Origin of the sequence: Micromonospora sp. C95, from assembly GCF_018070465.1 — a bacterium.
Classification (GTDB): Bacteria; Actinomycetota; Actinomycetes; order Mycobacteriales; family Micromonosporaceae; genus Micromonospora.
Genome location: NZ_JAGPXT010000014.1, coordinates 1 through 57671 on the forward strand (window position 1 = coordinate 1; position 57671 = coordinate 57671).

45 protein-coding genes, 1 tRNA gene and 2 pseudogenes (1 of these 48 running past the window's edge) are annotated in these 57671 nt (G+C 69.7%); 22 read left to right on the forward strand and 26 right to left on the reverse strand.

Annotation, left to right across the window (positions count from 1 at the left end; genetic code table 11):
* Window positions 1-226: 226 nt before the first annotated feature.
* Window positions 227-1036, reverse strand: coding sequence for a DUF5984 family protein (locus KBX00_RS17245; RefSeq protein ID WP_210828200.1), 810 nt, complete (start codon window positions 1034-1036; stop codon window positions 227-229).
* A gap of 198 nt (window positions 1037-1234) precedes the next feature.
* Between KBX00_RS17245 and KBX00_RS17250 the strand changes: the two genes are divergently transcribed.
* On the forward strand, window positions 1235-1633 hold the full coding sequence (locus KBX00_RS17250) for a hypothetical protein (RefSeq protein ID WP_210828202.1): 399 nt from the start codon (window positions 1235-1237) through the stop codon (window positions 1631-1633).
* Here KBX00_RS17250 and KBX00_RS17255 read toward each other — a convergent pair.
* The 6 genes from KBX00_RS17255 to KBX00_RS17280 all read right to left on the reverse strand — a co-directional run bounded on the left by KBX00_RS17255 (window position 1602) and on the right by KBX00_RS17280 (window position 6457).
* Complete coding sequence (locus KBX00_RS17255; RefSeq protein ID WP_210828203.1) at window positions 1602-2177, reverse strand: hypothetical protein; 576 nt, start codon at window positions 2175-2177, stop codon at window positions 1602-1604. The two genes, KBX00_RS17250 and KBX00_RS17255, sit on opposite strands and share 32 nt — an antisense overlap.
* Window positions 2174-3514: a hypothetical protein gene (locus KBX00_RS17260; protein ID WP_210828205.1), complete on the reverse strand. Its 1341-nt coding sequence runs from the start codon at window positions 3512-3514 to the stop codon at window positions 2174-2176. Before KBX00_RS17260 ends, KBX00_RS17255 begins: the two co-directional genes overlap by 4 nt.
* Window positions 3511-4317 carry an ABC transporter ATP-binding protein gene (locus KBX00_RS17265; RefSeq protein WP_210828207.1) on the reverse strand — a complete coding sequence of 269 codons (807 nt, stop codon included), beginning with the start codon at window positions 4315-4317 and terminating at the stop codon, window positions 3511-3513. Before KBX00_RS17265 ends, KBX00_RS17260 begins: the two co-directional genes overlap by 4 nt.
* A gap of 14 nt (window positions 4318-4331) precedes the next feature.
* A complete protein-coding gene (locus KBX00_RS17270) occupies window positions 4332-5138 on the reverse strand; it encodes a zf-HC2 domain-containing protein (RefSeq protein ID WP_307868785.1) in 807 nt (268 codons plus the stop codon).
* Window positions 5135-5674, reverse strand: coding sequence for an RNA polymerase sigma factor (locus KBX00_RS17275; protein ID WP_210828210.1), 540 nt, complete (start codon window positions 5672-5674; stop codon window positions 5135-5137). Before KBX00_RS17275 ends, KBX00_RS17270 begins: the two co-directional genes overlap by 4 nt.
* A 192-nt stretch (window positions 5675-5866) precedes the next feature.
* The gene (locus KBX00_RS17280; RefSeq protein WP_210828212.1) at window positions 5867-6457 is read right to left on the reverse strand and encodes a hypothetical protein; all 591 of its coding nucleotides are present in this window, start codon (window positions 6455-6457) and stop codon (window positions 5867-5869) included.
* A gap of 93 nt (window positions 6458-6550) precedes the next feature.
* Here KBX00_RS17280 and KBX00_RS17285 point away from each other — a divergent pair, with 93 nt between their 5' ends.
* Both KBX00_RS17285 and KBX00_RS17290 read left to right on the forward strand, forming a co-directional pair.
* Window positions 6551-7171 carry a hypothetical protein gene (locus KBX00_RS17285; RefSeq protein WP_210828213.1) on the forward strand — a complete coding sequence of 207 codons (621 nt, stop codon included), beginning with the start codon at window positions 6551-6553 and terminating at the stop codon, window positions 7169-7171.
* 80 nt (window positions 7172-7251) lie between these two features.
* The gene (locus KBX00_RS17290) at window positions 7252-7788 is read left to right on the forward strand and encodes a hypothetical protein (RefSeq protein ID WP_210828215.1); all 537 of its coding nucleotides are present in this window, start codon (window positions 7252-7254) and stop codon (window positions 7786-7788) included.
* Between the two features lie 82 nt (window positions 7789-7870).
* On the opposite strand, the gene KBX00_RS17295 is transcribed toward KBX00_RS17290, so the two are convergent.
* A complete protein-coding gene (locus KBX00_RS17295; protein WP_210822896.1) occupies window positions 7871-8323 on the reverse strand; it encodes a hypothetical protein in 453 nt (150 codons plus the stop codon).
* Between the two features lie 477 nt (window positions 8324-8800).
* Here KBX00_RS17295 and KBX00_RS17300 point away from each other — a divergent pair, with 477 nt between their 5' ends.
* Both KBX00_RS17300 and KBX00_RS17305 read left to right on the forward strand, forming a co-directional pair.
* Complete coding sequence (locus tag KBX00_RS17300; protein ID WP_210828217.1) at window positions 8801-9922, forward strand: 5-methyltetrahydropteroyltriglutamate--homocysteine S-methyltransferase; 1122 nt, start codon at window positions 8801-8803, stop codon at window positions 9920-9922.
* A gap of 193 nt (window positions 9923-10115) precedes the next feature.
* A complete protein-coding gene (locus KBX00_RS17305; protein WP_210828219.1) occupies window positions 10116-10739 on the forward strand; it encodes a hypothetical protein in 624 nt (207 codons plus the stop codon).
* Window positions 10740-11008: 269 nt separating this feature from the next.
* Here the strand turns inward: KBX00_RS17305 and KBX00_RS17310 are convergent, their stop codons facing one another.
* From KBX00_RS17310 to KBX00_RS17340, 7 genes are all read right to left on the reverse strand, one after another.
* On the reverse strand, window positions 11009-11461 hold the full coding sequence (locus tag KBX00_RS17310; RefSeq protein ID WP_307868786.1) for a hypothetical protein: 453 nt from the start codon (window positions 11459-11461) through the stop codon (window positions 11009-11011).
* Between the two features lie 148 nt (window positions 11462-11609).
* Window positions 11610-11795: a hypothetical protein gene (locus tag KBX00_RS17315; RefSeq protein ID WP_158240193.1), complete on the reverse strand. Its 186-nt coding sequence runs from the start codon at window positions 11793-11795 to the stop codon at window positions 11610-11612.
* A 73-nt stretch (window positions 11796-11868) separates the two neighbouring features.
* Entirely contained in the window at window positions 11869-12513 is a 645-nt protein-coding gene (locus tag KBX00_RS17320; RefSeq protein WP_210828221.1) for a hypothetical protein, read from the reverse strand.
* 223 nt (window positions 12514-12736) lie between these two features.
* Window positions 12737-13300 carry a sugar O-acetyltransferase gene (locus KBX00_RS17325; protein WP_307868787.1) on the reverse strand — a complete coding sequence of 188 codons (564 nt, stop codon included), beginning with the start codon at window positions 13298-13300 and terminating at the stop codon, window positions 12737-12739.
* Window positions 13301-13457: 157 nt separating this feature from the next.
* Window positions 13458-14222, reverse strand: a complete 765-nt coding sequence (locus tag KBX00_RS17330; protein ID WP_210828223.1) for a hypothetical protein — start codon at window positions 14220-14222, stop codon at window positions 13458-13460.
* Window positions 14223-14527: 305 nt separating this feature from the next.
* Entirely contained in the window at window positions 14528-14749 is a 222-nt protein-coding gene (locus tag KBX00_RS17335; RefSeq protein WP_210828225.1) for a hypothetical protein, read from the reverse strand.
* Between the two features lie 89 nt (window positions 14750-14838).
* Complete coding sequence (locus KBX00_RS17340) at window positions 14839-15072, reverse strand: integrase core domain-containing protein (protein WP_210828227.1); 234 nt, start codon at window positions 15070-15072, stop codon at window positions 14839-14841.
* Window positions 15073-15273: 201 nt separating this feature from the next.
* On the opposite strand from KBX00_RS17340, the gene KBX00_RS17345 reads away from it, so the two are divergent.
* The 5 genes from KBX00_RS17345 (at window position 15274) to KBX00_RS17365 (ending at window position 25045) form a co-directional block, all read left to right on the forward strand.
* Window positions 15274-16401, forward strand: coding sequence for a Fic family protein (locus KBX00_RS17345; RefSeq protein ID WP_301548126.1), 1128 nt, complete (start codon window positions 15274-15276; stop codon window positions 16399-16401).
* 644 nt (window positions 16402-17045) lie between these two features.
* Window positions 17046-18479 (forward strand): hypothetical protein, encoded by a 1434-nt coding sequence (locus KBX00_RS17350; RefSeq protein WP_210828229.1) that lies wholly within the window; start codon window positions 17046-17048, stop codon window positions 18477-18479.
* Window positions 18480-18532: 53 nt separating this feature from the next.
* Window positions 18533-22372 (forward strand): AAA domain-containing protein, encoded by a 3840-nt coding sequence (locus KBX00_RS17355; protein ID WP_210828231.1) that lies wholly within the window; start codon window positions 18533-18535, stop codon window positions 22370-22372.
* On the forward strand, window positions 22369-23544 hold the full coding sequence (locus tag KBX00_RS17360; protein ID WP_210828233.1) for a helix-turn-helix domain-containing protein: 1176 nt from the start codon (window positions 22369-22371) through the stop codon (window positions 23542-23544). The genes KBX00_RS17355 and KBX00_RS17360 overlap by 4 nt, the downstream gene beginning before the upstream one ends.
* A complete protein-coding gene (locus KBX00_RS17365; protein WP_210828234.1) occupies window positions 23537-25045 on the forward strand; it encodes a phosphatidylserine/phosphatidylglycerophosphate/cardiolipin synthase family protein in 1509 nt (502 codons plus the stop codon). Before KBX00_RS17360 ends, KBX00_RS17365 begins: the two co-directional genes overlap by 8 nt.
* 63 nt (window positions 25046-25108) lie before the next feature.
* Here KBX00_RS17365 and KBX00_RS17370 read toward each other — a convergent pair whose 3' ends face one another.
* A complete protein-coding gene (locus KBX00_RS17370) occupies window positions 25109-25927 on the reverse strand; it encodes a hypothetical protein (RefSeq protein ID WP_210828235.1) in 819 nt (272 codons plus the stop codon).
* A gap of 9 nt (window positions 25928-25936) precedes the next feature.
* A complete protein-coding gene (locus KBX00_RS17375) occupies window positions 25937-28381 on the reverse strand; it encodes an AAA domain-containing protein (RefSeq protein WP_210828236.1) in 2445 nt (814 codons plus the stop codon).
* Between KBX00_RS17375 and KBX00_RS17380 the strand changes: the two genes are divergently transcribed.
* Window positions 28366-29490, forward strand: coding sequence for a recombinase family protein (locus KBX00_RS17380; protein ID WP_301548131.1), 1125 nt, complete (start codon window positions 28366-28368; stop codon window positions 29488-29490). The genes KBX00_RS17375 and KBX00_RS17380 overlap by 16 nt on opposite strands.
* On the opposite strand, the gene KBX00_RS17385 is transcribed toward KBX00_RS17380, so the two are convergent.
* Window positions 29472-29555 (reverse strand) — tRNA-Leu (locus KBX00_RS17385). The two genes, KBX00_RS17380 and KBX00_RS17385, sit on opposite strands and share 19 nt — an antisense overlap.
* A gap of 201 nt (window positions 29556-29756) precedes the next feature.
* On the opposite strand from KBX00_RS17385, the gene KBX00_RS29360 reads away from it, so the two are divergent.
* The 6 genes and pseudogenes from KBX00_RS29360 to KBX00_RS17415 all read left to right on the forward strand — a co-directional run bounded on the left by KBX00_RS29360 (window position 29757) and on the right by KBX00_RS17415 (window position 39675).
* Window positions 29757-32318 carry a tetratricopeptide repeat protein gene (locus tag KBX00_RS29360; RefSeq protein WP_307868789.1) on the forward strand — a complete coding sequence of 854 codons (2562 nt, stop codon included), beginning with the start codon at window positions 29757-29759 and terminating at the stop codon, window positions 32316-32318.
* A 241-nt stretch (window positions 32319-32559) separates the two neighbouring features.
* Window positions 32560-35178, forward strand: a complete 2619-nt coding sequence (locus KBX00_RS17400; protein ID WP_210828237.1) for a fibronectin type III domain-containing protein — start codon at window positions 32560-32562, stop codon at window positions 35176-35178.
* A 25-nt stretch (window positions 35179-35203) separates the two neighbouring features.
* Window positions 35204-36199, forward strand: a complete 996-nt coding sequence (locus tag KBX00_RS17405; protein ID WP_210828238.1) for a MoxR family ATPase — start codon at window positions 35204-35206, stop codon at window positions 36197-36199.
* Between the two features lie 15 nt (window positions 36200-36214).
* Window positions 36215-37046: pseudogene (locus KBX00_RS17410) on the forward strand (DUF58 domain-containing protein); the annotation flags it as partial.
* 77 nt (window positions 37047-37123) lie between these two features.
* Window positions 37124-37426, forward strand: a pseudogene (locus KBX00_RS29855) (DUF58 domain-containing protein); the annotation flags it as partial.
* A complete protein-coding gene (locus KBX00_RS17415) occupies window positions 37420-39675 on the forward strand; it encodes a transglutaminaseTgpA domain-containing protein (RefSeq protein WP_210828242.1) in 2256 nt (751 codons plus the stop codon). The pseudogene KBX00_RS29855 and the gene KBX00_RS17415, both read left to right, overlap by 7 nt.
* A gap of 34 nt (window positions 39676-39709) precedes the next feature.
* On the opposite strand, the gene KBX00_RS17420 is transcribed toward KBX00_RS17415, so the two are convergent.
* Complete coding sequence (locus KBX00_RS17420) at window positions 39710-40543, reverse strand: SDR family oxidoreductase (RefSeq protein ID WP_210828244.1); 834 nt, start codon at window positions 40541-40543, stop codon at window positions 39710-39712.
* Window positions 40540-41520, reverse strand: a complete 981-nt coding sequence (locus KBX00_RS17425) for an LLM class F420-dependent oxidoreductase (RefSeq protein ID WP_210828397.1) — start codon at window positions 41518-41520, stop codon at window positions 40540-40542. Before KBX00_RS17425 ends, KBX00_RS17420 begins: the two co-directional genes overlap by 4 nt.
* A 101-nt stretch (window positions 41521-41621) precedes the next feature.
* On the opposite strand from KBX00_RS17425, the gene KBX00_RS17430 reads away from it, so the two are divergent.
* Window positions 41622-42485: a DUF1028 domain-containing protein gene (locus KBX00_RS17430; RefSeq protein ID WP_210828246.1), complete on the forward strand. Its 864-nt coding sequence runs from the start codon at window positions 41622-41624 to the stop codon at window positions 42483-42485.
* Between the two features lie 43 nt (window positions 42486-42528).
* On the opposite strand, the gene KBX00_RS17435 is transcribed toward KBX00_RS17430, so the two are convergent.
* Together KBX00_RS17435 and KBX00_RS17440 are read right to left on the reverse strand one after the other, a co-directional pair.
* Complete coding sequence (locus tag KBX00_RS17435) at window positions 42529-43221, reverse strand: maleylpyruvate isomerase N-terminal domain-containing protein (RefSeq protein WP_210828248.1); 693 nt, start codon at window positions 43219-43221, stop codon at window positions 42529-42531.
* Between the two features lie 4 nt (window positions 43222-43225).
* The gene (locus KBX00_RS17440) at window positions 43226-44113 is read right to left on the reverse strand and encodes a phosphatase PAP2 family protein (RefSeq protein WP_210828250.1); all 888 of its coding nucleotides are present in this window, start codon (window positions 44111-44113) and stop codon (window positions 43226-43228) included.
* Between the two features lie 83 nt (window positions 44114-44196).
* On the opposite strand from KBX00_RS17440, the gene KBX00_RS17445 reads away from it, so the two are divergent.
* Entirely contained in the window at window positions 44197-44922 is a 726-nt protein-coding gene (locus tag KBX00_RS17445; protein WP_210828255.1) for a DUF3159 domain-containing protein, read from the forward strand.
* Between the two features lie 280 nt (window positions 44923-45202).
* Here the strand turns inward: KBX00_RS17445 and KBX00_RS17450 are convergent, their stop codons facing one another.
* Entirely contained in the window at window positions 45203-48103 is a 2901-nt protein-coding gene (locus KBX00_RS17450; protein WP_210828256.1) for a glycoside hydrolase family 48 protein, read from the reverse strand.
* 968 nt (window positions 48104-49071) lie between these two features.
* On the opposite strand from KBX00_RS17450, the gene KBX00_RS17455 reads away from it, so the two are divergent.
* Entirely contained in the window at window positions 49072-50565 is a 1494-nt protein-coding gene (locus tag KBX00_RS17455) for a GH1 family beta-glucosidase (protein ID WP_301548127.1), read from the forward strand.
* Window positions 50566-50625: 60 nt separating this feature from the next.
* A complete protein-coding gene (locus tag KBX00_RS17460; protein WP_210828257.1) occupies window positions 50626-51852 on the forward strand; it encodes an MFS transporter in 1227 nt (408 codons plus the stop codon).
* Between the two features lie 29 nt (window positions 51853-51881).
* On the opposite strand, the gene KBX00_RS17465 is transcribed toward KBX00_RS17460, so the two are convergent.
* From KBX00_RS17465 to KBX00_RS17475, 3 genes are all read right to left on the reverse strand, one after another.
* Entirely contained in the window at window positions 51882-52295 is a 414-nt protein-coding gene (locus KBX00_RS17465; protein WP_155218583.1) for a roadblock/LC7 domain-containing protein, read from the reverse strand.
* 5 nt (window positions 52296-52300) lie between these two features.
* Entirely contained in the window at window positions 52301-54814 is a 2514-nt protein-coding gene (locus tag KBX00_RS17470; protein WP_210828258.1) for a nitrate- and nitrite sensing domain-containing protein, read from the reverse strand.
* A 124-nt stretch (window positions 54815-54938) separates the two neighbouring features.
* Complete coding sequence (locus KBX00_RS17475; RefSeq protein WP_210828260.1) at window positions 54939-56321, reverse strand: FGGY family carbohydrate kinase; 1383 nt, start codon at window positions 56319-56321, stop codon at window positions 54939-54941.
* Between the two features lie 255 nt (window positions 56322-56576).
* Between KBX00_RS17475 and KBX00_RS17480 the strand changes: the two genes are divergently transcribed.
* Window positions 56577-57671, forward strand: the 5' portion of a protein-coding gene (locus KBX00_RS17480) for an anthranilate synthase family protein (protein WP_210828262.1). It continues 813 nt past the right edge of the window; 1095 of the gene's 1908 nt are visible here — the first part of the coding sequence; its start codon is at window positions 56577-56579; its stop codon lies off the right edge, out of view.

Below are 57671 nucleotides of genomic sequence, written 5' to 3' on the forward strand. Positions count from 1 at the left end.
GCACCGGGCCGCCCGTGGGTACGTCGCCTCGGCTCTACAACGCCTGGGGCTTGGTTGACCTCATTGCCCGAGGTGTCTCCACCAACTCCCGCCAGGCACTCCTCGTTTCACCTCCCTGAAATGCCGCGAGCCGGGCGCTACGCGGCGTCCCGCCGAGTCAGCCCGGGTTCCTTACGGACGTGGCCGATGAGCGGATGCTGTCCCGGTCAGGTGCTCGCAGGATTGCTTAGCCCGTCGGGGCGTCGGCCCGTTGAACGTCACCAAGCAGCAGGCGGGCACCGTGGCGAACAACGCTCCAGTCGGTCTTTGGGGAGCGGTCAAGGTTCTTGGCAAGCCAATGCCGGCGGTCTTCGTGTTCCCGCCGCAATTGGATGAGGTCAAGGTCCGCGCCAGGTAGTCCACGGCGGTGTTCCAGCTCCTCGATCCGCTGTCCCATGGTGTCCATCAGCTCGCGGTTGAGGGTGTGCACGGCCTCAAGGTACGCGGTGGTCGGGACGCTGAGCCGGACTGTGGGGTCGGCGGTGAAACCGATCTCGCCATCGTCCTCGTGCCGCCAATCCATGGTGATCTCGTCGCGATCGTTACGGGTGGTACGCCAGAACCGGATCTTGGGAGGATTGCGCAGGTAAAAGAAGTCGAGGTTGTGTTCGCCGTGCCAAATCGCGGCCGTGACGACTGGATGGTCGGGCACGTCCGCGTTCCCGTCGTCAGTCCGTTCCTCATCTGGTTCGGCCACGAACTCGAGCGGGTCACACGTCCACTGCGCGGCGTCGGAGGCGATGAACGGCTGTAGATCGTCGGGTATCGGCTCCAGCACTTCGGGAGTAAGGACAATGACGTCTTCCCAGAGCCGGGCCAGGTAGTAGTCGATGTAGGGATGCGGGTGAACTTGCCGGGTACGGCGCAGCAGCTCCTGCCTGCCTGCTTCGAGCCAGTACCAGCCCTCGGTGAGCCCGAACCAGTGGAGCCTCGGCTGGTCACTGCCCCACGGCGACACCTCGTCCAGTGGGTATAGCTCGAACCGGAACCTGATCATTGCGGCAGTATCCTTGACGTCCGGCGGTCGATGGAGAGCCCGGATCTGCCGCGATAACGTGTGCCTGATCAAACGGGACGCCAGCGGCTCAGACGCCATGGCTCGCCAGTGGTGTACGGCTCTGGCTCGCCTGATACGGCCAGAGCAAGCCCGGAATCGGTGGTCAGGTGCAGCCCGCCGTCTTCGTCGATCCACGCGGTGTCGATCGTTGTGTTGTTGAGTGCCGCGGCTGTGGTCAGCCAACGGATGTCGTTCTCTACGCCGCCGCTGGTGGAGGTGGTTGCCTCGATGGTCCAGGAAGCGTCGATGTACAGGCGAGTCTCCTGGGCGGGTGCGGATCGGTTGTCGCAGAGCCCCGACGAACGGCCATGTCTGCCGAACTCCGATCTCCACCACGAAGGAGCCCACGATCTGTTCTACATCCATGAGCACATGATTCTGCACCTGGTCACCGGCACACTGATCTGCCGCAGACCGGGCGTTATCAAGCGGGAAAGACCTGCGGTGGGCGCTCGACGAGCGGTCGCGCCGACAATGCGATACGGCGATCCGCCGGGACGGTTGCTCACCGGCGACCCCCGAGAACGGCGTGGGTGACCACGCCGACGACGGCGATGGTCGCGGCGCAGGCAGCGGCCGAGGTGGTGGCGGCCGGCTGCAGCATCCAGGTCAGGATCTCCTGGTACAGGTGCCCGCTCGCCGGCCCGGACAGGATCACCACGAGTGTCCACCCGACCGGGAGAAGCCAGGCCCACTGCGCACCCCAGACTGCTCCGACGGCGAGGAGCCCACCGATCCCGGCGGTGTTCCGGATCATCAGCGCCGCCGTCGCCAGCGGTTCGCCGGTCAGCGCCGGCGCCGCGGCGATGAGCGTCGCGGCAGCCATCACCGCCAGGATATGCGCGGCGCGGCGGGGCGGCCACGGGAGGGGTGCCGTCCGCTCCAACGCAGGATCGGCGCCGACGAGCCCGGGCCCGAACGCGACGGTGGCGACGAGCGTCGACAACAACGCGACCGCGAGCCTGAGTCGCGGCTCCTCGGCCGTCTGGCCCAGCCACCACAACACGAGTACGCCGGCCGCCGCCGCCCCGGCGGCGGCGGGGACGCCCCGGCACCGCAGGTACAACGTGAGCCATCTCATGGGTGGTCACCGACCAGAAGGTCGAGCAGGTTCACCTCGGTGCAGGCCAGCGCCGCCCTCCGCAGCGCGGCGACGCGGTCCCGCTGCTCGGCCGCCGGGAACGCGCGAAGTGCCTGCCACGTCTGACGTGCCGCGTCGCGGTCCGGGCCGTCCGGTGGCGCACTGTCGGCCAGCCAGGCGGCCGCGGCCAGCCGCGCGACGCGGTTCGCCCGGGCCGCGTCGGTGTTTCCGATGGCGTACGCACACGGCCGGGTGCCCGCCCCGTCGAGGAGACGCCACCGCAACTCGTCGGGGGTTGCCTTCGCACCACCCCATGGCGCGAGCTCGAGTTCCACGAGCAGCACGTCCCTCGGCTGTGGTGTCGGCTGGGTCTCGTACCAGGATTCGGGTGTTTCGTGGACCGAGGTCGGTGCCTGCGGGAGCTTCGCCGACATCGTCGCGAGCGCCTGCCGTGCCGGATCCCGCAGTTCCGCCAGCGCGCTGGCGTGGACCCGGGTGACACACACCTCGGGCCCCGGTCCGGCGCTGCAGACCAGCGCGGCGGCCGCCGCGTCGGGTACCGGCAGCCGCTGCCGGCCGTCGGGGAGTATCGCCAGGGCCAGCACGGCCGCCACCACGGCGGGCAGGGCCGCCATCATCCGGGCGGTCCGGGTGGCGCAGAGGAAGCCGGCGAGCGCGCTCACCGCCAGGCCGACCAGCCAGACGGTGTGGGCGACGCTGACTCTGCCCAGCACCGTCACGAAGTCGCCCCAGAACCCGAACGGTGACGGAGTCAGCAGATGAACGATCTTCGGCACGTGGGCGTACCCCCGGTCGGTGATGGCGACGAGCGCCACTATGGCACCGACGACGGCGGTGGCGGGTGGGGTCAGGCGGAACGAGGCGAGCGCCCCGACGGTCATGCCCAGCCAGACGCCGGACACCATCCACAGCACACCGACACCGGCTATCACGATGGACTGTCCCGGCAGGTAGCTCGCGTACGCCGCGACCTGGGCCGCGCCGCCGACGTACATCAGGACGTAGCCGGCGGCCCCGGCGAGCGCCATCGCCGTGGATGCCGGCAGCACCCGCTGCCACCGCGGACGGGCGGTCGCCGCGACCAGTTCCTCGGTGCGGCAGCGGCGGTCGCGGCCGGCCTGCCACGCGCCCAAGCCCAGCGCCATGGGCCAGAGGATGAACAGGTACTCCCGCTGCCAGAGCGCCAGCAGCATCCAGCGTCCCCCCCAACCGTTAAGGGCGACATAGAGCAGGGCGGTGCCGACCAGCGCGGCGCCCAGGGCAGTCCAGGGCGCCACCGACCGATGGATCTCGATGCGCAGGATCCGACCGGTCATGCGGTGCGCTCCCCCGCCGCGCGGTGCCGGCGCAAGAGCTCGGTGTACCCGCGTTCGGCCGAACTGTCGCCCACCCCCTCGCGGCCCAGTCCCACCAGATCCGCCGGACCACCGTGGAACACCAGCCGACCCGCATCCATCAGCACCACGTTCGTGCAGGCAGCGACCACGTCCTCCACCAGGTGGGTGGAGACGACGACACAGGTGTGCTCGCCCAACTCGCGCAGCAGCGAGCGGAAGGCCAGCCGCTGCTCAGGATCGAGACCTACCGTGGGCTCATCCAGCAGCAGGATCTCCGGATCGTTGACGATCGCCTGCGCGATGCCGGCTCGCCGTACCATCCCACCGGACAGCGTCTTCATGCGTGAGTCGCCACGCTCGGCCAGGCTCACGCGTTCCAACGCACGCTGGACCGCGTCCGGGATGTCGGCCGCCGGCACCTCCTTCAGCCAGGCAAGGTATTCGACGAACTCCCGCACCGTGAACCGGCCGTAGAACCCGAATTCCTGTGGAAGATAGCCGATCGACCGGCGCAACGTCCGCAGGTCGGGTCGTGCGTGCACGGGGTGACCGAGTAGTTCGAGCACGCCGCCGGCCGGGCGCGACACGGTCGCGAGCGCCCGCATCAGCGTCGTCTTGCCGGCACCGTTGGGCCCGAGCAGCCCGTGCACGCCGTTGCCCATCGACAGGTCAAGGCCATCGACGGCAAGGCGCCTGCCTGCTCGCACCCGAAGCTCCACCGCCCGGATCGCCCACGCGTATGTCGTCGGCGCCAGGAGGGCAGCACTGATCCCTTTCCTCATTCCGTACCTTCTTCTCATCGGAACTCCGCGTAACCACTGCGACGAGGCAGGAGGACGAGAGCCACCACCACGGTCAGCGCCGCCCAGCCCGGCAGGGCGGCCTCGGTCAGCAGTACCGGCAGCCGGGCGGTGACGATGCTCGGTCCGACGACCACCGTGGCCCAGAGCAACGCCAGGCCCCACGCCGCCCTCGGCAGGCCGACCACCTTGCCGAGCGCCAGCGCACACGCCGTGAACGCCAGGCAGGGCATCAACCAGCGCGCCGGGGATGCGCCGACCATCCAACCGGCCACCGCCAGCACCGGGATCACCACCACGAGCACGACCAGGGTTCGTCGCAGCACCATCCCGAGGCCAGCCCGGGCGGTCGCGACGACCAGTTCGTGGGCCGGATCGAGCCGCCGGGTCCAGGCGGTGGCGACCCCGAGGAGCGGCGCGACCGGAGCCAGGAGCACCACCAGCGACGGCGGTGCCGCACCCCGGTCGGCAACCGCCAGGTCGAACCCGAGCGCGACCAGCACCACCAGCACCGTCGTCACGAGCCAGGGAACCAACACGGGCGTCACCCACCGGGCGGACCGCGCAGGCATCCACCGGCGGCGGACAGTCGCCGGCTCGGCGGCGGACATCGCAGCGTCCACCTTCACCCAGACGGCGGCCAACAGCGCCATCGTGTCACCGTCGCTGGCGTCCGCCAGCCGACTCCGGCAGTCGGCACATTGCTCCAGGTGCGTCTCTATCGCCCACAGAACGTCCGGTGCGATGCCCGGATCACCGGCGGCATAGCGGCCCAATGCCCGGACCGGGATGTGTGCGTTCACGACAACGCCTCCCGCAGTGCCAGTCGCGCACGACGGGCGCGAGTCTTCACGGTTCCCTCCGGAAGACCGAGCATGAGCGCGGTCTCCCGGACCGAAAGTCCGTCCAACACCAGGGCGTGCAGCACCTGGCGCAGCTCCGGTGCCAGCCGGCGCAGAGCATCACCCATGTCGTCGCCGATCGCGCCGGCCAGCACCACATCCTCCGCCGCCGGCGAGTCCTCCAGCGCCAGCGGCAGCGGCACCGCCTGGGAATCCCTCGCGCGTCGCCGAAACCCGTCGACGAGCCGCCGCGCCGCGATCGACCACAGCCAGCCGACTGCGCTACCGGCACTCATACCGGCGTAGGAGTCGGCGGCCCGCCACACCGCGAGATACGTCTCCTGGATGACATCAGCGATCAGGTCGTCGTCCGCGCAGCGACGGCGGAGACGAAAGAGCAACCACGGAGACGTCCGGCGGTACAGTTCGTCGAACGCCGCGCCGTCGCCACGCGCGATCCGCCGCAGCAACTCCCCTTCGTCTTCCCTCACGTCCATACAGACGCCGACCACCAAGATCAGGTTCTCGTCACGGGCACCAGCGTAACCGCCAATCTCGGCTGCTACGGCGGCGAGCAGCACGCAAGAGTGGCGTTGATAACCACTCACATCCTGCTGATCTTCGGCAGGCGCACCGCGCTCTGCGACGGCTGGTGCAGGCTGGTGCGCTACACCTCACGCCGGGCGGGATCATGATCGTGGATCATCGGCATCTCGATTTCTTCCTCGACCACCATGAGGGCACACCACCGGTGCAATGAACTCTTCTGCCGCCGTCCGGACGTCACAGCCCGTGACGGAGGAACGGCGGCGGCAGGCGCGGTCGTAGCGGATGTCAGCGCGTTCGATCATGCCGAGGACTTCGCGCCCTGATCTATTGGGGAATGCATGGTCGTCGAGGACCGTCTCGCGCGTCTTCTCATAAGAGCGGACGACGACCTTGTCGCTGGGTTGGTGACGTGCTGCATCTCGGTCGGCGTTGGCCCAAGCGACCTGCGCGAGAGTGCGTCGTCGACCGGGTCCGGCGCCAGCGATGATGTGAGCGTGTCCCCGAATCAGAAACCCTCCACCGAGAAGCTGGTCCCGGTCCGCCCACACGGCGGGGCTGGACGTTTCCGATCCCGCGCCGTCGACGTTGACGACCGCACGGTTGCTGCCCTGCTTGCCTATCACGCGCTTATCGAGATCCGCTCGTCGGCCGGGAAAGCACGCCGGCAGCCGGGAACTGCCTCCACCGACGAGGTTCTCGAACGAGTCCGGTTCTTGGCGGACCTGACGCACAACCTGCCCTTGATCGCCCGCCCGCAAGGCAGATGGCGACCTTCTCGCCCGGGGCTTATCAGCCGGCGAGACCGGGCGATGCAGACCCGGCCGATGAGCTGGACCTGGAACACCACCGGAGAACAGGGGCGGAAGTGGATGCTGCGCCACATCGCCCAAGCCGGATACCAGTGGACACCGCCTCCCCCGCTCCCGACGCCCCGCAAGGATGCTGCTGCCTGGAACCTTCGACAAGGATTACGTGTCCTGGCCGGCTGGCCCGTCCGTACCCCACCCGGTCGGCAGCCCCTTCCCCGGCAGGCCCGGATACTCAAGGCCCTCAACCGCGACCAGATGTACGCCCTGTACGAGGAGGCGGGCAGGCGGCGGCTCGGGATGGGATCCGCAAGCCCCGAGTTTCGGGCACACCTGGACCCGAATACCCCGCACTACCTTTTCCCCGACCCGGCCAACTACTACTGGCCCGGCAAGGACCACCCCTGGTGGGAATGCCGCGTGCTCCTACGCATGGTCGACGGCGAGCAAATCACCGGCTCACTGGCTGTTCTCCCGGAAACGTTCACGGCACTGCCATCGACCGTGCCCGGGATACGGCAACGCCGACTCGCGATGACTGCTCGGATGCTTGAGCGGGACTACTACCTCTGGTCGAGGGACCACGCCGAGGACTGCTCGCCGCAACGGTGCGGCTATCCCGCCGAGCCAACCGCGTAGTAGCTCCGCCCGTCAACGGCGAGTCGCCACATTCGCGCGATCGACACGCTCATCTGGCCATCTGCGTTCAGTGAGTGGGCGTGGCGTCCGGACGTTCTGACGATGGCCCGGACGTTGATGAGGGCATCAGGCAAGGCATCCCGGCTGCCGTGAGTGATGGATACATCCGTCTGATTCCGACGGACGTGAACTGGCAGCCCACCCTCGAGGCCGCCGCCGCGGCCGTGGCCTACGTCGCTCGGCTGTTCTCCGGTCCCGACGACGACGTCGAGCATGTCGACCACGAGTTCTACGACAACGTCACGCTGATCGACGCCGGCGGGAACACCACGAGGATCACGTGCTCGTGCTGCCTCGCGGAGATCGATATGGAGTGGTTCTACGATCTGATCGAGGAGAGCGGCGAGAGTTTCGACAACCTGGATGCGACGGTGCCGTGCTGCGCTGCGGTCACCTCCCTGGTCGCGCTTCGCTACGACTGGCCGGTCGGCTTCGCCCGATTCGAGGTATGCGCCATGAACCCGACTCGCGCGAAGTACGAGCTCGATGCCCGGGAACTCGCCGACGTGGCCACCCTTCTCGGCCACCCTGTCACGCAGATCCTTGCCCACTACTGATCGGGCGGCTGCGTAGTCCTTCAAGACTCGATCGAGTGCACTGTCATGCCGCCGAGCGGGCGTCGTTGCCTGCGGTGCTCCGTCAGTAGTGACTGAAGACCTGGCGAACCGTGATGCCAAGCACGGTCGACACTTGCGCTGCCTCGTCGGGCGACAACCAGCCACGGCCTGGATCGCGAACCTGAAGTTCGAATCGCGCAAAGGCGGCTGGCCAGGAGTACTCCAAGTCGTTTAGCGAAACGGTGGCACTGCAGCACGGTGTCACGGCATCCAATGTCGCAAAGCGAGTGGCATAGGCATCGTCCATGCGCTCCTGCCACCAGTCGGAATCCAGCGAAGCCGCGCAGACCGGGCAGCCGACTGCCTCGAAGTTGACGCCCTGGTCGATGAACGTAACGTCGGCGTACCGGCAGGCGACCAGCTCTCCCGCGTCCGGACACATCGCCGAGACGACCTCGGCCGCAGCATCCACGGCGTCCTCGGCCGGCACCCAATCTGGCACGGTCGGCACGACACGAAGGAGACTTTCACTCACGCCCGTATCCTGTACCAGCTGACGCCAAGCCGATATCCGCACATGCCGCAGATCGGGCGTTGCGGTACGTGACCGAGGACAGCAGAGCCTGGCGCGCGGTCGTGCCGAAGAGCGTGCATCCGATTCAAGAATGCCCTGATCGGCCGCAGCTACTCACCGTCAGCGAACTCTGTCCGGCACCGCCTGACGCCACCGACCGATCACGACGGGATGTGCACCGGAGGGCCATTGTGAATTTCTTCGATCGGATTCCACGGCCGGCCGCCGAGCCCGAGCCGGAGCAGCCGCCCCGGCCCGCCTGGATGAAGCCGGCGGATCTGCCCGGCGGCGGTACCCCGGCATGTCGACCCGGTGCCTGTGGCTTGCCGCTGCCTTGCTAGCCGGAGACATCGCCCTCTGCGGCCCGCGGGCGCCATCGCCTGATCCGCTTGCAAGCGGTAGCGTATCGAGCGGGGTAATTCCACGGAAGGATCAACGATGACGCTGCGCGACACCCCGCCGTTCCGTGCCGACCACGTCGGCAGCCTGCTCCGCCCAGCCCTTCTGCTCAAAGCGCGTGAGCAGAAGGCCACCGGCGAGATCAGCGCCGACGAGCTGCGCGCCATCGAGGACGAGGCCATCCGCGACGTGATCCGCATGCAGCGCAACGTGGGTATGCGCTCAGCCACCGACGGCGAGTTCCGGCGCACCTCATGGCACATGGACTTTATCTACCGTTTAGGGGGGATTCGTCCCACCGATGAGAAGATCCAGGTGCACTTCCGTAACGATCAGGGCGAGCTCGATTTCGAGTCGGCGGCGCTGGCGATCGACGCCCCGGTCCGGCTCACCGAGACGATCTTCGGCGACGACTTCACCTTCCTGGCGAACGAGGTGGATGACGACGTCACCGCCAAGCTGACCATCCCGTCGCCCAGCATGGTCCACTACCGGGGCGGCCGCGCGGCCATCGACCCGAAGGTCTACCCCGACGAGGAGCAGTTCTGGGCCGACCTCTGTGCCGCCTACGCCGAACAGGTCCGCCGCGTCGCCGACCTGGGCTGCCGCTACCTGCAACTCGACGACACCAGCCTCGCCTACCTGAACGACCCCGCTCAGCGGCAGCTGCTCAACGAACGCGGCGACGACGCCGAACACCAGCACCTGCGCTACATCCGCCAGATCAACGCCGCGATCGCCGACCGCCCCGCCGGCCTGGCCGTCACCACCCACATGTGCCGCGGCAACTTCCGCTCCTCATGGGCCGCCGAAGGCGGCTACGACTTCGTCGCCGAAGCCCTGTTCAGCGAGCTGGCCGTCGACGGCTTCTTCCTGGAGTACGACGACGAACGCTCAGGCGGTTTCGCCCCGCTGCGTTTCGTCCCGCCCGGCAAAATGGTCGTCCTCGGCCTGGTCACCACGAAGAAGGGCGCTCTCGAATCCAAGGACACCCTCAAGCGCCGCATCGACGAGGCCGCCAAATACGTCCCGCTCGACCGAATCTGCCTCTCCCCGCAGTGCGGCTTCTCCTCAACGGTCGAAGGCAACGTGCTCACCTACGACGAAGAGGTCGCCAAACTCCGGCTGATCGCCGAAACCGCAGAGGAAATCTGGGGCTGACCGCTCAGAGGGCGGTTGGAGATCTCTGGTGTTGGTCTATGTGTTGTGTCCGGTTGGGGATCGTTGCGCCTCGCACCAGAAGGGTCCCGAGCGATCCAGGTCGGCGCAGTCCAGGACCACCGCCAGGATGACGTGGCTGCGTCCACCTAACCGAGCCGGCCCGTCAGTCATTGTTGCAGGCTATGCGGCAACCATGGGCTCCGGACGGGGCGCCTCGCAGGAGGTACTGCGCTTGCCCAATAGGCCACCGGGTCTGCCGCCGACCGGCCGCGCCCTGCGGATCGGTCTGGCGCCGTTCACAGCCGAGGAGTCAGCGGCGTTCCTGCGCACCATCGTCGACGCGGAGGGTTGTTCCACCCAGGAGATCGATGCCGTCTCGCGCCTGTGCGGCCACCTTCCGCTCGCGTTGCAGATCGCCGCCGCGCGGCTGGACGGCCGGTCGGGCTGGTCGATGACCCGCCTGGTGGAAGAGCTGTCCGACAGCGATCGCCGTCTTGCGGTGCTGACGCCTGACGGCGCCGGGGTCGAGGCCGCGTTCATGATGTCGTACCAGCAGTTGCCGGAGCCGACGCGGACCGTCTTTAGGCGGCTGGCGCACACCACGACGGCCTCCTTCACCATCGCTACGGCGACAGCACTGACCCAGCTCGGGCCGCACGACGCCGAGCAGGTGCTGGAGGAACTCGTCGACCTGGGACTGTTGCAACCGGGCGGGCCCGAACAATACCGACTCGACGACCTGATTCGATTGTTCGCCACCGCCCGCCTGCGCGCCGAGGAACCACCGACGGAGCGGACGACGAGGGGCGGCGGCTGACCGACTGGTACCTGGACACCGCCGCCGCAGCACGGTGGTTCGACCCCGGGTGGGGCGATCCGCCGGAGCCTGGGCGGGACACGGTTGCGCCGCGCGGCGTCGAGCAGGCCCGGCAAATGGCTACAGACGGAACATGACGGCTGGCTCGAGGCACTTCGACGGGCAGCCACGGCAGGGACGCACCAGCGGGTGGTCGACGTCGCCGAGGCGCTGCGCCGGTACGCCGAGCGGTTCCGCACCGAGCCGTGGACGCAGCGCGGAGGGGTAGCTCAGTCGAACCAGTTGAACAGCAGGTCGCCGAGCCGGCTCGGCTGGTGGTAGGCGACATCCCGGCGTTCGTCTTCGGTCAGAAGATGCAGGTGCCGCTCGTGGAGCGGCTGATTCAGCTCTGCCCTGGTGGCGACCCGCAGCCCTGCGCGGCGGTAGATGTCCCCGCCGGGGACGTCAACGAACACCGCGTTGATCATGTGGGGGTCTTGCTGTTCGGCCGCAGCGACCAGGAAGACCGCGGCGTTGAACAGGATGCTCAACGGCTTGCCATCACGCAGTCGCACACCGACCCGGTAGTGGTTTCGGCCGACCGTCGGCTCCTCGACAGACGTCGTGACCACACCGTGCAGTGCCCTGGCGCTGTCGTACACCATGGCCAGCCAGGTGGCACCAGCCGCCGGATCCAGGTGCGGCCGGGTCACTCCCGCCTGCAGCAGATGGATGATCTCCACGCACAGATCATCCGATATTCGGCACGTTGTCGGGCAACCTGTCGGAGCACGCTCGCACCGAGGGGACTGCGCCAGCCGCCACCCCTGCCGCACCGACAGCTGGGCTGCTGTACTGGCTGCTGTACTGCCGGGAAGGTCAGCGGTCGGGCTATCGTGCCTGGCGTTTCGGGGCACGGATGGCGGCCTCCAACCGCAGGCCGGTCCCGACGAGGACGAGCAGCCAGGCCAGCGTAAATGGACGGTCGGTGGTTGTGCCGAGAGTCAACAGGGCGATGAGCAGTCCGACGACGATAGCGGCGGTACCGACGTTCCGGAGGGTGATGGTGGTCAACACGCGGCTGAGTTTGCCAGGGCACATGGCCGTGCAGTCATCCGGACGCACTGATCTAGCCGCAGACCGAGTGTCGTTACGAGCGGACGAGATCGTAGGCCCGCGCCAGGTCGTCACCCCACGACATGGCGTGGTCACGCTCGAACGCCCGATACAGTCGGTCGCGGACCGTCTCGCTGCGCAGCCAGGCGACCAGCGTGGCCGGCCTCCTGTCCGCGAAGTTGAGTCCGTTCACAGTGTCGGCCAGGTGGCGGTCTGCCGCCGAGCTATGCGTGACGTCCCAGATACCGAGGAATCGCGTGACGCTTTCACCGCCGGCGACGACCGCGTCGAGGAAGGTGGTCGGGTCGAGGAACGACCCGACCTGCGACGGGTACGTCGCCAGCAATGACCGCCACACCGCATCCAGGTAGCCGTCAATTGCTTCCTGCTCGGCTTCAGGCCAGGTGTGCCACTGCCCGCGACGCAGCTTGCCCAACATGATCGCTGGGTCGAGTTCCGTGGAGGTGGCCAAGCGCCCCAGCAGCAAGGGCAGCAGACTCTTCAGGTCGTCACAGCTGCCGACCGTATTGCCGAGGCTGGTGGCCAAGGAGAACAAGTCATGACCGTCGACCGGCGCCTGCCCCCGGCAATGCGGGCAGCCAACGAGCACCGCCCTGTCCGGGTACCGGACGAACGCCTCCCGGAGTCGTGCTACCGCGACAATCAGATCGCCGTCCACCGGCCGATCCTCGCAGCCCGCACCGGCTCAACATCGGCGACCTCGGCGAGGAACACGCCACCGCCTCTTGCGCGGGGACCACGCTTGATCAGATGCACGCACATGCCGCCTCCCGAGCGCGCCGTCTGCCGGTGGTCCACCGTTGCCTGTACTGGCCCGTGGACCGGACGACCGCCAACTGCTTTCCCGTCAAATAGCCGGTGTGAGTGGGTGAGCCGCAGGTTCAGGTTGCGGTAGACGCTGGCTTGAGACGCTTTCGCTCGACAACGCTTGTTGCTGTCACCACACTCAGCGGCGGCACGTCCTTCGCGACGACGGCGCCCGCGCCGACGACCGAGCCCCGACCGATTGTCACTCCTGGAGTGACCGTGGCCGCGGCGCCGATCCACACGTCGTCCTCGATGACGATGGGCGCGCGTGTGATGAAGTCGTACCGCTCGTCAAGCTCGACGGGGTGGCCGGCCGTGCTCAGAGTGACTCGGGGACCGATCAGGACCCGGTCACCGATGGTGATGCCCCCGTAGTCGAGGAAGAAGCATCCCTGGTTGATAAACACGCGCTCTCCGAACGATGCTCCAAGCCCGTAGTCGCAATAGAACGGTGACAGGATGGACAGCGAGTCAGGGATGGGTCGGCCGAAGATCTCGGTGAACAACGTCCGGCGCGCGTCGAGGTCGTCAAACGGCAGCACGTTGAGGCGCGAGGTCAGGTTCATGACGAGTTGTACGCGCTGCGCGAAGGCTCGGGACTCGGGCGTCCGCGTTCGTATCCGTTCCTCGTTGCGCACGAGACGATCCTGGCACGGCGAATCAGAGACTGCGTGACGACCCAGGCGAACGCCTCCCCCCGTTGTCGTTGACTCCTCATCGAACCTCCGGATCTAGCCGCGACTCGCCTGCTCAGTCTTCGTTGTGCGATGGCTCTCGTGGCGTTGCCGGGCTGAATCAGGCTGCCTGCGACGGTGTCTGCGCGGGTCCTTGGCGGGCAGGCATGCCGAGCTGGTCAGGCCCGATGTCGAGGGCGGATCGGCGGTGTGGGTTGGCGACGTAGAACTCGATTGCCTCGGCGAGACGCTCGTCGGAGACGGCGCAGTCCGGGCTGCTGAGCCCGACGTATCGTGGGTTTTCTGGTGTTTTCAGGCGCAGGTGAACGCCCTCCTTGTCGTGGTAAACCGCCCCGATCTGCTCCCAGAGGACGATGTGGCCGCTGACCGCGACGCCATGCGAGGTGATGACCACGTATCCGGAGCGGCGCAAGCGCCCGAAGGCGCTCGCGGCGAGCGCAATGGCCGCCGCGCCAGCGAGTATCGACCCGATCGGGCCGGACCACACCCTGCCCGCGCCGACCTGCCCGCCGGAGAACAGCAGCCCACTCCCGACGGAGCCGGCGGCCGCGACTGCGTCGATGGCGAGCGCGGACCGGGACCACCGGCCCTGCAGACCAGGGTGTACGCCATCGGGCAGGACCAATGCTGCCCGCCAGCGAAAGTCCGCGCGCCGGCCCCGCCTGCGCAGCCACCGTGTACCGGCGAGGTGCACACCGGTGGCGACGAAGAGGATGCAGCTGACATCGGGGACGGCACCAGCTGCCCGGCGCCCGCACTCCCAGAGGGCTGCACCTGCGGCCACGATGGCGGACGCCGCGAAGGCCGCCACTACGATGCGAATCCAGCGCAGCCGGTTCCGGCCCGGCTCCTCGATGATCAGCATGGAGCGTCACACGCAGCCGGTCGAGTCCGCCCAACCCGCTGACGAATGGAGACGCCACGGACGGAACGCAAGAAGCGGCCGCGTCTGGACGTCGACGACATGTCGATGCGGTCGGCCGTCGGCAAGGGCTGCCCCTTGCACATACCAGCCCTCCGATGTCCAAACCCTGCAAGCACCGACACATCGTGGCGGCCACGGCCCCCAGACATCAAGACCAGCACGACCGGGCACAACGACATGTCCGGCGCAGGGCCCATACCGGATGAAGGCGGATGTTTGCGGTGGGGCCCAGCCCCTGGTGCGGATCAGTGGTCGGTAGGTGTCGTGGGTGGCCGCAGCACACAGAATTCGTTGCCATCGTGGCCGGCGAGGACTTGCCAGGCCCAGCCGTCTTCTTCGATAGGACTCTCCGTGATGCACCGCGCTCCGATCGGCGGGTAGCCCCATTCCTGGATCCAAAAGCGGCTGCCGGCTTCGCCTGCCAGTGAGTAGGGCTTCTTGCGTCCGATTCCCATGATGCCGTCCACGGCGACGTGAGTGTCGGCCCACGTGGTCGGGCTCGGTGCAGGGCAGCACGTGTGGTGGGTGTCAAGCCCCGGGTTTGATGGAGAGTTGGTTATCTGGTTTTCAGGGGTGCGGTGACCGGGTGGGTCATCGCGTGTAGTGCCTCGTGCTCAGCCGGTGGGACGTGCCTGAGCTCGCCATGCAGGCGGCGGTTGTTGTACCAGTCGATGTACTCGACGGTGGCCATCTCCAGGTCGTCGAGGCCGCGCCATGGGCCTCGGTTGCGGACGAGTTCGGCCTTGTAGAGGGAGTTGAACGCCTCGGCCATCGCGTTGTCGTACGGCATCGGGCTTGGACCCGGACGCGCGGGCAGGACAGCGGGTGCGAGTGGACCGACGAGGTGTTCCTTCGGTCGGATAGGTCGTGTCATGACCGAACAACCTCATTCAGCGAGAGGCGCGACACGTCAGGGGCGGCCTGATGCCCTTCACCGGCGTGATGCTGGAATTAATCTAGGATTCGGCGGAAAGCATTGTATGATTAACGCATGCTGTATCGCACCCCTGCGCTCACGGATGACGACAAGCGCGTGCTTGGCGAACTGGAAACGATGCGGGACAACCTGCGGTATCAGATCGCTGAGCCGCACCGCTGGACAGGGCAACTTCGACGAACCCTGATCGCTCACGCCATCCAGGGATCGAATTCGATTGAGGGCTACCAGGTATCCCTGGACGACGCCGCCGCGGCTGTTGCCGGCGACGAGCCGGTGGAGACGAACCCGCAAACCTGGGAGGTCATCACCGGTTACCGGGACGCCCTGACCTATGTGCAGCAACTCGCCCGCTCACGGGAGTTCGCCTGGCAGCACATGTTGCTCAACGCGCTGCACTTCATGATGCTCCGGCATGAGCTCGGCAAGTGGCCGGGCCGCTTCCGTCCGGGTGACATCCATATCGACGAGGCGCACACCGGCCGGCACGTCTACACGGGGCCTGACGCCGACGACGTTCCGTCTCTGATCTCCGAGCTGATCGACTGGCTGGCCGACGGCGAGCCGGAGACTCCGCTGCTCGTACGGGCCTCGATGGCTCACCTGAACCTGGTCAAGATCCATCCCTGGCGGGACGGGAACGGCCGAATGTCCCGCTGCCTGCACACCCTCGTGCTCGCCCGGGACGGTGTCCTCGCCCCGGAGTTCTCCTCGATCGAGGAGTGGCTGGGCGTCGGCCGGAACACCTACGCCTACTACGACGCACTCGGTGAGGTCGGGGGCCCAACCTGGCAGCCCGAGAACGACACCAGCAAGTGGATCCGATTCTGCCTGAGCGCCCATCATCAACAGGCCCAATTGGTCCGGCAACGCCTCGATCAGGCCGCGCATCTCTGGGAACTGCTCGACACCTGGGTCCGACGCCATGGGCTACCCGAGCGGGTCGTCAGCGCCCTGCACCTCGCCGCGACCGGCGGTCGAGTACGCCGGACCCTCTATCAGCGCGACGAGAACCTCACCGACGACCAAGCAACCCGCGACCTTCGCGCCCTCGTCCGGGCGGGCATGCTCGAACAGCACGGCGAGACCCGAGGCAGGTTCTACCTCACCTCGCCGACACTGCGCGACCTCGCCGCACCCGCGCTACGCCCCAAGGAGATCATCGACCCGTACCGACGCTGACGCGCTGACGCGGCACGCCCACCACATGAATCGGCGACGTCAGCGCGCCGAAGAGACGCCATCACCTGTCACCGAATTGGACAGATGCGGCCAACCACAGCCAGGCAGCTGCTTCCAGAAGTTACAAGCATTTGGGTCTAAGTAGCCCCAAATAGGACAGGAAACTTGTCCTATTTATCGTGATTTTCCACGAAATTTGGTGTCCGAGGGGGGATCGGACACCCACGTCCCGCATACCTGCCGGAAACAGGTATGCATGCGTGGCAGCGTAGGCGGCGCTAGCCAGCCGGTCAACGACCGTAGACGACAAGGCTCCGACGTCCCCTTTGCACAGACACGGCCCGAAGGGTTACCGAGGCGCGGGCCACCCAAAGCGTTCGACGCCGGTGGGGTTGCGGCAGCGACGGGGCACACAATCCGGGACGGATTGCGGTGGATGTGGCGGTGATGCTGACCGACGGCAGCGAAGCGAATCGTGGATCTGGCCGTGCTACGCGACCAAGGCGCCGAGCGCCTCGCCGTTCGACCGATGCAGGCTGGCTCCTGTGAGCCCGGGGCGTCCGGCCGCCAGTCTCACCCGGTGCTCCGCAGCCACCCGTTAGAGGCCGCGTGTACGTCGTCCGGCACCGTAAGATGCTCGTTCTATGACGACCCTGTACGAGAAGCACGCTCGTATGCGGCGGATCTTCCGCGGCGAGGAAACCTACGGGGACGGCACCGCGGCCGAGCAGGCGCAAAGGTTCCGACTCGCGGAGATCTACGACGAGGCCGTCGAGGTGGCTCGGGACAACTCCAGGGACGTCGAGTGCCCACCCGTAGATCTGTTGATCAGCCTATCGGGATTTTCGCCTGAGACGACTCTCCTAGCCTTCGCCCTCACCCGCCCAGCCAAACTTTTGATCATCTCGTCGGCGAACACCCAGGAGACGATTAACGCCATCTGGCAGAAGCTCGCGGGGAAGATCGCGTTCGCCGACATTCGGCACGTGTCCTGTGACCCGGTGGATCCGACGAGCATCTACGAGATCGTTCGGAAGGAGGTCAGCGCGCTGCTTAGCGGCGACCGGCCGCTGCGAGCGATCATCGACATCACCGGTGGCAAGAAGGTGATGAGCGCGGGCGCGGCACTCGCCGCGTCACAGCTCGACCTTCCCATGTGTTACATCGACAGCACATTCGATCCGGAGATCCGGCAGGCGCTGCCGGGCAGCGAGAAGCTGTGCGTGCTACCGAATCCGACAGCCCTCTTCGGCGACAAGGACATGACCGCTGCGGAGGCGATGTTCCGCAGCGGGGCATACACAGGTGCGCGCCAGCGGTTCGAGGAGTTGAGCAGGTCGGTGTCGGAGCCGGTCCGCGTTCGGTTCCTACGCGACCTCGCCGCACTGTACGAAGCCTGGTGTGACCTCAATGTCGACGGGCTCCCTGAGCACGTCGGCCGCGTCCGGGATCACCTCCGCGGCAACCGGCCCGGTCTCGACGCCGCGATCGTCCAGCGGATCGGCAAGCAGTTGGAGTTCGCGGAGTCGCTCGCCAGACGGGCCGGTCCGGAGATGCTGCTCAACTTCTTCCTGCTCGGCAATCACTACCAGGACCTGGGGCGCTATGACTTTGCCGCCCTGCTGTACTACCGCAGCATCGAGAAGGCCTTCGAGGAGCGGCTGTCCGACACGTTCGGCCTCGACCTGGAGAACCCGGACTACTCGAAGCTCGGCGACCCGACCGACCTGGCTGACAGGTATGGGACGTTTACCGACGCTCTATACGGCACGCCCACACCGGCGCTACCCCGCAAGGTCGCCTTGATGGATGCCATGATCCTGCTCCATCTTATGGACGACACCACGCTGAGCGCACTCAAGTGGAACAAGCTTGCCGCTGTGCAGAGCATGCGCGGAGTCGTCGACGCACGAAACCGGTCGGTTCTAGCGCACGGGACCGAATCCGTGTCGCACGGGCAGAGCACGGACCTCCGCGGCAGGGCTCTCGCACTGTTGCGGGCGTTCTGGAGCGAGCACTCCCCCGGTCAAAACATTGGTCAGCACATCGAGGCCCTGCAGTTTATCCGCGAGGCCTGATGAAGTCACATCTACTCAAACCGGAACACCCACGCTCCGATGGCCCGCCGCCAATGAAGATCGGCGAGCTGGTGCTGTCGACGCCACAGCGCCTGTCGCTGCCACCTGGGGTTACGCTGCAAGAATTTGCCGATGACCTGACCGGCGGCGTGTGGATCGCCCGATACCGCTCGTTGGGACAGTCCGGATATCAGGCATACCGCCTCGGCGGCGCCCGTTTTGAAGCAAGGGTACGGCGACGTAGAGCCCGACATACCCATGCTTGGCTGGCTGAGCTCACCTCCATCGATGAGACATCCTCGATGGAGCGGCGCGTGGATCGCATCGTCCCAAAAACGGTGTCACTCGAGCCCAACTACCGTGAACTTCCATTCGACATGGAAGATCTGCTGGCTCAGGCTAAGCAGTGGCGAAGCGCGTACCAGGCCCGAGGTCCCGCACAGGCGTCCGTTCGTCTACAACGCTCAGTGCACAAGGAGTACGACCGCCTGAGGCGCCTCCTAGGTATCGTCGAACAGCGCCCGGAACCCGCCGAGCGTTCCATAGCGGGCACCGTGATCAGCATCGAGGACAATGACGATGGCCGGGGCGCGGTGGTCGTCGAGGCGGCGCCAGGCTCGGACCTGACCGACTTCGACCGCCGACGGGTGATGGTGACCGGTCCCGGCGGCCTGACCGTAAACACCACCGTGCAGCGGGTAAGAATCGGACGCCTCGCCGTCCGTCAACCATCGCACTGGACGCCAAATATCGGCACGACGGTCACCATCAACCTCGTGAAGCCGTTCGGGATGCGGCAAAACGCTTCTGCCTTGCAGGACTTCCTCAACGGCGAGGTGGAGGGGTCTTGGGATGACCTCGCCCGCCTTCTGTGCCGACCCGACGGCCTTACTGCCATACCCAGCTCGTTCGTCCCTCCTGAGCACTTCTTTTGCGACGACGATCCGGCCGGTGTGCCGTTGAATGAGGAGCAACGCCGCGCCGTCGCCGGCGCGGTCTCATCGCCGCACACGTTCCTGGTGCAGGGCCCACCGGGAACGGGGAAGACCGAGGTCATTTGCGAGATCGCGAGACAGCTGATCGCCCGGGGTGAGCGAGTGCTTTTGCTGGCGCCAAGCCACGTCGCCGTTGATGAGGTGCTGAGCCGGATCGGCCGCAAACCCGGCATCAGGCCGCTTCGGATCACGTGGAGCGACGACCGCGTCCAAGAGGCCGTGCACGACTTTCTCGAACCCAACGTGGGCGGTGAGCTCGCTGGCCGAGTTCTCAAACCTGAGAACGGCGGCCAAGACGAACGGTGGGCCCGCGAGCTGCAGGAGGTCGAAGAGCGCATCCGCGCCGCCGGACGCGCAAAGTCCGCCATCAGCCAAAAACGCCGTCAGATGAATGCCATGGCACAAGCACGTGTAGCGCTAGCGGCTAGCATCGACCATTACAACCGGGCTCGGGCGCAGGGTGAACAGGAGTCGGGATTGCTGCAGGCCGCCGCAGAGCGGGCGGTCGCTAGGCTCGCTGCGGCCGAGGAGGCACTCGCCCGCGCGATAGAGCAGTACGCCGGTCTCCTCCAGCAGGCTCAACCTGTGCTCTCGCCGCTGCCGCCGCTGGCCAGGCGGTGTATCTCCGCGATGGATATTCTGGCGAGGGCCGACATCGCCCTCGCCTCAGCCGAAGCGGGGCTGCGGCGGAGGGTAAGTGAGCTGAGCTCAGAGGTGCGACGGGCAGAGCAAGTCGTCTCCCAAACGGCCGCAGAGTTGCGCACCACTCGGGCGATGCTGACTACGGAAGAGGCGGCTCTTGAGCAGGCTCGCCAGCACCTCAACGACGCCGTCACCCACCAAACAGGGCTCGGGCGGATACTCACCGCTATGCACTTGGGTGGTATCAGCGCGGCGCGACGTCAGCTCGCTGAGAGTAAGGACCGAACAGCTCGGTTGAGAGTGCGGTTGTTCCGCACCGCTGCCCGAAATGGCGAGGCAGAACGAGATCTCGCAGCTGCCAGGGCCGCTCATGCCGCCGGTGGTGAGCAGGCACGGGAGCGGGTCAGCAACGCGCGCCGGCAGAGGGCGACGGCAGTTCGGCAGGCCGAACTGCAGTGGGCCCGTCTCGCGGAGATCGCCGACTGCAGTGGCGCACAAACAGCGGAGATCACCGATCCTGAGGAACGCCGCCGGATCGCGGTCTACTTGGCCGAAATGATCCCGCCACTGTTGGTAACGGAAGCTCCGGTCTTCCCGAACCCCAACCGTCCTACGCCGCTAGGTCCGATAGCCGACCTCGCCGGTCAGCTGTCTTGGGCGCTGAACGAGATCGGGAGGGCTCGCGAGGAACACCGGGAGGCCGAGCACGATCAGACGTGGAGTGCACGTGAGTGGGAGATCGGCCGGGACCGCATCGAGCGGACGCTTGCCGACACCGACAACGAACGCACCGCCGCGGAGGCACGGCTCGGCGTCGCCCTGCGGCGTCTTAAGGAAATTGATGAGGCGCTGACTGGACAATCCGAGAATCCGGCCGATCACGACGCGGCCATCCGGCAACACGCGCGCCGCCGGAGAGTTCTGCAGCGGCTGCCGGAGTTGCACCGGCGATGGTGCGAGTTGGCCGCTGAGCAGTCAGACGAGCGTCTCGCTGTCGACATCCGACAGTCGCTAGTGCGGGCCGCGAACCTCGTCTGCGCGACCACCAAGGGAATCGTCGGGCGAGGCAGCGAGGTGGTGCGCTACGCGGACTACGACACACTCATCGTCGATGAGGCCAGCCGGGTCACCGAGAGCGAATTCCTCATCGGAGCTACGCGGGCGCGGCGGTGGGTTCTGGTCGGCGACGAGCATCAGCTACCCCCGCACGTCGACCAGCGTGACGAGTACTTCCTCCATGCGCTGACCGCCCTGCACCGCTTTGGCCGTGGCGGAGACAAGACTATCGAGGCTGCGGTGCGGCATCTGGCGCAGGTCTGGGCCGAGGACGAGGAACTGCACAAATTCCGGACCCAGAGCGTGCTAGAGGTCGCCGAGGAACTGGTCGCCGACGGTTCTTGGGAAAGCACTTTCCGCGACCAATTCTCCGCGGCGTACGGTCGGATCGTGAGCTCGGCCTCCAGCGATGATGCGGACCGTCGGGTACTGGAGGCCATGCTGCGTCACCTGGTGCAGAGCCTCTTCCAAAGAGCGGTCGTCCGATGTCCCGAACTACTCCGCCAGGAACTTGTCTGGCAACGTCGCATGATCGAGCCGCTCGCCCGGATCGTTGATCAACCTGTGTATCAGGGGCGGTACCAGACGCCGCCAGCAACCGACCTCGAACGTATTGGCGTCACGCCGCTGGTGCTCACCGAAACGCTCACCAAGCCGGTAATCTTCGTCGACACGAGCCACTACAAGGACGCCGGCGATGAGCCTCTAGACCACGGTTTCGTCAACAAATTGGAGCAGGTCCTCGTTGAGCGCCTCTGCCGACTTTACGACGAAGGGCTCGCACGGGCGGGTGCCGCCCCGATCACCGTCAGTGTTCTCGCCTTCTACCGCGCCCAAGCCCAGCAACTGGCAGCCCAGCTGCGCGCGTCCGACCTGCCGCGCTTGAACTGGGAGGTCATCGACGTCGTCGACCGCATTCAGGGCCAGCAGAGTGACCTCGTCATCATCAGCTTCACCAGGGCTCGCACCCGGGGACGAATCGGCCCCAACTACGGGCAGTGGCTGCAGGACATCCGTCGCCTCAACGTCGCATTCACTCGGGCGCGTCGTGCGCTCGTGATCGTCGGTCATGGCCGCACCCTGCGGGCGCTTGGCGAACCTGACGAGGGCGGCGTGCCCGGCCAGGCGCGGATCTTCTACGAAAACCTGTTCCACCTCGTCGACCGAGACGCCGACTTCATGCGGATCCGCCGACTATGACGGTGCGGTTCACCTTTCAACCGGCACGAGAGACCGATTCCAAGGCCACCGTAGTCGTACAGGAGACCCTCCTCGCCGTCGAAATTTGGCCTGACGTACCGATGACACGCAAGATCGAGGAGAGCCTTACTGTCCTCGATCGCCTGATCATCGAGGCGGCGATCGCGCTCGACCCTGCCTACCCGATCGACATCGAGGAAATCACCGGCATTCCGCAGTCGGCGATCGTCACGATCTTCGGCAGACTGGTACGCCTCGGCTTGCTTGAGGCCCGCGAGGCCGAGGCGATCGCGACCGAATCGGGCCAGGTGGCAGTCAAGCAGACAGCGGTGGCACGGCTCCGCCCTACCCAGATGACGCTGCTGTACCTCGCAGACACCGACGAGCTCATCGCCCTCCCCCAGAACTCGGGCCGGCGGGCACCGAGACTGGACCGGGCAGAACCGGCCGGATACGTCGACGTCGACCGCGGTGCCGGCCTGACCCCCCGACACGAGATCATCGCCGACCGCATCAGGCGGCAGACAATCCTGGGCCTGCCGAAAGACATCGTGGCAGCGGTTCCCACAGATGATCTCGTCCCAGAGTACAGCCCACAGTATCGCTCCAGTGGGCGCGTCGAGACAGGCGGCGACGGATCGCATCGGGCACGCCTAAAGGTCGACGTAGGCGCCACGAAGACTGTGAACCTCCTCGTCCCCCACGCAGACAACCTGGCGAGGCGTTGGGCGGAGCTGGCTGAGCAGGCGGCGTACGCCGCCGACGGCTGGGGGCTGGTCGCGGCGGAGTACACCGGCCGGGCTTGGCGATACGAGCTGGGCCATGAGGCGGCCGTCGCCGCAGCGACCGACGGGATCCGTCTCGGCCATCCCGGTGGCCTGCTAATACAAGGAGACAGGGATGTCGTCTACATCGACGTCGAGTTCACACCAGGTGACAGCAGCGCCGCACGCATCTTCGCGCTCCAGCACGCAATGGCGGAGGCCGCGATGAAACCCGCTGCGGAAGCCACCTACCAAAGGCTGACATCGATCGTGGAAGCGAGCGCGACTCGTTACGGACTGGCCCCAGGAGAGTTGACCCCGGCCCATGTCCGCAGCGCGCTCTGGACCGCCCGGCACTACCAGCACGTCTACGCGTTGCGGCGTGAGGGGGATTTTCCCCTTGAGTGACATCGACCTGGGGCTGCGGACGCTCAAGGGCGGCTACTTCCTCAAACGCGAGAATGCGCCCCAACGAACCCCCTTCGTGTCACAGCACGCGGGACAGGTGAAGGGTTACCGCCACTGCCTGACCTATGCGGGCGGTGGTTCGACCATCCGGGAAGAGCTCATCCAACTGATCGACTCGGCAGAAAAGCGGGTCTTCGTCGCAACGCTGTTCCTGGGTGACGAGGATGTCCGGCACGCTCTCGAGCGAGCTGCCGACCGCCTCCAGGGCGGTGTCTATGTCGTTTCCGCGCTCGATGACCGCGGACTGAACCGAGCCATCAACGATGCATCGGATACGATGGACATCGACACGCAGATCGAATACCGCAACTTCACCCGTCTCACGACCAGCGGCATCTACGTCCGTGGCTACCCGGGCCTGCACGCGAAGTTCGTCGTCGTAGACGATGCTCGCGCACTGGTGTCCAGCGCGAACCTAGTCACCCGCTCATTCGACACCGTGGCCGAGAATGGCCTCGTCTTCGAGGAGGTGGAGGAGGTCGCCGTACTGGCGTGGGTGTTCCGACGGCTGTGGCGACACAGTGCCTGGGACATGCCTCCGGCACCCACACATCACTCTGTGCATGACCGGATCCCCGACGATGACGCCCTACCCGACAGCCATCACGACAGCCGGATCCTCTGGACTTGGCAGGAGCAGCATCGAATTCTCGACTCAATGAGGCGCACCATTGACCAGGCCGCAGAAGAACTGATCCTCGCGACGTTCAGCATCGGCAACATGACCTACGGCCTGCCGAAGCAACCAGCACGGCCGGAATTGCTGTACGAGCCGGTGTGCCGTGCACTAGATCGCGGAGTCCAGGTCAGGATGTTGATGCGTGGCCGGAACAACTCCGATGCATCGCGGGCGGAGGCTTCAGCGTTCCAAAGGGCAGGGGTAGAGATCTACGCCGATCGCCTGACTCACGCCAAGGGATGCATTGCGGACGGACGAACCGGTTCCGTCTTCTCTGCCAATCTGATGACGGCGATGGGCCTCACCGGCGGCATGGAACTTGGAATTCAGCTGGACGGGACGGGTGCTGTCGGGAATGCGTGGCACTACTTCCAACACTGTATGACCGAGTCAGACCTGGAGTTCAGCGTTGAGCCAACAGCCCGCGCCGCAGCCGACCGACTGCTGGCGGATTCGTTGCACCGCTGGCCACTCGCTCCGCAAGGCGTCGTTGCCTGCAGTGACCAAACCTGGATGCAGCTGAGCTTGCACGACGGACCCGCACTGTTCCAGCAAGTCGGCGAAGAGTTCCTGATCTTCAGCGGATCGCGCCAATACCGACTGTCCGGTGATCAGGCACAGTGGCTGATTGAGCCGGCTTCGGGTCCTCCGGGGCCTAGAGCCAGCAGGCACTTACTCGAACGCTGGATCTCTCCGCGCCGCGGCGACTCCCCGACGAGCATGGAAGTCTGCGGCATCTTCGCACCTGTCATCAGCCGGTAAAAAACGAGGTTTGGCCCGGGCCCTCCTCTAAACAGGTGCGGGAGGCAATCTGCACCCTCGCTGTCACCTTGCGGTGGCCGCCAGGTCGTTAAGGGCTGCGTTGATCACAGGCCAGCACATGCTGACGGTGTCGCGGTCCGGGGCGTGGCCGATTCTTACTTGGGCGTTGGGATGCACGAGGTTACGGTATTCGCGGAGTTTTCCTGCGAAGCCGCGGACGTCGGCCTGTATCCACTTTTCTCGGTGGGCGGTCTCGATCAGCTCGTGCAGGGTCCACTCGTGGGGGGCTTTTTTGGAGTTGGGCGTGCGGGCCTTGACGGCGTCGAGGAGTACGCCTTCCAGGAGGCTGCCGAGCATGATGATTGCGCTGGCGTAGGCACCGTTGCGGTCGCAGATGCGTGCCTCGTTGAGTCGGCTTTCAAGAATGACGGCTAGGTCGGCGTCGCGGACAATGTCTGCCATGGCCACGTGGAGCATGACGTCTGGTGCCTGTTGCTCTTGGTCCTCCGGCTGCTTGTAAGGGCGGATGACAGGTCGCCCTTGGTTGTGGGCGATCTCGAAGCCCTCGATGACGAGGATGCTGTTGAGCAGGTTGGTGACCTCGGCGGCGGCGAGGGGCTCGTTGCGATGGATGTACTCACGGCGGTCCGCGAGGCGGCAGACGAGCGCGTCGATGGCGCCGGGTGCCTTTCGACGTTGGCGGAGTTGGTTGGTGAGCCAGCTTCGGCGCTGGTCGCCGTTGTATGGCAGGACGTTTTCCCAGCCGGCTTGTTGGAGAAGCTTGGGCAGTTCAGTCCCACGGCGATACACGGGGTAGTCGTCGCCGCCGCAGGCGATTCGGGCAATCTCATCGAGGGTGTTGTCGTCGATTCCTTCGAGCATGCGGGTCTCCTAGAGGTCGTCTTCGTCGTCGGACAGCCGTGTGGGTCTCCAACGTGGCTGCTGGCGGGGGGCTGCGGGCAGCGAACGGGGTTCGATGCCTCGTTGCTGTAGTTGCTGCCAGAGTGGTTCGAGGGCGGCAGCCGGGTCACGCAGGTACTCGCTGTCTCGGATGCGGATGAACTGCCAGCCAGCTCGGCGTAGTTCCCGCTCGCGGTGTAGTTCCTGCTGGGCCTGCTCAGGTTTTCGGTTCCGCGACGGTGTGTCGCACTCGACGGCAAGCCGGCCGTTGTCGCCGATGACAACAAGGTCGATGGCGCGGTGGTCGACGGGGTAGTGCGGGACCGCGGCGTAGCCGCGGCGGCGCAGCTCCAGGAAGACGCGTTGCTGTAGCAGGCAGGAGAACGATTCATTACGGGTGTCGGGGGTGACGTCGTCGAGCTCAGGATCGACCGTGAGAGTCGCTGGCGGGTGGAGCATGTAGGTCAGCAGGGAGTGGCGGAGGTCGGTGGGGTTGAGGCTGGCCGGGGATACCGACGTGAACAGCCAGAGTTGGTCGCGGGCGCGACTGGCGGCAACGTTGTACCGACGCTGCTCGGTGCGGCCGGTGAGGGCCTTCTTGGCCTTGGTGACGACCATGGACAGCAGGATGATGTCGCGTTCGTCGCCCTGGAAATCGGGTGGTTGGCCGACTCGAATTTCTCGGTGGCGTATGTCCGCCGGGTCGACGCGCTCGTAGAGCAGCTTTTCGAGGACGTGTGTCTGTTTGCCGCTCTGTAGCGCGATGATGCCGATGGTCTTGTTGCGGTATGCCGGGTCGCCGATGATCTTCTGGACGTGATCGATGATGGCGTGGGCTTCGACCTGATTGCGCAGGGTTGCCCTGTGCCCCTCCTCCACCGCGTCGTCGACGTGCACGACTCTGAGGGGGTCAAGTCGGTCGGCCCCGAATTGGCGGAGAGGGATGAGTCTGTTGTCGTAGAACTGTGCGGAGGACCATCCGATGATCTCGGGCATGCACCGGAAGTGTTCCGATAGTCGAACAACGTCGGAGAAGCGGGAGGCGAGAAGTTCGTAGAGGTTGGAGCTGGGAAGAAAGCCGTTGCGGAGGTTGAGTGGCATGTCGGCGAGGTGCCGGTCCAGGCTCTCTTGGACGGCCTCGGAATCGTTGTTGCGATAGTTGGCGCCGGGTGCGCATTGCTTTTCGTCGCCGACGACGATGACTCGTGGTGCCAGCCATAGGAGGAAAAGGTTGTCGACGCTGGCTTGGCTAGCTTCATCGACGATGACCACGTCGAAGGCGTTCGGTTGCGGCGGGATGGTGTCGGTCACGGCCGACAGAGGCATGACCCAGGCGGGGACGGCCTGCTGGGCGTGCTTCATCGCCTCGAACGCTGCGGTGAGGTACCGGTCCTTGTTCCTGCCCTGCCCACGGCCGTAGGCGCCCATGTTGGTCTTGTAGGACTGCAGGGCTTGGCGCTGCCGTTCGGTCATGCGTTCCAGGCAGTGCTGCAGAGCCTGTTTGCCGGCTAGCTCTGTCGTGACGCGGTTGAGTTCCATCTCAATGTCGTCGATTTGCTGCTCGTGAATTTGCTCGGTGTCTGCGGGCCGAATGATCTGGTGGTAGGCCGCCGCGGCGCCCCAGGCCCATGCCGCTTCGATGTCGTTGAGGCGCTGTCCCCAGGTTGGATCGTCGAGGTTCTCGCTGACCTGACTGGCGAGGGTCGAGTGGGCGGCAGAAAGCCTCTGGAGCAGCTCTTCGCAGAGCTGTTGTGAGTCCTTGTCGTTCTTCGCTAGATCAAGTTGTCGGCGTGCTGCGGCGTATCGGTCGATGTCGCCGCGGCCGAGGGCGACGCTGAGATCGGCGACTTCGGGGGCGATTTCCGGGTTACGGCACCATGTTTGCAGCGTGTCGGTGAGCTCAGTCATGGCTTCAGATGCCTGTCGTGCTCTGATGATGGTCGTGCGGTTGTGGCCGACGCGGACGAGGAGATCCCAGTCTTCCGGGTTGCGAACTGCAAAGCGGATCCCGTGGCTGCGTAGGAGGCGCTCGACAGTGTCCCGGGCTGCGGCGAGCGTACGCAGGGCTGAGGCGTTGTGTGAGATGTCGTGGAGGTGCGCCACTCGACGGCGGAGCGGCCCGTAGAGGGTCGGGACTCCGACCTGCGCCCATGCTTCCAAGGCGGTGGTGACGGCTGCTTCTGCCTGAAGGAAGGTGGACAGCGCGGTCAGCTCTGAGACGGTGGCGGGCGGGGCGCCGTCAACCGTGCATTGTTGCAGCAGATCGGTGGCGTTGAGTTGGGCACGTGCGGGCAGGTAGCGGCGTAGGCGTCGGCCACCGGCCAGGTGTTTGCGCAGGCGCTTGGCTTGTCCGGCGAGGCGGCTGAGGTGGGCTGCGGTCAGAGGTGTGGCACCCAGGTCGATGTCGCACTCATTGAGCGCTGTCAGGGCACGCACGTGGGGCTCCACATCCCGCAGTTGTTCGGCGGATCTTCGCTATGTACCTCGCCAACAACGGCTACTTCGCCATCGCCGAGGCGCTCACCCGCGACGGCATCCCGTCACCGTCAGCCGCCGACCCCGCCCGCAACCCGCACCGCACCGGCGAGGGCTGGGCCAAGAGCGCGATCAAGAACATCCTGTCCAACCCCCGCTACACCGGCCGCCAAGTGTGGAACAAACAGCGCAAGGACGAGGTACTCCTCGACGTCAACGACGTCGCCCTCGGCTACGAAACCCGCATGCGATGGAACGACAAGACCTCGTGGGTGTGGTCCGACACGATCGCCCACCCGCCGCTCGTCACCGTCAACGACTTCGAGCTAGTTCAGACGATCATGGCGGCCAGCGGGCGGGGCCGCACCGGCAACCGACAGCGGAGGGTATGCCGCCACTACCTTCTTCGCGGACTCATGCTCTGCGGGCTGTGTGGACGCAAAATGCAAAGCCACCAGGCCCACGAGATGGCCTACTACCGGTGCCGCTACCCCAACGAGTACGCCCTCGCCAACCACGTCCAGCACCCCCGCAACGTCTACGTCGCGGAACGAGACATCGTCCCCGCCCTCGACAACTGGCTGCTCACCGCGTTCACCCCGCACCGACTGACCGACACGATCCGCCGACTCCACGCCGCCCAACCCGACACCGGACCCAGCGTCATTGCCCCGGAAATCACCGCCGCCAACAAGATCATCGCGACATGCGACGCCAAACTCCTCCAATACCGCGCCATCGCCGACGCCGGAGGCGACCCCGCCACCGTCGCCGCATGGATGGCCGAGGTCAACGCCCAACGCGCCGCCGCCGTCACTCAACGCGACCAATCAGCAGCACAGGCACAAGCACCCCGACGCCTCACCGAGGACGACATCCGGCATCTCGTCGGCAGCCTCGACGACCTCCGCAACACCCTGCGGAACGCCCACCACCAGGACAAGAGCAACGTCTACCGCGCGCTGCGACTCGCCCTCACCTACAACCCCGGCCAAAACAAAATCAGCGTCGAGGCTAAGCCTGACGCTGATTACTGTGGGGTAACTGTACGTGTCCGAGGGGGGACTTGAACCCCCACGCCCTATACGGGCACTAGCACCTCAAGCTAGCGCGTCTGCCATTCCGCCACCCGGACCTGTCTGCCCAGCCTACCGTGTCAGCCTCGGTCATCTCATCACCCGTAGGCCGCCCGGTGGGCTGCACGGGGAGTTACTGTACACCCCGCAGGTGGATCATGCACATCGGCGTCGGGCTCGTCTGGTTGTCGTTGCAAGGGGGTCGCGGCAGGCCGTCGCCGGGTAGCGTCGAGGTGCCCGTACCCGGCAGCATGGGCCTCGTGCCCCATGCTTCCCCCCTGGCCGTCGCTCAGCAACGGGCTCTCGCGCTGCGTGGTGCGGGTAACCTCGCCGCCGCCCGTGACCTGCTGGTCGACGCGGTCGAGTCCACTCGGCCGCCGTTCAGCAGAGATCATCCGGACGTGCTCAGCACCGCTCACCTGCTGGCCAGGCTGCATCGGGAGGCGGATGATCCGAGCGCCGCCCGGCGGGTGTTGGAGGAGGCGTTCGCCGCCGGGGAGCGTCGCTGGCCGCATGCCGACCCGCTGATGCTGGCGTTGGCCTTCGAGCTGGGGTCCGTCGCGGACGAGTTGGGCAATCGCCACGAGGCGCGCCGGAACTACACCCGCGTGGCCGCCGCCGGCCCCGCCGTGCTCGGCGTCGACCATCCGGCGGTACGCACGGCGCGGGAGTATCTCGGCGATGCCGCTCCCGCCCCCCAGCCCGCGGTCCCGGCAGCCGCTCACCCTGGCCCGGCGGGCCGGAGCGCGTTGGACGAACCGACGGTGTCCCTGGCTGCGCTCTCCACGCTGTGGAAGCCGCACGACGCGGCCACGGCAGCACCGTTTTCGCCCGCCACGCCGGCCATAGATCACCCGACCTCCGGCGGCCCTGGAGTGGCAACGGTTCCGCTGGCTCCCAGCTCACCACCCGGGCCCGCCGTACCGGCGCCGCCGGCGGTGATCCGGCCACCGCAGATCTCGGCCGGTGCGGGGGCAACCAACCCACCGCAGATCCCGCCGCCGCCCACCGCACCACCGGCCGGGACGCCGCAGATCCCGCCGCCGCCCGTCACGCCGCCTGCCGTACCACCGGTGGTGGCACCGCAGGATTCACGGGCCGCCTCACCGTCACCTGCCGCACCGCCCGGTCCAGCGGTGTCACCGCCATCAGTTTCAGCGTTGTCCCCCGCAACACATGTTCCGCCACCGCCGGTGGTGCCGCAGGCACGGACGGCCTTTCACGATCAGTCGGGCGGTCCGGTCGCGCCTGCGGTGGACCCGTCCCGGTCGGCTGTGGCACCGGCCGCGCCGGTGGTGCCGCCGGTTTCGGCTGCGGCCGTGTCCAGTCTTCCCGGCGGCGTGCCGGTCCCGTCGCACAGCGCACCGTCGGTCGCACCGCCCGGCCGGCCGCCGGCCGGAAGGGCTTCGCGTGAGCGGGTCGAGGACGACGAACCGACCGGCGTGGTGCGGTCCGTCGGGTCGACCGCTGCCGAGGCCGTCTCCACCGGGCATCCCGAGTGGGCGCAGCCCACCATCCAGGTCCAGCAGATCGGGCCGCTGCTGGAGGAGGAGGTACGGGCCGGCCGTACGCCTGACGTGCCGGCCTCGGCGGATGGCGCTGCCTCACCGGTGAGTGGGTCCGCGGCCTGGTCATCTGCGGGCACCAGCCGGCCGGCTGAGGAGCAGCCGGTCAGTGCCCCGCCCGGATCGGCCTGGTCGGTCAGTGCGCCGCCAGCGCCGGGACCGCCCGCCGAGGCACCCTGGGGTCAGACCCAACCCGTAAGTGCGCCGCCAGTCAGCGCACCACCGATCAGCGGACCACCGATCAGCGCACCTCCCGTGAGCGCACCGCCGATCAGCGGACCACCGATCAGCACACCTCCCGTGAGCGCACCAACGATCAGCGCGCCGCCGATCAGCGCGCCGCCGGGTTCGCCCGTGCCTCCGCAGGGCACCGCACCGGCCAGCCCGCATGACCTGAGCGCACCGCTGCCGCAACCCGGCCCCACCAGTGCACCACCCGGCTGGATACCGCCCGACGGCGCAACCGGTCACCGGCCGCCAGCCGGATATCCGCCGCCCGCCAGCGGAGCAGCCGGTGGGCCGGGTGGCTACCCGCCGACCGGCGGAGCCGCCCATCCCGGACCACCGCCGTACGGTCCGGTGAGCGGTGTCGGCTCGTACGAGGGCCCGGGTGGATCCAACCCGTACGGGCCGGGGGGCGCCGCGCAGCGGCATGATCAACAGCTGCCGGGTACGGGTGCCCAGCCGTACGGCTCACCGGCCTATCCGCAGCCCGGCGGTCACGGCGCACCGCCGCCCTATCCGGGGCCGGCCGCGTCACCGGCCTGGGGTCATTCCGGTGCCCGGCTTGCGGGTAGCCCCCTGCCCTACCAGGGGCCGTTGGCGATGCCGAGCGGCGAGCCCACGCCCGGGCGCAACCGGGTGGCGATTGTGGTGGCGGTGGTGGCGGTCCTGGTGGCCCTGGCCGCCGTGATCGGGTTGGGTCTGCTGGTCCTGGACCGGCGGGCCACACCGCCGACCGGACCGACGACTCCGTCGCCCGGTTCGGTGGGCCCGCCGCCGGGGAACCTGACGATGCGCGACGACACCACGACGATCACGTTGACCTGGACGGACCCGTCGGACGGGCTGGTGCCGTTCATGGTGGCCGGTGGGCGGACCGGGCAGTCGCTGGGCATGATGGCCACGGTGGACCCGGGTCGGACCAGCTACACGGTCAACGGGCTGAGTACCCGGGTGAACTACTGTTTCGCGGTGCTCGCGGTCTACGACACCGACCAGTTCGCCACCTCCGACCAGGTGTGCACGTCGCGGTAGGCCGACCCGACCGGCTGAGGGGCGGGTGACCGGTCCCGGTCGGATCGGCCACCGAGCCGTGAAGGGAGCAAGTCGACAGTCGTGGCGGGACACGCCGACGACACGCCACGCTGGGTGTCCACCGGCAGACGGTGTGGGTTCCCGGCGTCCGCAGCGTGACCATATGATGGCTCCCGGCTCAGGGGAGGGGTCGCCGCAACGGGGGCGCCACCTGCCGAGACGACACGGGAGGCTGCCGGCTGTGGCAAGCATCGACGAGGCCGTTCCGACCCGCACCCCACGATCCCGGTCCCGGGTACGCGGTGGTCTGGTCACCGTGGGTACGGTGCTGGCGCTGCTGGCGGCGATGGGGCTGACCGTGCTCGGGCTGGGTTCGGCGGACAACGCGGTGGCCAACTACGACGCGAGTTCATGGTTGTGGAGCGCCGCGCGCAGCGAGTTGGCGCGGGTCAACGGGGTCACCGCCCGGGTCGACACCCGCATGGAGGTGCCGGCGGCGCGGCGGCATCCGATGCAGGTGACGCAGACGGACCGGCTGCTGGTGCTGCGGGATCTGAACACCGGTCAGATAAGCGCGCTGGACCTGGCGACGTTGCAGATCACCGCGACCACGCCGACCACTCCCGGGCTCGGGGTGAGTGTGGCGTTGCACGAGGACGCGGCGTTCGTGGTGGACGCGGTGCAGGGTGTGGTGCGGCAGTTGGATCCGCGGTCGCTGGCCCCGGTGGGCGAGCCGGTGCGCTATCCGCCGGGGATCACCGGCGGCGCGTTCGACGGCGAGGGTCGTCTGTGGGTGGCGGTGCCGGCGGAGGGCACGGTCTCGGCGATCACTCCGGCGGTGCTGCCGTCGGAGGCGGCGGACTCGCCGGTGGGTCAACCGCGGGTGCAGTCGTACGACGTGGCGGAGGCCAGCCACGAGTTGGTGGTCTCCACGTTGGACGCCGGGGTGGCGGTGCTGGACCGCACGGCCGGGGCGCTGGTGACCGTCGTGGACGGTACGACCCGACGCACGGCGTTGGCGTCGACGTTGACCGGGCCCGGCATCCTGCCGGTGCGGACCAGCGGGCCGGTGGTGCCGGTGACGGTGCCGGGGCAGCGGCGGGTGCACGCGATCGGCGACGGCGGTGAGGTGCGGTCGTTCACGGTGCCGGGTGACGGTGATCGGCTCGGCCCGGCGGTGGCCTGGGCCGGGCGGTTCTACTGCGCGGACGAGGCGGCGGGCACGGTGTACGCGTTCGACGCGACGGGCCAGCTGACCGACACGATCCGGGGCCGCTGGGGTGGCCCGCTGGAGCTGGAGGTGCGGGAGAACTACCTGTTCATCAACGCGCCGGAGGCGGCGACCGCGCGGGTGGTCGACGATTCGCACCAGGTGCGGGAGGTCGACAAGTACGCCAACGACGTGCTCGGTGGCGATCCGCCGCCGGAGCCTCCGCCGCCACCTCCGCCGCCGAAGAAGCCTCAGGTGAGCAAGCCGGGTGCGCCGCGCAACGTGACGGCGGCGGCGGGCGACGCGCGGGCCAGGGTGAGTTGGCGGCCGGCGGCGGCCAACGGTGCCGAGATCATCCGGTACGTGGTGGAGGGTGCCGGGCAGCGGTTGGAGGTCGGCGCGAACCAGCGGTCGGTGGAGGTCACCGAGCTGACCAACGGTGAGACGTACCGCTTCTCGGTGCACGCGGTGAACGCGAAGGGCGCGGGTCCGGCCCGGAACAGCAACCCGGTGACGCCGACCGCGGAGGTGCCGGACGCGCCGACCGAGGTGACCGCCGAGGCACGGGCGGACGGCACGGTGGCGGTGACGTGGCCGGAGGCGAACGGGCAGGGCAACACGATCGCCCGGTACGCGGTGTCGGCGACCTCGGCGGGCACGAACGCTCCGGTCGGTGAGGCGACCGGCACCGAGCTGGTGGTGAAGGCCGGCGAGCTGGAGTACGGCACGCAGTACGCGTTCACCGTCGTGTCGGTGAACGACAAGGGCGCGGCGTCGGAGGCGTCGCCGGTGAGCAACACGGTGGTGCCGTTCACGGCTCCCGGTGAGCCGCTGGAGTTGCGGGCGAGCACGGTGGCCGACCAGCCGGGAACGGTGGCGGTGCAGTGGTCACCGGCGGTGGCCAACGGCCGGCCGGTGACCGGTTACGTGGTCGAGGTGGGTGACAAGCGCAGCGAGGTCACCGACACCCGGGCTACGGTGGGCGGGCTCGGTGACGGGCAGAACGTCACGGTGCGGGTCCGGGCGGTGAACGAGGCCGGCGAGGGTGCGCAGGCGACGACGACGGCGCGTACGGTGGCCGTGCCTCGGGTGACGGTGACCGGTTCGTCGGCGACCGCGACGGCGGCGACGGTGACGTTCACCGTGGACGCCGGTGGCGGTCAGGCCAGTTGTACGCTGTCCCGGTCGGGTCAGCCGGCGAAGAGTGGCCCGTGTTCGAGCATCACGATGAGCGGGTTGGCGCCCGGCACCAGCTACACGTTCACGGTGACGGCGACCAACGCCGCCGGCAGCGGCACCGCCACCAGAGCGCAGCAGACCGACGCCCTGTTCGGCGTCGCCACCTGTAACAACGGTCCCGACGGTGACCAGCGCACCTACTGCGACCGGGACCGGGACGGCCGCAACGGCAACGAGATCTTCTCGGTGCCCCGGCAGGACAACGATCGCCAGGAGGGCTGGGCGAAGCCGGGCACCCGGTTGAAGGCGTACTGCAAGGTGCGGGGCGCGGACATCGACTCCTGGATCTACAACGACCACAAGCAGAGCACCTGGTGGGTGCAGGTCGAGTACAGCGGACGGAACTACATCCCCTGGGCCTGGCTCAACCTGGAGGGCGGGGACGACATCAACGTCCTGCCCACCTGCTGATCCAACCCGGGCGAGGAGCACCACCGTGAACAGCCAGGAACCGCTCACCCAGCAGGAGGTGCAGGGCTTCGCCGCCCTGGCCGCCCGGCTGGCCGAGAACGTGAACACGGTGGTGCTCGGCAAACCGCAGGTGGTGCGGCTGGCGTTGACCGCGTTGTTCGCTCAGGGGCACGTGTTGCTGGAGGACGTGCCCGGGGTGGGCAAGACGACGTTGGCCCGGGCGATCGCGGCGACGGTGAAGGGGCAGTGGCGGCGAATCCAGTTCACGCCGGACCTGCTGCCCTCCGACGTGTCCGGGGTGACCATCTTCAACCAGGCCACCCGGGGCTTTGAGTTCCATCCCGGCCCGGTCTTCGCCAACATCGTCATCGCCGACGAGATCAACCGGGCGTCGCCGAAGACGCAGTCGGCGCTGCTGGAGGTGATGGAGGAGCGGACGGTCACCGTGGACGGGGTGCGGCACCCGGTGCCGCAGCCGTTCCTGGTGGTGGCCACCCAGAACCCGGTGGAGATGGACGGCACGTACCGGCTGCCCGAGGCCCAGCTGGACCGGTTCCTGGTGAAGTTGTCGGTGGGGTATCCGGACGAGTCGGTGGAGGTGGAGGTGCTGCGCGGGGCGACGGTCCGCTCCCCCGAGGCGCTCGCGGCGGTGACCGACACCGCCACCGTCGGCGAGATGGTCCGGATGGCCCGGCGGGTGCACATCGCCGAGCCGCTGTACGCGTACGCGGTGCGGCTGGCGGCGGCCACCCGCACCCATCCGCAGGTCCGGGTCGGGGTCAGTCCACGCGGGGTGATCGCGTTGACCCGGGCGGCGTGCGCGTACGCGCTTATCGACGGCCGGGGCTGGATCATGCCGGAGGATCTGAAGACGCTCACCGAGCCGGTCTTCGCGCACCGGCTGCTGCTCACTCCCGACGCGCAGGTGCGCGGGGTGACCGCCGCGGACGTGCTGCGGCAGGCGGTCGCCTCGGTGCCGGTGCCGCTGCCGTCGGGCCAGCCGGCCCCGGCGCACCCCTGACCGGCGAGGTCTGTCGTGGGGATCACCGCCCGGGGCATCGGGCTGCTCGTGGCGGCCGGGCTGCTGCTGGGAGCGGGTTTCCGGTTCGGGTACCCGGAGTTGACGCTGCTCGGCGCGGCGGCCGGCACCGCGCTGGCGGTCGCCCTGGTCGCCGCGGCCCGGCGGCCCCGGCTGCTGGTGTCCCGGCAGGCCGAACCGGACCGGGTGGCCCGGGGCGAGCCGGCCACGATGACGTTGACCGTACGCAACGCGGGCCGGACGGGGGCGGCGAGCATGCTGGCCACCGACCGCTGCGGTGACCAAGTGGTGCCGGTGCCGGTGCTGCGGTTGCGGCCCGGCGCGGACACCACGGTCAGCTACCCGGTGCCGACGAGCCGACGCGGAGTGGTGCCGGTCGGGCCGCTGCGGGTGACCCGCCGCGACCCGCTCGGCCTGGTGGTGCTGGCCCGTTCCTACGGCGACGTGGTGCCGGTGTGGGTGCACCCGAGGATCCATCCGCTGCGGGCGGTGCCCACCGGCGCGGGACGCAGTCTCGACGGGCGGGTCGACGCGGTGCCGCACGGTTCGATCACCTTCGACTCGTTGCGGGAGTACGTCGTCGGCGACGAGTTGCGGCGGGTGCACTGGCGTACCAGCGCTCGGGTGGGTGAGCTGATGGTGCGGGAGAACGTGGACACCAGTCTGCCCCGGATCGTGGTGTTGTTGGACAACCGGGCGCTCGCGCATCCGGTCCGGGTCGGCGGGGTGGCGGATTCGTTCGAGTCGGCCTGTGAGGCGGCGGCGTCGGTGGTCACCGCCGCGGTCCGCGAGGACCTGCCGGTGGTGCTGCTGTTCGTCGCCGCCGAGGACACGTCCGCCGGATCGGGCGACCGCGGTACGGGCGGCGGGTCCGGTGACGTCGTGGCCGGCGACGGGTCGGGTACCGGCCCTGTCGGGCCGTTGGACCGGTTGGCGGCGGTGGCCCTGACCGGCGAGGGCACGCTGGAGGCCGCGGCGGCGCGGCTGCGCCGCGACCGGCTCGGCGACACCCTGGTCGTACTCACCGGACCGGGCGCGACCGGGGACCTGGGGCACGTGGGCGCGCTGCGCGGCGCGTACCCGTCGGTGGTGGTCGGGATCTTCGGGGCGGCGGAGCCGACGCCGCCGGGCGCGGCCGGCCTGGTCGTCGTCGACGCGGCCGACGGGGCGGCCTTCGCCGCCGAGTGGGACGGGGTACGCCGATGGTGAGGCTGCTGCGGGCGGTGACGGTGCCGGCGACGCTCGTCGTGCTGGTCACGTTGGCCGGGGTGGTGCTCGGCCGGGTGTACGCGGGATCGCTGTTGACGATGCTGGTGGCCGGCGCGGCGGTCGGGTCGGTGCTGGTCAGCGTCGTGACTCGGCGGCTACCGTCCTGGGTGGTCGCGCCGGTGTCGGTGCTGGCCATGCTCGGGTGGACGGCGGTCTGCCTGCGGGTGGCCGCCGCCGACGCGCAGTTGCCGGGCGGCTTCGTCGAGGTGGCCGGCGACGCCGCCGGCAACGCCATTCCCCGGCTGTTGACCGCGATGATCCCGGTGCAGGCCACACCGGACACGGTCCTGCTGCCGGTGGTCGCCGCCTGGCTGGCCGGGCTGGCCGGCGCGGAGGTGGCGCTGCGGGCCGGGCGGGTGCTGCTGGGCTACCTGCCGCCGGTGCTGCTGCACGCCGGTGCGGTGTACGTGGTCGGGCCCAACGCGGAGCCGGCGATCGCGGCGACCGTGGCGTTTGTGGTGACGGCCGCGCTGGGGTTGGCGGTGTCGTCCCGACCGGCGGACGGTGACCTCGCCGCCGGGCTCGCCCCGGCGGTGCGGTCCGGGGTGCGGGCCCGGCTGGCGGTGGCCTCGGCCGCCGGTACGGCGGTGGTGGTTGCGCTGGCGGCGCTGCTCGGCCCGACGGTGGCCGCCCTGGTCGACAGCCGACCGGTCGATCCCCGCCGCTACGTGGAACCGCCGCAGGTGGAGACGCTTGACGAGAACCCGCTGATCCGGATCTCCGGCTGGGCGTTGAATCCGGAGCAGGAACTGTTCCAGGTGGCGACCGACAGGCCCGGTGGCGCCGGCCCGACGGGCCCGGCCGAGGCTGCCGCGTCGAGCGGTGCCGGCGTGCGGATCCGGCTGGCGGTGCTCAGCGACTACGACGGGGTCACCTGGCGGGTGGGCGCCACCTACCGCAACGCCGGCCGGATCCTGCCGATCACGGAACCGGCACCGCAGGCCACCGTCGAAACCGTCCGCCAGGAGATCACCGTGGGTGACCTCAGTGGACGGCTGCTGCCCGCGGTGCCGACCCCACGCGAGGTCAGCGGTGCCCGGGTCGCCTACGACCCGGGCACCGGCACGCTGATCCGGCCCGAGGGTCTCACCCCCGGCCTGCGCTACACGGTGACCTCGACCCGGGAGCGCCCCGACACCAACCTGCTGGCCACCGCGAACACCCCGGCCGGCGACGCGGTGGCCCGGGTGCTGCACGTGCCCGACGGGACACCCGAGCAGTTGCGGCGGCTGGCGACCCAACTGGCCGAGGAGAACGGCGCCCCGTACGCGCGGGCGGCGGCGATCGAGCAGTGGCTGGCCGAGCACTACCGGCTGGTCGCCGACGCGCCGAGCGGTCACGCCTACCCGAATCTGGCCTTCTTCCTGTTCGGGCCGCGCAACGGCGGCGGGCAGCGCGGCACGTCCGAACAGTTCGCCGCGTCGTTCGCGGTGCTGGGCCGGCTCGCCGGGCTGCCGACCCGGGTGGTGGTCGGCTTCGCCGCTCCCGCATCGGGTCCGGTGCGGGCCGCCGACGCGCACGCCTGGCCGGAGGTGCTCTTCGACGGCCTCGGCTGGGTGGCGTTCGACCCGCTGCCCCGACCGGACGAGGAGCCCCGCCCGGTGGAGGAGGACTTCCGTCCCCAGCCGGAGGACCCGCCGCCGTCGGAGCAGCCGGAACCCACCCTGGAGCCGACCGCCTCCCCACCGGCGCAGGGCGCACCCGGTGACCCCACGGACAGTGGAGGTGTATCGACACCGGTGCTGGTCGGCGGTACCGGCGGTGGCCTGCTGCTCGTCGTCGTGGCGCTGCTGGCCGCCCTCGCCGGGCTGCGCCGGGCACAGACCCGGGCCCGGTTGCACCGGGGTGACCCCACGCACCGCATCGCCGGCGCCTGGCGGGAGCTGACCGACGCGCTGCGACTGGCTGGCCAACCGGTCGCCGCCGACCTGTCCGCCACCGAGGTCGCCGCACGGGCCCGACAGGCCCTGCCCGGTGCTCAGCCGCCGGCAGCGACGTACGGGGCCGTCGACGAGCTGGCCCGGCTGGTCAATCAGGTCAGCTTCGCGCCCGGCACGGCCGACGAGGAGCAGGCCGCTGCCGCCGCCGCGGCGGCCACCGTCTACACGGCGGCGGTGCGAGCAGCTCGTCCCCGCTGGCGGCGACTGCTTTGGTCGGTGCATCCCGGCCCGCTGCGCTGGCGCCGCTGAGGCTTGCCCCGGCCGCCATCGCCGGAGACGCCACCTACGGTGATGCTGCCGGGTTCGGCGGCGGCGCGTCCTGATCTGCGGCGCGCAGCCGGCGGACGAGTTTGCGGAGGCCGGACTGCCAGCCGTCGGGGTCCTCGGCGCGGCGGCGGGCGTAGTCGGCCACCTCCGGATGCGGCAGGATCAGGAACCGTTCCTCCGCCATTCCCGCGACCGCCGCCGCGGCCACGTCGTCCGGGCTGAGCACCACGCCGGAGGAGGCGATGACCCGGGCACCCAGGTGCCCGGCGGCCAGGCCCTCGGTCAGCATCGGGGTGTCGACTCCCTGCGGGCACAACGCGCTGACCCGGATGCCCCGGTCGCGGTAGGTCACCGACAGCCACTCGGCGAATCCCACCGCAGCGTGCTTGGTGGTGGTGTACGCGGCGTCGCCGACGGCGGTCAGCACCCCCGCCGCCGAGCAGGTGTGCAGCAGGTAGCCGCTGCCCCGGGCGAGCATCGCCGGCAGCACCGCCCGGGCGGCGTACACGTGGGCGAGCACGTTTACCCGCCAGGACCGTTCCCAGCCGGCGTCGTCGACCTCCACTCCCCCGCCGGTGCTCACCCCGGCGTTGGCGCAGAACACGTCGATCCGGCCGTGGCGACGTTCGGTGTCGGTGACCAGGGCGCGTACCTGTTCCTCGTCGGTGACGTCCACCGCGAGCCCACGGGCCAGTGGGCCCACGGCGGCGGCGACCGCCTCGGCGGCGGCACCGTCCAGGTCGGCCAGGACCAGCGCGGCGGCGCCTTCGGCGGCGAACCGCCGGGCCATCGCCGCACCGATCCCCCCGGCGCCGCCGGTGATCACCGCTACCCGGTCGGTGAGGTTCACGCCGCCTCCTTCGCGTCGCGGCCGAGCCGGGCGAACAGCGTGGTCAGGGCCGCCGGGTCGGTGGCGGTGACTTCCGGGGTGGGCAGCAACGCCAGCACCGGTACGTCCACCCCGGCGTCGACGTATCGGTTCACCTGTGCCCGGCACTGCTCGGGTGAGCCGTGCAGGATCAGCGCGTCGACCACCTCGTCCGGGATCGCGGCCAGCGCACCACGCCGGTCGCCGGCCGCCCACGCCGTCCACATGCCGGCGAGTGCCTCCTGCCGACCGAGCCAGCGGTGGAACTCCGCGTACGCGGGCACGGTCAGATAGCTGGTGATCATCCGTCGGCCGAGGGTGCGGGCGTACCTGGCGTCCTCGGTGGGGCAGACGAAGATCCGGGCGACCACCTCGAACTGCGCCCGCCGCTGCCCCAGCTCGGCCACCGCCCGGGGCACGTCGGTGGCGGCGAGCCAGTTGAGGATCACTCCGTCGGCCTCGGCGGCGGCCAGCCGCAGCATGCCGGGACGCAACGCCGCCAGCAGCAGCGCCGGCGGCACCGCCGGCGGCCGTTCCAGGGTGAACCGGCGGACGGCGAAGGTGTCGAAGGCGCCGTCGACGGTCTCCCCGCGCAGCGCCGCCCGCAGGAATCGCAGCACGTCACGGGTACGCCGGAACGGTTCGGTGAACTCCACGGCGTTCCAGTCGGAGACCACCACCGGTGACGACGCGCCGATGCCGAGGGCGAACCGGCCGGGGGCGACGTCGGCGAGCGCGGCGGCGCTCATCGCCAGCAGGCCGGGCCCGCGGGTGAACGCCGGTGCGATCGCCGTGCCCAGCCGTAGTCCGGGCTGCCAGGCGGCGGCCAGCGCCAGCGGGGTGAACGCGTCGGCCCCGTTGACCTCGGAGGACCACACGTCGGTGAAGCCGGCGTCGGCGAGTGCCGCGTACACCGCGGCGTGGTCGGCGAGCGGGATTCCGCCCATCGGCACCGTCATTGCCCATCGCGTCGTCATCGGTCGATGGTGCCCGGCCCGGCCTCGTCGGGCAAGGTCATGGCGGCGGTCGCAGCACCGTCACCAGCGCTAACCTTCCCAGCGTGACCTTCTCCCTGGTGGCCCGCTCCGACGACGGCCGGTTGCACGGCGTCGTCGTGGCGAGCCGGTTCCTGGCCGCCGGGGCCCTGGTGCCGGGCGCGGCGGCCGACGTCGGCGCGATCGCCACCCAGGCGCACGTGAACCTGGCCTACCGGCCGCAGGGGTTGGCGTTGCTGCGGACCGGTGTGTCCGCCGCCGGGGTGGTCGCCGGCCTGGTCGCCGCCGATCCGGAACGCGATCACCGGCAGCTCGGTGTGGTCGCTGCCAGCGGGCCGGGTGCCACCTGGACCGGGGTCCACTGTCGGGGCTGGGCCGGTGGGCAGGCCGGCGACGGCTGGGCGGCGCAGGGCAACATCCTCACCGGCCCGCAGGTCGTCGACGGGCTGCGCGACGCCTGGCTGGCCGGTAGCCACCTGCCGTTCCCGCAACGGCTGCTCGCGGCGCTGCGGGCCGGCGAGGCGGCCGGGGGTGACCGGCGTGGCCGGCAGAGCGCGGGGCTGCTGGTGGTGCGCCGTGGCGGCGGGTACGGCGGCACCGGCGACACCATGATCGACCTGCGGGTCGACGACCACCCCGACCCGATCTCCGAACTCGACCGGCTGCTCGCGGTGCACACCCTGCTGTTCAGCCGGCCCGATCCGGCCACCCTGCTGGACCTGACCGGTGCGCTGGCCGCCGAGGTCGCCGGCCTGCTGACCGCGCTCGGGTATCCGGCCGACCCGGCGGAGCCCGAGGACGCCTTGGTCGCCTGGGCCGGGTTGGAGAACCTGGAGGAGCGGCTGGCGCCCGGTCGGATCGACCCGGTGGTCCTGGCCCAGCTGCGGGCCGCCGTTCCGCACGTACCGGCGCCGCGCACCACCGCCTGACCCGGCGGCGCGCGGCCACCGGTCGGCCGTGGCTGGTCCCCGGTCAGCCGCCGAAGGCGAGCAGCCGGATGCCGGCGGTGTCGAGGGCGTCCTGCTCGGCCCGGCTGCGCGGGCTGCGGCCGGTCGCCTTGCCGATCAGGGTGAGCCGGTCCCAGCCGAGCTCCGCCGGCAGTGCCTGCCCGCCGGTGAGCAGGTCGGCGATCACCCGGGCGGCGGTCGGGGTCAGCCATGGTGGCCGGTCCAGCGCCTCGGCCAGGTCGAGGCCGTGCACCCCGACCTCCACCACCCGGGTACGCAGGAACTCGGTGACCGTCATCGCGTCGCCGTGCCGGGTGCGGACCACCCGGTCGGCGGGGTGGGCGTCGACCGCGGTGAGGGTGGCCCGCCAGGCCCGGTCGAAGTCCGCGGCGAGCACCGCGCCGGTCCGGCCCGGCGGCGGTCCGGCGTCGGCCGCAGCAGCCGCACCCTGGGCGGCGGCGATCCGGGCGGCGTCCACCGCCGGTAGGAACTTCGCCGCACCGAAGTAGCCGGCGGCGTCGACCTGGGCGGGGCCGGGCGCCGGGGCGGTCAGCATGCCGGCCAGCCGACCGGCGCCGGTGCGCACGTGGGCCAGCAGGTCGGCCACCGTCCACGGCGCACAGCGGGTCGGGCGGTCGAGGTCCGACCGGTCGAGGGTGGGCAGGACCGCGCCGAGCCGGTCGCACTCGTCGTGGAAGGCCGACCGTACGGTGCTCATCCGCTCAGCCCTTGTAGCGCGGAACCAGACGGTGCACGGCGGTGAGCACCAGCGCCATGACCACCGCCATGGAGCCGGCGATACCGGCGCCGCTGCCCGCGTAGCCGACGAACAGCGGGCGGCGGGCCAGCTCCGCCGCCGGGGTGGACCGCAGGCCCACCAGCCACCACAGGGCCAGCGCGCAGCCGGCGAGCGCCAGCACCCCGCCCATGCCCAGCAGCAGCGCGGTGAGCCGGTGCGCGTCGCCGGGGGCGACCTCCGCCCGTTCCCGCTGGGTGATCAGCAGCAGCAGGCCGGCAAGCGCCGCCCATACCCCGACCACCAGGAACGCGGCTATCGCGTCGCTGGGCCGGTGCCAGCCCGCCGACAGGGTCGCCACCCCGGCGGTCGCGGCGTAGGCGGCCCCGATCACGGCACCGGCGGCCCGCACCTTCGGCGGCAGCACCAGCACCAGGGCCACCGCCACCGAGCCGGCGACCGTGGTGTGCCCGCTGGGCAGGCTGTTGCCGACGTACACCCGTTCCAGGTCGATGCCGTAGTCGGGGCGGCTCAGTCCGTACTTGAGCAGTTGGGTGGTGACGTTGGCACCCGCGATCAGCAGGGTCGCCGCGACGGCCAGGGCGACCCGGCCACGGATCAGCGCGATGAATCCGATCATCACGGTGACCGCCAGCAGCGACACCACGGACATGGCGTTGAGGATCCGGTCGACCGGTTCCTCGATGTGGTCTTGGCCGATGCGGTTACCGGTGAGGGCCACCGTGTCGATCCACTGACCGACCTCGGTGTGCAGGGCGAACTGCCAGACGGCGATGAAGGCCGCCGTCTGGATGAGGGCCAGCACGACCAGCCAGACCGCTGTACCACCCCTGGGCGTCACGCGCACCCGCACAACTTAGCGGCACGCTCGCGACGTCCGGCCGGTGGCCCGCCCGTGGCGTGGCGATAGGTTGGGCCGCAGGTGAAGGAGGGGACGTGACCGGTACGTCGGAGCGGGACGCCACCACGGTCGGGCGGGGCGAGTCACTGGCCGATCTGCTCGGTGGGCGGCGCGGAGCCGTGGACGCCACCGTGCCGCCGGTCGCGTTCGCGGTGGGCTGGCTGGTGGCCGACCGGTCGGTCCTGGTCGGGGTGGTGGCGGCCCTGGTCGCCGGGGCGGTGGTGGCCGGCTGGCGGTTGCGCCGTGGTGACCGGCCCCGGTCGGTGCTGGTCGGGCTGCTGGCCGTCTGTGTGGCCGCGCTGGTGGCGGTGCGCACCGGGCGGGCCGAGGACTTCTTCCTCGTGCAGGTGCTGGCCAATGCCGCAAGCGCGCTGGCCTGGGCGGTGAGCATCATGGTGCGGTGGCCGCTGCTGGGGGTCGTCGTCGGCACCACGCTGGGCCAGCGCGGACGTTGGCGACGTGACCCGGCGCTGCTGCGGGCGTACGGCCGGGCCAGTTGGGTGTGGACGGGAACCTACCTGCTGCGGGTGGCGGTGTTCGTGCCGCTGTATCTCGGCGGACACGTGCTCGCCCTGACCGCCGCCCGGGTGGGGCTGACCTGGCCGCTGGTCGCGGCGGCGTTGGCGGTGAGTTGGGCCGTGCTGCGCCGGTCGCTGCCGGCCGGTCACCCGGGCCTGCGGCACCCGGTGACACCGCGGACCGAGCCGGCCGCGAAGGCGTCGGACGAGGACGCGCCGCACGCACCTGGGCTGGGACAATAAGGGAGAGGCCGCCACGGGGGGAGCGGCCTCTCCGGTGATGTACGTTACTCCGTCCCGGGCCGGGTTGTGATCCCGGGACGGTCACTTTTTTTCGCCATGTGCGCGCCGTGCCCGGCGGCTCGCCCGGTGGTGGGGTGGGCCGACCGCTCCGCTGCGTCGGCCAGAGGGCCGACCCACCCCGGCCTGACCGTGGGTGTCAGGCCGCCTTCCGGACCTGCCTCTACCCCCGAGGCTCGGCCGGCACCTCCGGGTGGGTCACTGCCCACCCGGAGGAGTTCGTTCAGCCGTTGGGGAACAACTTCCCGTAGTCGGCGTAGGCCATGGCGACGTCCGCCTGGGCCCAGAAGCGGTGGTAACGGAACTCGGGCTCCGGCCCACCGTCGAGGTACGCCTGCACCTTCGGCCACGCCGGGTCGTCCTTGTAGAACGACCGGATGTCGAGGAAGCTCTTCCCCGGCGCGATGGCGTCACCGTTGGGCATCTCACCGGTCCAGCCCGGCGGGATGTACAGGCCCTGCCCGGTGGAGGCGTCGTAGACGTCGTCGAAGCGCTCGTAGTCGCCACGCTTCTCCACCGTCGAGACACCCTGGTCGTCGCTGTGCGCGTGCAGCGCGTCCAGCAGCCCCTTGGCGGTTTCCTTCGCCTCGGTGTCGCCCGACTTGGCCGCGTACGCGATGAGGGTGCGGGCGTAGGCGGCGGCGACGCCGACGTCCTGACCCCGGACCGTCACCTCGACGTGCAGGTTGTTGTTCGGCTGCGGGTTGCTCGGGTTCCAGTTGTTGGGCTGGCCGGTCCACTCCATGTCCGACGGGATGGACCAGTCCTCACCCAGCGTGGTGTGCTCGATCGCCCACGGCACCCACTTGTCGAGCAGCGCCTTGGCCTGGGCGTTCCCGCTGACCAGGTACAGCTCGGCGATGCGCTGCATCGACCAGGCCTGCATGCCGAACCACCGGTTCGACGGCGGGTCGTTGTAGACCGGGTCAACGTCGTAGAACATGCCGTAGAAGGTGGCCGTGCCGGCCGGCGGCTGGCCGTAGTGCCCGCCCCAGCTGTTGGTCGCGCCACCGGCGATGCCGCCCTCAGCCGACTGGAGCCAGGTGTAGAGCTCCAACTGCCGGTTGAGGCTGTTGGTCCAGTCCGCCGCCGCGTTCGGCGAGCGCGGCTTGAGCTCGTCGACGTTTGTCAGCGCCCAGGCCGCGAACGGGTTCTGGTAGCCGAAGTGGCTGTGGCTGGAGCCGATCCGCCAGGACCAGTTCTGGCTGGTCTCGTACGCGCCGCCCCAGGCGTAGTACCAGGAGAGCAGGTAGTGGGCGGAGGTGCGGCCGGAGCCGGCCGGGCAGGCGCTGGCCCCGACGCAGTTGCCGACCCGCTTGAAGTACTTGTCGAACAGGGCGTACCGCAGGTAGTCACCCATCTTGGCGGCCTTGGCCACGGTGGCCGCGACGTCGGCTGCCTTGTTCTGCTCCTTGGCCCAGGTCAGCGCCCAGTAAGCGGCCTGCACGGCGCGCGCGTCGGCGTCCGGCGCGTTGGTGTACTTCCACTGCTTGGCGGGGGCTTGGTCCTCCTCGATGAACAGGTCCAGGTAGCCGTACTCGCCACCGTGGGCGAAGGTGTCGCAGGACGGCTGCGGCACGGTCTCCCACACCGACTCCTGGGTGCCCCGCTGGAAGGTGTTGATGTACGCGGGGCGGGTGGTGCCGTCGCCGCAGCGGCCGTAGCCGTAGACGTTGTCGACGTCCAGCAGCCAGTGCATGCCGTAGATGGAGCCGGTGTTGTAGGTCGACCGAAGCTCCGCGCGCAGCGGGTCCTGGCCGACCGGCACGTTCGAGTCCAGCTGCGACGGGTACTGGCTGGGCAGGTCGTGCTCGGCGGCGTAGGTGGCGTCACCGGCGGAGCCGGCGGTCGGCTGGTCGGCGTCGGACGGGATGATGTACCGCTCCATCACCGTCCAGGCGTTGTTGAACGGCGTCCAGTTCTGGGTCACCCGACCGTAGTAGGCCTCCAGCCACAGCCAGAAGCTGAACGCCTCGGAGGTGGTCTCGTGGCCGTGGTCCGGCGCCTCGACGATGAGCGTCTCGATGGAGTGGTACGGCACGCCCTCCGGGCTGAAGTAGCCCGCGTTCTTGATCTTGTTGTACTGGGTGAGGAAGCGCTGCACGTACTCGTCGTCCCCGCCGGGCACGTCGTTGTCGATCTCGGTGACGGTCACCGTCGCCGGGGTGTGGCCGGTGGCCGAGGCGGTGACGGTGGCGGTGCCGCCGACGGTGTCCTCGTCCTCCGCCGCCCGGACGGTCACGTCGACGCCGGTGTTCCAGTTCGACGTGGTCAGCGTCGCCGAGGTCGGCGTGACGGTGACGTCCGTGTCGCCGGTACGCGCCAGGCTCACCGCGACGTTCGCGGTGGGCGCCCGGCTCAACTTGAGGTTGAACGTCGAGCTGCCGCCCTCGGGGACGGTCACCGCGGTCGGCGTGGCGACCAGGGCCGGCGAGGTGGAGGCGGCGACCGTGAACGACCGCTCGGCGATCGCGGACAGACCGCTGTTGTCGTACGCCCGGGCCTGCACGGTGTAGTCACCGGCGGGCAGGCTCTCCAGGGTGTACGCGTACGGCGCGCTGGTGTCGGTGTTGACCAGCAGCCCGTTGCGGTAGAACTCGACCCGGGCGACGGTGCCGTCCGGGTCGCTGGCGGTGGCGGTCAGCGGCACGGTGGCCGGGGCCGTGAACGGGCCGGCGGGCACCGACAGGCTGACCGTCGGGGGCTGCTGCGCCGTGCCGCCGCAGGTGACCCCGTTGACCGAGAACGAGGTCGGCTTCGCGTTGGTGCCGGAGTACGAGCCGTTGAAGCCGATGCTGGTGCTGCCGCCGGCCGGGATGTTGCCGTTCCAGGACTCGTTGACGGCGGTGACCTGGTTGCCGCTCTGGCTCCACCGGGCCGACCAGCCCTGGGTGACCCGCTGGTTGCCGGGGAAGGCGAACCTCAGGGTCCAGCCGTTGATCGCGTCGCCGGTGTTCCGGATGGTGACGTTTGCAGTGAAGCCGTTGCTCCAGTCGTTTGTCGTATAAACCACGTCGCAGGCCGGTGCGGCCTGTGCGGCGGCGGCGGGGACCGTCGCCCCACCGATCGCCAGCGCCGCGGCGGCGAGCCACGCCAGGCGCCGACGTTTAGCCAGGTTTCTCATCTGCGCGGTGTCTCCTCGGACCAGGCCGGTGGCTGATGGCGCCCCGGCGGTGACACCTCGGGGACGACAGGTCCGCCGAGGCGTCAGTGGATGGTGGTCGCTGCGGCCCGGGTGGGGCCGGCGCGGCGGGGCGCCGTGTGGGACGGCAGCTGCTCCCGCTGCTGGCAGGACGCCGTACCGGACGAGCCGGAAGCCCTCGGCGACCCGCGCTCACGCGTACCTTGGCTCCGCGCGGTCGATCGACAGTGTGCCATGGAAGCGCTCCCAACGCCAGCAAGAGAACTTCCGGAAACACTGAGTTGTTTCGATCTCGTTTTGGGGCTTTCACAAAGCCGTGACGGGCGTTACAGTCGCAGCAACGTCGATGGGAGCGCTTCCATCGACAGAGTTCCACCCGGAATATCGCCCGGTGTCGTGCCCACGGCTCCGGGGAACAGACCACAGGCCGACGGCGGGCCAGCCCGGACACCGCCGTCAGCCGTCACCCCACCACAGTGGAGGGAGGTGGATCCTCAGCCACTCGCGTGGCCCGGCTCCCGCGCGACACGCACAACTGGGACGCCAATCCGAACGTGCGTGTACCGCAACACGGTGGGGACGGGGGTTGCCCTCCCCCGTCCCCACACTAAACCCCCGTTCACGATGGGAAAAGAGGCCGACGGGTCAGACGCGCACCACCCGCGCGCCCCGCACGGCAGTCGACCCGCCCGCCGACCGCCATCCGCGACGCCCCGCCGACCGCCCGGGCGCGCACCACCGGTCCGCCCGCGGCACTCGGCGCAACCCGGTCCCGCCGCACCAGCTGCCCGTCCGGCACAGCGCCCCTCCCCACCCCACGTCATCCCGCCACCGAGGCCGTCCGCCCCACCCCTCGTGACGACTCGGCCCGGCGGGGACCGCCTACCCTCTACCCTTTGTTGGGAGCGCTCCCGGTCGTAGGCGGTCGTCCCCATCCACGAGGAGAACCCATGTCGATACTCACCAGGCGGCACCTGCTGCGCCGCGCGGCGCTCTCCGCCACCGCCGCCACCCCGGTCAGCGCCGTGCTCGGCACCACGGCCGCGGCCGTCACCGCCACCGGCCTGGCCGGCTGCCAGCCGGGCGATCCGGCCGACCACCCGGTCACCGAGTCGTCCCCGGCCACCCGGCGCTCCTTCCCACCCGACTTCGGTTGGGGTGCCGCGACCTCCGCGTACCAGATTGAGGGTGCCGCCAAGGAGGACGGCCGCGGCGAATCGATCTGGGACACGTTCAGCCACACCCCCGGACGTACCCGCAACGGCGACACCGGCGACGTGGCAGCCGACCACTACCACCGCTATGCCGAAGACCTCGATCTGATGCGCGACCTGGGGCTGCGCAGCTACCGGTTCTCCATCTCCTGGCCGCGCATCCAGCCCGACGGAACCGGCGCCGCGAACCAACGCGGCCTCGACTTCTACCGTCGCCTCGTCGATGGCCTGCACGAACGCGGGATCGCCCCGATGGCCACGCTGTTTCACTGGGACCTGCCCCAGAGCCTGCAGGACACCGGCGGCTGGGAGAACCGCGACGTCGCCAACCGCTTCGCCGACTACGCCTCGATCGTCTTCGACGCCCTCGGCGACCGGGTGCCGGTCTGGCTGACCATAAACGAGCCGAAAACGGTGGTGCAGAACGGTTACCTCTTCGGCCACCACGCCCCCGGCCGGCAGGACCCGGACGCGGCGTACCTGGTCGCTCACCACCTCCAACTCGCCCACGGCCTCGCCGTCCGCGCCCTACGCGCCACCGGCGGAAAGAGCCGCATCGGGCCCGCCTTCAACCTGCACCCCTGCTATCCCGCCGACGACTCAGCGGCCGCCACCGAGGCCACCCGCCTCTTCGACGGCTACGAGAACCGCCTGTACCTCGACTCCGCGTTGACCGGCAGCTACCCGACCGACGTGCTGGCCGACCTCGGGCCCGGCAGCCGGATGGTCCGCGGCATCCGCGACGGCGACCTGGAGATCATCTCCAGCCCGATCGACCTGCTCGCCGTGCAGTACTACACCCCGATCTACGTCACCGCGTCCGGCGGCACGGAACGCCGCTGGCCCACCTCGGAGGCGGAGTGGCAGCAGATCTACCCGGACGGGATGTACGACATCCTGACCCGGGTCACCCGCGACTACGGGCCCATCCCCCTCACCGTCACCGAGAACGGCCTGCCCACCCCCGACGAACTCAGCGCCGACGGCACCGTCGAGGACGACGGCCGCGTCACGTTCCTCCGCGACCACCTGACCGCCGCCCACCGCGCCATCGCCGAAGGCGTGCCGCTGGAGAGCTTCCACGTCTGGTCCCTGCTCGACAACTTCGAGTGGGCCGAGGGCTACGAACAGCGCTGGGGGTTGGTCTACGTCGACTACCCCACCCAGCGTCGGGTGTTCAAGCGCAGCGCCCACTGGTACCGCCAGGTCATCGCGGACAACGCGGTCTGACCCCCTCTGCTCGGCGGCGGCCCGGAGCCGGGCCGCCGCCGAGGCACGTACGATCCCCGCATGCGTGATCGCAACCGTCTGGGCCGGCCGTTCTGGACCTTCTGGAGCGCCGCCGCGCTGGCCAACCTCGGCGACGGCATCCGGGTGGCCGCCTTCCCGCTGCTGGCCGCCGCACTCACCGACGACCCACTGGCCGTCGGTGCCGTCGCCGCCGCCCAGTTCCTGCCGTGGCTCGTCTCCGGGCTACTCGCCGGCACCCTCGCCGACCGCCGAGGGGCCCGCACGCTGCTCGCCGCCGCCGACACCGGCCGCGTCGTCGTGCTGGCCGCACTGGCCACCACGGTCGCCCTGGGCTGGGCCACCATCGCGCTCGTCGTCGCCGCCGCGTTCCTGCTCGGCGTCGGCGAGACCATCCGGGACACCGCCGCCCAGACCGCCGTACCCAGACTCGTCCCCGACGCTCAACTGGAGAAGGCCAACGGGCGCCTGGTCGCCGGGGAGATCGTCGGCAACGAGTTCGTCGGTCCACCGGTGGGCGCCCTGCTGTTCGTGCTGGGTGCCGCCATCCCGTTCGCCGTCAACGGGGCCACCCTGGCCCTGGCGGTGATGCTCGTCCTCTCCCTGCCGCTGACCCTGGCGCACCGGGCCACCCCGGACGCCGCCGACGACACCCCGCCGGCCGCCGACGGCGGCGTCCTGGCCGGCCTGCGCTGGCTCGTCCGCCAGCCGATGATGCGCACCCTGGTGCTCGTCACCGCCGCCGTGGCCGCCGCGGACACCGCCTGGTTCGCGATCTTCGTGCTCTACGCCCGCGACGCCCTCGGCCTCGGCGCGTTCGGTTTCGGCCTGCTGCTGGCCACCGGCGCGGCCGGTGGCCTGATCGGCTCGTTCGCCGCCGACCGGCTGGTCGCCCGCTTCCAGCACCGGGCCGTGTTGACCTGCTCCATGGCCGTCACCGCCGGCGTACCGGTGCTGCTGGCCGTCGTCGGGCACCGCGCCGTCGCGGTGGTCGTGGTGGTCACCACCAGCGCCGCCTTCGCCGTGCTCAACGTCGCCGCGCTGTCGGTACGCCAACGGCTGGTGCCGGGCGGGCTGCTCGGTCGGGTCGTCGCCGCCTCCCGCCTGGTCACCTACAGCTGCACCGCGCTGGGTGCGCTGGCCGGTGGCGCGCTGGCCGCCCGAGCCGGCATCGAGGCGCCGTTCCTGTTCAGCGGCGTCGTCGCCGTGGCCGCCACCGTCGCCTGGTGGCTCGCCTCCCGCCCCACCACCGCGCCCGGCCTGCGGTAAACGCATCGTCAGCCGGCCGCCCCGCCGGTTCAGCGGGGCAGCGCCTGCTGAAGTTCGGCGCGCAGGGCCGGGGTCAGCATCTCGCCGGCCTGCTTGGCCAGCCGGGCCATCTCGTAGCCCACCACGCCGATGTCGGCGTCCGCCGCCGCCAGGGTGGCCAGGATCGAGCCGTCGCGCACCTGCATGACCAGGAAGTAGCCCCGACCCATCTCCACCACGGTCTGCTTGACCACGTCACCGTCGAACATCTGGGCGGCGCCGGCGGTGATGCTCATCAGTCCCGAGGTCACCGCGGCCAGCTTGTCGGCGTGGTCCCGCGGCAGATGGTCGGATATCGCGACCAGCAGGCCGTCGGAGGAGACCACCACCGCGTGTGCCACCCCGGGCACCCGCTCCGCGAACGCGCTGACCAGCCAGCTCAGGTCGCGAGCCTCCTGCGACAACGTCGTCACTTCCGTCCTCCTTCGCTCCACGCCCCGAGCGGTGGCACGGGTATCTCGGTGGTCTCCTCAGCCTCGGCCCGCCGCACACCGCTGTACAGCCTGGACAACATCCCGCCGACGGCTTCCGGGTCCGGATCGTCGCGGGTCGCCGGTCGCTGCTCCGGGCGGGCCGGTTGGGTCACCGCACTGAGCTGCGCCATCGGCATCCGCATCGGCAGGCCCCGCTCGTTCGTCCCGGCGGTCAACGGTACGGCCGGCGGTGCCGGTGCGCCGGCGCCGACCGCGGGGACCGCTGACGCGGGTCCCTCCCGCGACCACCAGCCGCCACCGCCGCTCGCCGACGCCGCCGGGGCGAGCACGTCCTCGGCGCGTACCGGCACCGGATGGGCCTGGCGGGGCACCGTGGTCGGACGGCGTCCGGCCACCGGCAGTTCCGCCGGCCCCGGATCGACCGGGGCGACCGGGCGAGGTGTCGCGACGGGCAGCCCGCGTGGCGGCGGCACCGGGTCCAGGCTCGGCGGTGGCGCCGCGGCGAGCAGCGAACGCGGCAGCCGTACCCGGGCCACCAGCCCACCGGCGCCGCCGTGCAACCGCACCTCGATCCCGTGTCGGGCCGCGAGGTGACTGACCACGAACAGACCCATCCGCTCGACTGCCGCCACGTCCGCCGCCGGCGGGGCGGCCAGCACCGCATTCGCCTCCGCCAGCGCCGTCGCGCTCATCCCGAGGCCCTGGTCGGCGATCTCGATCACCGCACCGGGCCCCTCCACCCGGGCCATCACCTGCACGATGGTGTCCGGACGGGAGAAGGCGGTGGCGTTCTCCAACAGCTCGGCCAGCAGGTGCACCAACTCACCCACCGCGTGCCCGACCACGTGCAGGTCCGCCACCGCCTCGTGCCGCACCCGCTGGTACTGCTCGATCTCGGCACTGGCCGCCAGCAGCACCGCGCTCAGCCCGATCGGCCGGTTCCACCGGCGGGTCGATTCGGTGCCGGCCAACACGAGCAGGCTCTCGTCGTTACGGCGCATCCGGGCGGCCAGGTGATCGAGCTTGAACAGGTTCTCCAGCTGATCGGGGTCGCCCTCCTCGCGTTCCAGGTCGTCGAGCAGCTCCAGCTGCCGCTCCACCAGCACCTGACTGCGTCGGGCAAGGTTGACGAACATCGCGTTGACGTTACGGCGCATGTTCGCCTGCTCGACCGCCACACCGACGGCGCTGCGGTGCACCGCGACGAACGCCTCGGCCAGCTCACCGATCTCGTCGAGGGACCGCACGACCGCCGGCGAGACGTCGATCGGTGGTACGCCACCGGAGACCGACCGCAACCGGGCCAGCGCCTCGGGCAGCTCGATCTGCGCGATCCGCAACGCCTGGGAGCGCAGCAGCCGGATCGACCGGGCCAACGACCGACCGATCAGCACCGAGATCAGCACCGCCACCAGCAGGACCGTGATGATCACGCCGACGACCAGCAGCGTCTCCCGCAACTGGGTCTCGCTCGCGTCGTCGGCCTGCCGCGCCGAGGCCGCCAGCACGCTTGCCTCGAAGCGCTGCAACAGCTCGTGGCGGGCCTCGCTGGCCGTCCACCACTGCTCCGCGTCCAGCACCGCCGATCCCGCGGTGCCCTGTGCCAGCGCCTGCTCCTCCATCCGGGAGGCCGCGACGAAGGCCGGATCCAGGCTCATCTCGTCGTAGCGGGTCACCTGCGCGTTCGTCGCCGCGATCCGGAACGCGCCGAGCGCGGTCAGCTGTCGTGCCCGCAGCTCGGGCAGTTGGGCCGCGGCCTCGGAGTCGTAGCTGCCGGCCCGGGCCGCCGCGTACAGCTCCGCCCGAACCCGCGAGGAGAGTTCCTTCGCCCGGGCGAACTGCACGTAGCGCAGCACCGCGTCGGCCAGTTCCGGCCGGTCCGCGCCCGGGGTCGGCTGGGCGAGCAGGTTCAGCAACGCGTCGATCGCCCGGTGGTAGTTACCGATGATGGTGTCGTCGCTGAGCACCACCGTGGTCATCGTGTTCCGGATGTAGTCGACCTGCTGGTACGCCTGGGAGGCCACCACGTAGACGTCCCGCCACGAGGCGTCCGCCTCGGCCAACGGCTCCGCCGCCGCGCGCAGTTCCGCGGCCGCCTGGTCGGCGGCGTCGCGGTAGGGCTCCAACACGGCCAGCCGCTCCTCGCTGGCCTCCTCGTCGGCGGCGTCGCGCAGCGCGGGCAGTTCCCCGGCCGTGCGGTCACGCTCCAACTGCAACCGGTGGGTCAGCTCGGTGATCTCGCGTCCGATGCCGACCTGCGCGGCGAAGTCACCCAGGACGTTGGCCCGGCTGACCAGGCTCTGGGTCTGCACCCCCGCCAGCACCAGGAAGGCGACCGACGGGATGACCAGCACCGTGGCCAGCTTGGTGCGCATCCGCCAGTCCTGCAGGCGCAGGGCAGAGCGACGCCGGTGCGGTATCACCCGGACGTCGAACCGACGCCGGCGGTGCTGCGACACCCCGGGCGCCTGCTCCGGTCCTACACCCACCCGCTCCTCCTCCCCCACGCGTCCGCCGCGGCCCGGGGAGCGCGGTCCATCCAACCAGGCCCGGGAGCAGTGTCAACGCCCTGCCCTTATGAAGGGTTAAGGAAGGGTACTGCCGGTCGCCACCCTATGCCGAGGTCGCCGAGTCTTGATCATCCGTCCGGCCGATGTCGGCCACCACCACGGCATCGGCGATCCGGCCGGTGGCCACCAGCGCCGCGCCGGTGGCCCCGATCTCCGGGTGCCGCGCGAAATGGACCGGCCGGGGAGCCAGCACCGCGGCGAACGCCTCCCGCCACCAGGTCGAGGCGGCTATCGCGCCGCCGCCGAGGACCACCTCCACCGGCCGGCCCACCGTGGACTCCAGCACCGCCAGGTCCTCGACGACCTGCTCACACACCCCGTACATGAGCCCGGCGAGGATCTCCACCGCGGTGGTGCCGAAGCCCAGTCCGCGCAGCTCGCCCAACCCGGCCGGACGGATGCCCGGCGGACGGTCACCGCCGAACCGCACGTTGGCCGGCCGGCCACCGTCGGGCGGCAGCAGCGCCAGCGCCTCCTCCAGCGCCCGTCCGGTCGGCAGCCGTAGCTCCCGGTCGGCCCAGGCGAAGAGGTTCCCACCCGAGGAGTACGCGACCCCGGTCACCACATGGTCGTGGTCGACGCGGTAGCGCCACAGCCGGTGCGGCAGCACGGTCGACTCGGCGGGCGTCGACATCCGCTGCAACAACCGCACCGCGGAGGACGTACCCACGGTCACCGCGGCGCGGGTGGGATCCACGCAGCCGGAGCCGACGTTGGAGGCGGCACCGTCACCGAGCGGCGGCGCCCAGCGGGCCCGGGCCAGGGCCGGCCACCGCCGGCCGTACTCCGCGCGCAGCCCACCGTGCCAGTCGCGGGGGGCCAGCTCGGGCAGATCGGCGCCGTCGCTGCCGGCCAGGGCTCGGGCCTCCGGATCCCAGTCCAGGGTGTGCAGGTCCAGCAGGCCGGTGCCGGACGCCTGTGACATCGACATCGGCGCCTCGACGAGCAGCCGGCCGAGCACGTACTCGACCAGGCCGGTGAACCGGGCGATCCGGTCCCCGGTGCGGGCCCGCAACCAGGGCAGCCGGACCGACCAGTAACAGCGGTGCCACCAGGTGCCGGTGCGCTGGTGGAAGGCGTCCGGATCGGCCGGGCCGACCGCCGTGGGCGACGGCTCGGGCCGGGTGTCCAGCCAGGTCAGCACCGGCCCGAGCGGCTCGTCGGTGGCGCTCAGCGGCACCACCGAGTGCCACTGGCCGCTGACCGCCACCAACTGCACCCCGTCCAGCCGACCCTGCCCGTGCAACTCGTCCAGGCACTCGATCAGGCAGGCCAGATAGTGACGGGCGTCGAGGGTGCCGGCACCCTCGTCGTCGACGGTGACCACCATGCGGCGACGGGCCAGTGCCCCCGGCAACGGTTGCGCGTCGTCCAGCACGAGCCCACGCACCGAGGAGGTGCCCAGGTCCAGCGCGAGAATCTTCATCGCGGGTCAACGTACCCGGTGATCCCCACGCCACAACGCCGCCGCGCATCGGGTCCGCCGATCGGCTTCCACACCGACCGTCCGACGCGTAGGGTGTTCGCATGCTCGCGCGACTGACCTGCTGGTGGCCCGCCAACCCGGCGGCCCTCCCCCGCGCGTAGCTCCATCCCACGCGGCCGCCCGACGAGGCGGCCGCCGGTCATGTCCCGGTCCCCGGGCCGCCCCCGACAGCGGTCGCCCGGCCCGAGGAGACCGATGCACCAGCTGACCGACCTGCTCACCGCGCTCGCCGCCGGCCTCGACCCCGGCCCGTTCGCCCTGTTACGCCGCGACGGCACCGAGCATCTCGACCTGTTCACCGGCACCGTGACGACCGTCGAGCGGCTCGCCGACATCCCCCTGCCCGCCGCCGCCGGGCCGGCGACGCTGGCGCTGGTGCCGTACCGGCAGGTCGCCGAGCGCGGCTTCGCCTGCGTCGACGACGGGGCACCACTGGAATGCCTCCGCATCGACCACCACCACCAGCTGCCGCTGGCCGGTGTGCTTGACGCGCTGCCGACCGCGCCCGTCCGCACCACCGGCGCCGCCTTCGACATCGGCGACGACGAGTACGCCGCCATCGTGGCCCGGGTGCTGGCCGACGAGATCGGCCACGGCGAGGGCGCCAACTTCGTCATCCACCGCACCCTGCGCGCCCAGGTGCAGGGTGCCCCGCTGACCGCCGCGCTGGCCGCGCTGCGTTCGCTGCTGACCCGGGAGCGCGGGGCGTACTGGACGTTCGTGGTGCACACCGGCGCCCGCACCCTGGTCGGCGCCAGCCCGGAACGGCACGTCAGCGTCGACGACGGCCTGGTGATGATGAACCCGATCAGCGGCACCTTCCGGCACACCGGCACCACCGCCGACCGGGCCGCGCTGCTGCGCTTCCTCGCCGACACCAAGGAGACCGAGGAGCTGTATATGGTCCTCGACGAGGAGTTGAAGATGATGGCCACCGTCGCCGAGCGGGGTGGGCAGGTCGTCGGGCCGTACCTGAAGGAGATGTCACACCTGGCGCACACCGAGTACCTGCTGGCCGGACGGGGCACGAAGGACGTGCGTGAGGTGCTGCGGGAGACGATGTTCGCGCCGACGGTGACCGGCAGCCCGATGGAGAACGCCTGCCGGGTGATCGCCCGACACGAACGCGCCGGGCGCCGCTACTACTCCGGGGTGCTGGCCCTGCTCGGCCACGACGAGACGGGCCGGCAGACTCTCGACGCGCCCATCCTGATCCGTACCGCCGAGATCTCCCCCGCCGGTGAGCTGCGGGTACCGGTCGGTGCGACGCTGGTCCGCCACTCCACCCCC

Bases quoted from the DNA above. Each gene is read 5' to 3' on its own strand.
- KBX00_RS17245 (WP_210828200.1), bottom strand. From the start codon at position 1,036: ATGATCAGGTTCCGGTTCGAGCTATACCCACTGGACGAGGTGTCGCCG.
- KBX00_RS17255 (WP_210828203.1), bottom strand. From the start codon at position 2,177: ATGAGATGGCTCACGTTGTACCTGCGGTGCCGGGGCGTCCCCGCCGCC.
- KBX00_RS17260 (WP_210828205.1), bottom strand. From the start codon at position 3,514: ATGACCGGTCGGATCCTGCGCATCGAGATCCATCGGTCGGTGGCGCCC.
- KBX00_RS17265 (WP_210828207.1), bottom strand. From the start codon at position 4,317: ATGAGGAAAGGGATCAGTGCTGCCCTCCTGGCGCCGACGACATACGCG.
- KBX00_RS17275 (WP_210828210.1), bottom strand. From the start codon at position 5,674: ATGGACGTGAGGGAAGACGAAGGGGAGTTGCTGCGGCGGATCGCGCGT.
- KBX00_RS17285 (WP_210828213.1), top strand. From the start codon at position 6,551: ATGAGCTGGACCTGGAACACCACCGGAGAACAGGGGCGGAAGTGGATG.
- KBX00_RS17300 (WP_210828217.1), top strand. From the start codon at position 8,801: ATGACGCTGCGCGACACCCCGCCGTTCCGTGCCGACCACGTCGGCAGC.
- KBX00_RS17305 (WP_210828219.1), top strand. From the start codon at position 10,116: ATGGGCTCCGGACGGGGCGCCTCGCAGGAGGTACTGCGCTTGCCCAAT.
- KBX00_RS17330 (WP_210828223.1), bottom strand. From the start codon at position 14,222: ATGCTGATCATCGAGGAGCCGGGCCGGAACCGGCTGCGCTGGATTCGC.
- KBX00_RS17340 (WP_210828227.1), bottom strand. From the start codon at position 15,072: ATGCCGTACGACAACGCGATGGCCGAGGCGTTCAACTCCCTCTACAAG.
- KBX00_RS17345 (WP_301548126.1), top strand. From the start codon at position 15,274: ATGCTGTATCGCACCCCTGCGCTCACGGATGACGACAAGCGCGTGCTT.
- KBX00_RS17350 (WP_210828229.1), top strand. From the start codon at position 17,046: ATGACGACCCTGTACGAGAAGCACGCTCGTATGCGGCGGATCTTCCGC.
- KBX00_RS17355 (WP_210828231.1), top strand. From the start codon at position 18,533: ATGAAGATCGGCGAGCTGGTGCTGTCGACGCCACAGCGCCTGTCGCTG.
- KBX00_RS17360 (WP_210828233.1), top strand. From the start codon at position 22,369: ATGACGGTGCGGTTCACCTTTCAACCGGCACGAGAGACCGATTCCAAG.
- KBX00_RS17370 (WP_210828235.1), bottom strand. From the start codon at position 25,927: ATGCTCGAAGGAATCGACGACAACACCCTCGATGAGATTGCCCGAATC.
- KBX00_RS17415 (WP_210828242.1), top strand. From the start codon at position 37,420: ATGGTGAGGCTGCTGCGGGCGGTGACGGTGCCGGCGACGCTCGTCGTG.
- KBX00_RS17425 (WP_210828397.1), bottom strand. From the start codon at position 41,520: ATGACGGTGCCGATGGGCGGAATCCCGCTCGCCGACCACGCCGCGGTG.
- KBX00_RS17435 (WP_210828248.1), bottom strand. From the start codon at position 43,221: ATGAGCACCGTACGGTCGGCCTTCCACGACGAGTGCGACCGGCTCGGC.
- KBX00_RS17450 (WP_210828256.1), bottom strand. From the start codon at position 48,103: ATGAGAAACCTGGCTAAACGTCGGCGCCTGGCGTGGCTCGCCGCCGCG.
- KBX00_RS17455 (WP_301548127.1), top strand. From the start codon at position 49,072: ATGTCGATACTCACCAGGCGGCACCTGCTGCGCCGCGCGGCGCTCTCC.
- KBX00_RS17460 (WP_210828257.1), top strand. From the start codon at position 50,626: ATGCGTGATCGCAACCGTCTGGGCCGGCCGTTCTGGACCTTCTGGAGC.
- KBX00_RS17475 (WP_210828260.1), bottom strand. From the start codon at position 56,321: ATGAAGATTCTCGCGCTGGACCTGGGCACCTCCTCGGTGCGTGGGCTC.